At 51.2% G+C, this 57,671-nt stretch carries 47 protein-coding genes (1 of these 47 running past the window's edge); 25 read left to right on the top strand and 22 right to left on the bottom strand.

Translation table 11 applies throughout. The annotated features are described in order from the left end of the window. Together CRP01_RS20700 and CRP01_RS20695 are read right to left on the bottom strand one after the other, a co-directional pair. On the bottom strand, positions 1–723 hold the 5' portion of the coding sequence (locus CRP01_RS20700) for a bifunctional metallophosphatase/5'-nucleotidase (RefSeq protein ID WP_170110471.1). Its footprint begins 837 nt before the window's first position; 723 of the gene's 1,560 nt are visible here — the first part of the coding sequence; its start codon is at positions 721–723; the stop codon falls past the left edge of the window. A gap of 327 nt (positions 724–1,050) precedes the next feature. Continuing rightward, the gene (locus tag CRP01_RS20695; protein WP_099152010.1) at positions 1,051–1,743 is read right to left on the bottom strand and encodes a LolA family protein; all 693 of its coding nucleotides are present in this window, start codon (positions 1,741–1,743) and stop codon (positions 1,051–1,053) included. Between the two features lie 297 nt (positions 1,744–2,040). Between CRP01_RS20695 and CRP01_RS20690 the strand changes: the two genes are divergently transcribed. Next, entirely contained in the window at positions 2,041–3,327 is a 1,287-nt protein-coding gene (locus tag CRP01_RS20690) for an alkaline phosphatase family protein (RefSeq protein ID WP_099152009.1), read from the top strand. An 84-nt stretch (positions 3,328–3,411) separates the two neighbouring features. Then, positions 3,412–5,082, top strand: coding sequence for a peptidoglycan DD-metalloendopeptidase family protein (locus CRP01_RS20685; protein WP_099152008.1), 1,671 nt, complete (start codon positions 3,412–3,414; stop codon positions 5,080–5,082). On the opposite strand, the gene CRP01_RS20680 is transcribed toward CRP01_RS20685, so the two are convergent. After that, positions 5,083–5,775, bottom strand: coding sequence for a copper homeostasis protein CutC (locus CRP01_RS20680; protein WP_099152007.1), 693 nt, complete (start codon positions 5,773–5,775; stop codon positions 5,083–5,085). It lies immediately after the preceding gene. Positions 5,776–6,006: 231 nt separating this feature from the next. Here CRP01_RS20680 and scpA point away from each other — a divergent pair, with 231 nt between their 5' ends. After that, on the top strand, positions 6,007–8,124 hold the full coding sequence (gene scpA / locus CRP01_RS20675; RefSeq protein WP_099152006.1) for a methylmalonyl-CoA mutase: 2,118 nt from the start codon (positions 6,007–6,009) through the stop codon (positions 8,122–8,124). Between the two features lie 150 nt (positions 8,125–8,274). Beyond that, positions 8,275–8,889 (top strand): tetratricopeptide repeat protein, encoded by a 615-nt coding sequence (locus CRP01_RS20670; protein WP_099152005.1) that lies wholly within the window; start codon positions 8,275–8,277, stop codon positions 8,887–8,889. Here CRP01_RS20670 and CRP01_RS20665 read toward each other — a convergent pair. Together CRP01_RS20665 and CRP01_RS20660 are read right to left on the bottom strand one after the other, a co-directional pair. Further along, on the bottom strand, positions 8,876–9,376 hold the full coding sequence (locus CRP01_RS20665) for an NUDIX hydrolase (RefSeq protein ID WP_233752725.1): 501 nt from the start codon (positions 9,374–9,376) through the stop codon (positions 8,876–8,878). The genes CRP01_RS20670 and CRP01_RS20665 overlap by 14 nt on opposite strands. A gap of 170 nt (positions 9,377–9,546) precedes the next feature. Then, positions 9,547–9,738 (bottom strand): hypothetical protein, encoded by a 192-nt coding sequence (locus CRP01_RS20660; protein WP_185154572.1) that lies wholly within the window; start codon positions 9,736–9,738, stop codon positions 9,547–9,549. 317 nt (positions 9,739–10,055) lie between these two features. Here CRP01_RS20660 and CRP01_RS20655 point away from each other — a divergent pair, with 317 nt between their 5' ends. Together CRP01_RS20655 and CRP01_RS20650 are read left to right on the top strand one after the other, a co-directional pair. Continuing rightward, positions 10,056–10,334, top strand: a complete 279-nt coding sequence (locus CRP01_RS20655; protein ID WP_099152004.1) for a type B 50S ribosomal protein L31 — start codon at positions 10,056–10,058, stop codon at positions 10,332–10,334. Positions 10,335–10,550: 216 nt separating this feature from the next. Continuing rightward, positions 10,551–11,756: a GlmU family protein gene (locus CRP01_RS20650; RefSeq protein WP_099152003.1), complete on the top strand. Its 1,206-nt coding sequence runs from the start codon at positions 10,551–10,553 to the stop codon at positions 11,754–11,756. 130 nt (positions 11,757–11,886) lie between these two features. Here the strand turns inward: CRP01_RS20650 and cysN are convergent, their stop codons facing one another. The 4 genes from cysN to CRP01_RS20630 all read right to left on the bottom strand — a co-directional run bounded on the left by cysN (position 11,887) and on the right by CRP01_RS20630 (position 17,627). After that, positions 11,887–13,143: a sulfate adenylyltransferase subunit CysN gene (gene cysN / locus CRP01_RS20645; protein ID WP_185154571.1), complete on the bottom strand. Its 1,257-nt coding sequence runs from the start codon at positions 13,141–13,143 to the stop codon at positions 11,887–11,889. 78 nt (positions 13,144–13,221) lie between these two features. Continuing rightward, positions 13,222–14,124 (bottom strand): sulfate adenylyltransferase subunit CysD, encoded by a 903-nt coding sequence (gene cysD / locus CRP01_RS20640; protein ID WP_222845783.1) that lies wholly within the window; start codon positions 14,122–14,124, stop codon positions 13,222–13,224. A 28-nt stretch (positions 14,125–14,152) separates the two neighbouring features. Then, a complete protein-coding gene (gene cysC / locus CRP01_RS20635; RefSeq protein ID WP_099152001.1) occupies positions 14,153–14,749 on the bottom strand; it encodes an adenylyl-sulfate kinase in 597 nt (198 codons plus the stop codon). Between the two features lie 334 nt (positions 14,750–15,083). Further along, complete coding sequence (locus tag CRP01_RS20630) at positions 15,084–17,627, bottom strand: zinc-dependent metalloprotease (protein ID WP_099152000.1); 2,544 nt, start codon at positions 17,625–17,627, stop codon at positions 15,084–15,086. Positions 17,628–18,224: 597 nt separating this feature from the next. Between CRP01_RS20630 and CRP01_RS20625 the strand changes: the two genes are divergently transcribed. The 3 genes from CRP01_RS20625 (at position 18,225) to CRP01_RS20615 (ending at position 20,228) form a co-directional block, all read left to right on the top strand. Next, entirely contained in the window at positions 18,225–19,094 is an 870-nt protein-coding gene (locus CRP01_RS20625) for a VanZ family protein (RefSeq protein WP_143473471.1), read from the top strand. Positions 19,095–19,201: 107 nt separating this feature from the next. Continuing rightward, positions 19,202–19,789: a hypothetical protein gene (locus CRP01_RS20620; RefSeq protein ID WP_099151998.1), complete on the top strand. Its 588-nt coding sequence runs from the start codon at positions 19,202–19,204 to the stop codon at positions 19,787–19,789. Positions 19,790–19,802: 13 nt separating this feature from the next. Continuing rightward, the gene (locus CRP01_RS20615) at positions 19,803–20,228 is read left to right on the top strand and encodes an OB-fold protein (protein ID WP_099151997.1); all 426 of its coding nucleotides are present in this window, start codon (positions 19,803–19,805) and stop codon (positions 20,226–20,228) included. 59 nt (positions 20,229–20,287) lie between these two features. Here the strand turns inward: CRP01_RS20615 and CRP01_RS20610 are convergent, their stop codons facing one another. From CRP01_RS20610 to CRP01_RS20595, 4 genes are all read right to left on the bottom strand, one after another. Beyond that, positions 20,288–21,313 carry a S1C family serine protease gene (locus CRP01_RS20610; protein ID WP_099151996.1) on the bottom strand — a complete coding sequence of 342 codons (1,026 nt, stop codon included), beginning with the start codon at positions 21,311–21,313 and terminating at the stop codon, positions 20,288–20,290. A gap of 181 nt (positions 21,314–21,494) precedes the next feature. Then, positions 21,495–22,703 carry an exonuclease SbcCD subunit D C-terminal domain-containing protein gene (locus CRP01_RS20605; RefSeq protein WP_099151995.1) on the bottom strand — a complete coding sequence of 403 codons (1,209 nt, stop codon included), beginning with the start codon at positions 22,701–22,703 and terminating at the stop codon, positions 21,495–21,497. Positions 22,704–22,897: 194 nt separating this feature from the next. Beyond that, positions 22,898–23,959 carry a hypothetical protein gene (locus CRP01_RS20600; RefSeq protein ID WP_099151994.1) on the bottom strand — a complete coding sequence of 354 codons (1,062 nt, stop codon included), beginning with the start codon at positions 23,957–23,959 and terminating at the stop codon, positions 22,898–22,900. Positions 23,960–24,458: 499 nt separating this feature from the next. After that, complete coding sequence (locus tag CRP01_RS20595) at positions 24,459–25,397, bottom strand: retropepsin-like aspartic protease (protein ID WP_099151993.1); 939 nt, start codon at positions 25,395–25,397, stop codon at positions 24,459–24,461. A gap of 495 nt (positions 25,398–25,892) precedes the next feature. Here CRP01_RS20595 and CRP01_RS20590 point away from each other — a divergent pair, with 495 nt between their 5' ends. Together CRP01_RS20590 and CRP01_RS20585 are read left to right on the top strand one after the other, a co-directional pair. Beyond that, positions 25,893–26,906 (top strand): DUF3179 domain-containing protein, encoded by a 1,014-nt coding sequence (locus CRP01_RS20590; RefSeq protein ID WP_099151992.1) that lies wholly within the window; start codon positions 25,893–25,895, stop codon positions 26,904–26,906. A gap of 448 nt (positions 26,907–27,354) precedes the next feature. Further along, the gene (locus CRP01_RS20585) at positions 27,355–29,640 is read left to right on the top strand and encodes a T9SS type B sorting domain-containing protein (RefSeq protein ID WP_099151991.1); all 2,286 of its coding nucleotides are present in this window, start codon (positions 27,355–27,357) and stop codon (positions 29,638–29,640) included. Here the strand turns inward: CRP01_RS20585 and CRP01_RS20580 are convergent. Next, positions 29,633–30,118 (bottom strand): SRPBCC family protein, encoded by a 486-nt coding sequence (locus CRP01_RS20580; protein ID WP_099151990.1) that lies wholly within the window; start codon positions 30,116–30,118, stop codon positions 29,633–29,635. The two genes, CRP01_RS20585 and CRP01_RS20580, sit on opposite strands and share 8 nt — an antisense overlap. Before the next feature lie 541 nt (positions 30,119–30,659). Between CRP01_RS20580 and CRP01_RS42380 the strand changes: the two genes are divergently transcribed. Together CRP01_RS42380 and CRP01_RS20570 are read left to right on the top strand one after the other, a co-directional pair. Then, complete coding sequence (locus tag CRP01_RS42380; protein WP_099151989.1) at positions 30,660–30,923, top strand: hypothetical protein; 264 nt, start codon at positions 30,660–30,662, stop codon at positions 30,921–30,923. A gap of 218 nt (positions 30,924–31,141) precedes the next feature. Further along, the gene (locus CRP01_RS20570; protein ID WP_099151988.1) at positions 31,142–32,434 is read left to right on the top strand and encodes a PKD domain-containing protein; all 1,293 of its coding nucleotides are present in this window, start codon (positions 31,142–31,144) and stop codon (positions 32,432–32,434) included. Between the two features lie 58 nt (positions 32,435–32,492). On the opposite strand, the gene CRP01_RS20565 is transcribed toward CRP01_RS20570, so the two are convergent. Further along, positions 32,493–33,824, bottom strand: a complete 1,332-nt coding sequence (locus tag CRP01_RS20565; protein ID WP_099151987.1) for a cytochrome-c peroxidase — start codon at positions 33,822–33,824, stop codon at positions 32,493–32,495. A 687-nt stretch (positions 33,825–34,511) separates the two neighbouring features. On the opposite strand from CRP01_RS20565, the gene CRP01_RS20560 reads away from it, so the two are divergent. Continuing rightward, complete coding sequence (locus tag CRP01_RS20560) at positions 34,512–35,111, top strand: hypothetical protein (RefSeq protein WP_099151986.1); 600 nt, start codon at positions 34,512–34,514, stop codon at positions 35,109–35,111. 105 nt (positions 35,112–35,216) lie between these two features. On the opposite strand, the gene CRP01_RS20555 is transcribed toward CRP01_RS20560, so the two are convergent. Continuing rightward, positions 35,217–35,867: a hypothetical protein gene (locus CRP01_RS20555; protein WP_099151985.1), complete on the bottom strand. Its 651-nt coding sequence runs from the start codon at positions 35,865–35,867 to the stop codon at positions 35,217–35,219. 105 nt (positions 35,868–35,972) lie between these two features. Between CRP01_RS20555 and CRP01_RS20550 the strand changes: the two genes are divergently transcribed. The 3 genes from CRP01_RS20550 to CRP01_RS20540 all read left to right on the top strand — a co-directional run bounded on the left by CRP01_RS20550 (position 35,973) and on the right by CRP01_RS20540 (position 38,896). Then, a complete protein-coding gene (locus CRP01_RS20550) occupies positions 35,973–37,145 on the top strand; it encodes a transglutaminase domain-containing protein (RefSeq protein WP_099151984.1) in 1,173 nt (390 codons plus the stop codon). A 116-nt stretch (positions 37,146–37,261) separates the two neighbouring features. Then, positions 37,262–38,143 (top strand): AraC family transcriptional regulator, encoded by an 882-nt coding sequence (locus tag CRP01_RS20545; protein ID WP_170110470.1) that lies wholly within the window; start codon positions 37,262–37,264, stop codon positions 38,141–38,143. 36 nt (positions 38,144–38,179) lie between these two features. Next, entirely contained in the window at positions 38,180–38,896 is a 717-nt protein-coding gene (locus CRP01_RS20540; RefSeq protein WP_099151982.1) for a LolA-like protein, read from the top strand. A 33-nt stretch (positions 38,897–38,929) separates the two neighbouring features. Here CRP01_RS20540 and CRP01_RS20535 read toward each other — a convergent pair whose 3' ends face one another. Then, positions 38,930–39,484: a DUF2911 domain-containing protein gene (locus tag CRP01_RS20535; RefSeq protein ID WP_099151981.1), complete on the bottom strand. Its 555-nt coding sequence runs from the start codon at positions 39,482–39,484 to the stop codon at positions 38,930–38,932. Positions 39,485–39,603: 119 nt separating this feature from the next. Here CRP01_RS20535 and CRP01_RS20530 point away from each other — a divergent pair, with 119 nt between their 5' ends. Together CRP01_RS20530 and CRP01_RS20525 are read left to right on the top strand one after the other, a co-directional pair. Then, the gene (locus CRP01_RS20530) at positions 39,604–40,629 is read left to right on the top strand and encodes a DUF6268 family outer membrane beta-barrel protein (RefSeq protein ID WP_099151980.1); all 1,026 of its coding nucleotides are present in this window, start codon (positions 39,604–39,606) and stop codon (positions 40,627–40,629) included. A 514-nt stretch (positions 40,630–41,143) separates the two neighbouring features. Continuing rightward, positions 41,144–46,090: a T9SS type B sorting domain-containing protein gene (locus CRP01_RS20525; protein WP_170110469.1), complete on the top strand. Its 4,947-nt coding sequence runs from the start codon at positions 41,144–41,146 to the stop codon at positions 46,088–46,090. 118 nt (positions 46,091–46,208) lie between these two features. On the opposite strand, the gene porD is transcribed toward CRP01_RS20525, so the two are convergent. The 4 genes from porD to CRP01_RS20505 form a co-directional block, all read right to left on the bottom strand. Then, a complete protein-coding gene (gene porD / locus CRP01_RS20520; RefSeq protein ID WP_143473470.1) occupies positions 46,209–47,108 on the bottom strand; it encodes a type IX secretion system protein PorD in 900 nt (299 codons plus the stop codon). Between the two features lie 50 nt (positions 47,109–47,158). Next, positions 47,159–48,355, bottom strand: coding sequence for a bifunctional phosphopantothenoylcysteine decarboxylase/phosphopantothenate--cysteine ligase CoaBC (coaBC, locus tag CRP01_RS20515; protein ID WP_099151977.1), 1,197 nt, complete (start codon positions 48,353–48,355; stop codon positions 47,159–47,161). 125 nt (positions 48,356–48,480) lie between these two features. Then, positions 48,481–48,819, bottom strand: a complete 339-nt coding sequence (locus CRP01_RS20510) for a DNA-directed RNA polymerase subunit omega (protein ID WP_099151976.1) — start codon at positions 48,817–48,819, stop codon at positions 48,481–48,483. Continuing rightward, complete coding sequence (locus CRP01_RS20505) at positions 48,779–49,621, bottom strand: outer membrane protein assembly factor BamD (RefSeq protein ID WP_099152207.1); 843 nt, start codon at positions 49,619–49,621, stop codon at positions 48,779–48,781. The genes CRP01_RS20510 and CRP01_RS20505 overlap by 41 nt, the downstream gene beginning before the upstream one ends. A gap of 227 nt (positions 49,622–49,848) precedes the next feature. On the opposite strand from CRP01_RS20505, the gene CRP01_RS20500 reads away from it, so the two are divergent. Continuing rightward, on the top strand, positions 49,849–50,793 hold the full coding sequence (locus CRP01_RS20500) for a DUF3137 domain-containing protein (RefSeq protein WP_099151975.1): 945 nt from the start codon (positions 49,849–49,851) through the stop codon (positions 50,791–50,793). Between the two features lie 12 nt (positions 50,794–50,805). Here the strand turns inward: CRP01_RS20500 and CRP01_RS20495 are convergent, their stop codons facing one another. Next, positions 50,806–51,735, bottom strand: a complete 930-nt coding sequence (locus tag CRP01_RS20495) for an EamA family transporter (RefSeq protein WP_099151974.1) — start codon at positions 51,733–51,735, stop codon at positions 50,806–50,808. Positions 51,736–52,214: 479 nt separating this feature from the next. Here CRP01_RS20495 and CRP01_RS20485 point away from each other — a divergent pair, with 479 nt between their 5' ends. From CRP01_RS20485 to CRP01_RS20465, 5 genes are all read left to right on the top strand, one after another. Beyond that, positions 52,215–52,781, top strand: coding sequence for a hypothetical protein (locus CRP01_RS20485; protein WP_143473469.1), 567 nt, complete (start codon positions 52,215–52,217; stop codon positions 52,779–52,781). 316 nt (positions 52,782–53,097) lie between these two features. Then, positions 53,098–54,093 carry a porphobilinogen synthase gene (gene hemB, locus CRP01_RS20480; protein WP_099151971.1) on the top strand — a complete coding sequence of 332 codons (996 nt, stop codon included), beginning with the start codon at positions 53,098–53,100 and terminating at the stop codon, positions 54,091–54,093. A 73-nt stretch (positions 54,094–54,166) separates the two neighbouring features. Then, positions 54,167–55,606, top strand: a complete 1,440-nt coding sequence (locus CRP01_RS20475; protein ID WP_099151970.1) for an arylsulfatase — start codon at positions 54,167–54,169, stop codon at positions 55,604–55,606. Between the two features lie 164 nt (positions 55,607–55,770). After that, the gene (locus tag CRP01_RS20470; protein WP_099151969.1) at positions 55,771–56,301 is read left to right on the top strand and encodes an RNA polymerase sigma factor; all 531 of its coding nucleotides are present in this window, start codon (positions 55,771–55,773) and stop codon (positions 56,299–56,301) included. 75 nt (positions 56,302–56,376) lie between these two features. Then, complete coding sequence (locus CRP01_RS20465) at positions 56,377–57,393, top strand: c-type cytochrome (protein WP_099151968.1); 1,017 nt, start codon at positions 56,377–56,379, stop codon at positions 57,391–57,393. Positions 57,394–57,671: the final 278 nt, after the last annotated feature.

Raw genomic sequence — 57,671 nt, 5'->3', positions numbered from 1 at the left:
GGCGATATCATCTCTGGCCGCCAGATGGGTCAGGGCAACGGAAACGTCCGCCACTTCTTCCATTTCTGCGGATACTTTGCGAAAGGTCTCTTCTACGGGCAGGTACTCTACATAATCCTGTTTGGCGAAGGGCAAGACCAGACCGGTAATTGCCAGTTTCATCAGGTCTCCGCCCGCATTCCGGATCTCGTGGATCACGTAGTCCGGCACCGCGGCACCTTTCTGGGAGAAGGATTTGGTCATCCCGTTTTCCACCAGTTTGGCATTGGCACACACGAACCTGAAATCGCTTTGGTCGATGCGTTTTTTGAGCACTTCCACATTACTCAGATCAAATTCGTGGTTTCCGAAAGTAACGTAATCCATGCCCATGGCATTCAGGGTCTCCACCATTTGCAGACCGGCGATCCGGTCGCCGTCGTCCATCCGCAGGGTACCGATAAAGGACGGACTCAAAAAGTCGCCGGATAAAACCGCGATGGTATTGGGATTCTCCCGCAGCAGTTGTTTTTTCAGGGTAGCCACCCGGGCCAATCCACCGAATTTTCCACCTTCCAGCGGTGCGATCTCGTAGACATCGTTCAGTTGCAGGATGATGAACTCGATCGGATCTTCCTTAGCGGCAGTAGTGCTGGTAGCCGGTTGGGGCGTTTGGCAGGCACCCAGGCCCAGCGCCAGTAATACGAACAGCTGCAGGTAGAGTCCTCGAAATCGTTTATACATTTGATCTCCCCGGTTTGGGAACGTTTTTTGGCAGGTCATAATGATAGCATTTTTGGCATTCTTAGTGCTAAATTGTTAAAACTGCAATATAACAAGCCGGATGCTATATCATCCGGAAAACCGGGGTCTTTTTGAAGGTCATTCCCGAGGAGACCGGGCATAAAAAAGCCCCGGAGCTGAACCGCTCCGAGGCTACTATCCCTTTTCGAACTTTCCTGTGGTTTAATACCGGGAAACAGGAAAGCGTTATCTTTTGAATGAAAAATTTGCGATCACCGGGTATCCGTCCGTAAACGGCCGGAACTGTTGTTGTTCATAATGCGGTGATCAGTCTCGCAGATCTTCCACGTAATAATCGGAATATTTCGATTTGTCGAAAGTAAAGAAATTCGACGCGTAGGATTTATTGGGCAGGAAGGTACCGATATTGAATACATAACGGGAACCGTCTTTGGCAAAAGCCGTTACGCTGACGATCTCGTTCTTCCGCTTGTCCACCACCAGCCGCAGTTTGGAATAACCGGAGTACTGATCCAGGGGCTTGAATTCTATATGCTGTACCAGTTTTCCTTTCTCCGTAAATTCGTTAACGAACTGGTAGACGTATTTACCTTTTTCGTAAAAATTAAACAGAGCTTCCGGGGTGAGCAGAGATTCATCCACCTCATCCGGATCGGGTACATTGTTGATCTGTACTTCCTTGTTGTTGTGCAGGATCAACCAGAGCGCTTTACCGTCGGAAACGACCGACTGGCTGGCGAGGTCCAGTTTGTACTTGTCTCCCTGCCGGATCAGCGTTCCTTTCTGTACTTCTTTGGGTTGCTCCGGGAACTGGATCTCCAGGGTGAAGTCTGCTTCCAGAGAGTTGTAGGCGTCGTATTTTTTGCGGAGCTTATCCAGAATGGCTTTTGCCTGCGGATCCGAATGCTCGGCCTTGGTATACTGTTCACTTTCGCGCACCTGAGCCTCTGTGGTCCAGACGGCAGCAAAAACGATTATAATTAGCAGTAAGCTTCTCATCTGTTGGAATAATTTGAATTATTTATGTTTTATCCTTTAATTCGGATTTTTCTAGTTTTCCTAACGCCTTTAAGACGGGAAATATTGATAAAAGAACAGCTTTGGCGGGTTAAAGTTCCGTTAATGACCGAATACTCCGGCGATCCTCTTCCGCAGACCGCTCACTACACTACCCCAAAATTGTAAAAAATGATCACGATAAATTAACCCGGAAGATCCAGTGAAAACGGACTAATTAGCGGTTCTTTACGCATCGTTTTTAAATTAGCATTTGTTCTTAACCGACCAACAGACACCATGAGAAATTTTCTATTTTTTGCACTCCTGATCTTTGTCGCCTGCCAAAATCCGACGGAACCGGCTTCCGAGCCGGACACTCCCAAAGCCGTATTCATTATTCTGGACGGTATACCGGCCGATGTACTGGAGCAGGTGGAGACCCCGGTACTGGATGAAATAGCCGGCGAAAACGGCTACACCCGCGCCTACGTTGGTGGTGAGAAAGGAACCTATAACGAAACCCCCACCATTTCCGCTCCGGGTTATATGAACCTACTGACCGCCACCTGGGCCAACAAGCACAATGTGTGGAACAACTATAAGCAATCGCCGAACTACAGCTACTGGAATATATTCCGGATCGCAGAGCAGCACGATACCAGTCTGCAAACGGCCATCTTTTCGACCTGGCTGGATAACCGTACGGTCCTGGTCGGAGAAGGTGCCGCTCAGGCCGGTGATTTTACCCTCGATTATGCCTACGACGGTTTTGAAACCGATACCGTCCGCTTTCCGCACGATGAAAAAAGACAATACATCCTGGACATTGACGAACTGGTCACCGACGAAGCCGGCCGTTATATCCGGGAAAAAGCGCCCGATCTCTCCTGGGTTTACCTGGAATATACGGACGATATGGGACATGCCTTCGGCGACAGCGAGGAAATGTACCGGGCCGTACGTCTGGCCGACGCGCAGGTCGGTAAAGTCTGGTCGGCTATTAAAGAAAGAGCGACCATGAACGAAGACTGGATGATCTTCATTACCACGGATCACGGTCGCGATAGCATCAGCGGGAAAGGGCACGGCAACCAGTCGCTACGGGAAAGAACCACCTGGATGGTAACCAACGCCGATGACCTGAACGAACGATTTACCGACGGTGAGCCTCCGGTAATCGACATCATGCCGTCAATATTATCCCACCTGGGGATCTCCGCGCCTGAAACGGTACGTCAGGAAATGGACGGCATCTCATTGGTAGGCAAAGTTTCCCTGGATCATTTACAGGCACAACTGAACGACCAAACCTTAGAGCTGAGTTGGCAGCCCATCCAGGCGGACGGGGAAGCGCAGATCCTGCTGGCTTTTGCCAATGATTTTCAAAAGGGCCAAAAGGATACTTTCCGGGAAGTAGGTAAAGCGGCGGTTGCCGATGGAAAATTTGAGTTCCAGCTTTCCCCGGAGCAGATGGAATCGTTCGAGCAATCCGGTTTCCTGAAAGTTCTGGTTAAGGGCCCTCACAATTGGGCCAATTACTGGATAGTCAATCCGCCACAACAGGCCGAAAGTGCCGCCGGCTGATGTCGGTGATAAAGATCATGGCCCGCAGCAAGCTGAATTCGGAAATTGTACCCCATTTTTCTGCTATCTTCCGAATTAAAAATTATGCCCCTATTCTTCGCACTTTTATGGCAGGTGGCGGCTTTGGGCCTGACGCCGTCGACTTCACCGGAATTCCAGCTGACACCTCAGGATGAGACCGCGGTTTGCATCACCCCGGAGCAATATGTCGAGGTAGAACAATTGATGCAGGACCATCGCCGACAGTTGATCCGAACCGGCCGGCTTCCCGAAAATTACAACGGCCGCATGGCCCCGCCGGCTTTTATCTGGCCGGTACGACAGGCAACGGGTTTCAATTATCCGAGCTATTACAGCATCAACAACTTTGTCGACCTCGATCCCAATCCCGGCAGTGTGCTGGATTGGAACTGCGGCGTGCGTACCTACGATGGCCACCGCGGTATCGATATCAACAACTGGCCGTTCTGGTGGAACATGATGGACAACGATCAGGTAGAGGCCATTGCCGCAGCCGACGGCGTGATCATTGCCAAAATTGACGGTAATCCGGACCGGAACTGTTCCTGCATCGAACCGTGGAACGTGATCATGATTGAACACGAAGATGGCTATCAAAGCTGGTACGCTCACCTGAAAAGCGGGAGTCAGACGACCAAAGGGGTCGGCGAAAGTGTAGTGGCGGGAGAATATCTGGGCGTGATCGGCAGCGCCGGTTGTTCCTCCAACCCGCACCTGCATTTTGAAGTGAGAGATCCCGAATCCAACTTCGTGGAACCCTATGTAGGAAGTTGTAATTCCCTGGCCACCGGCTCGCTCTGGGCCGATCAGAAGCCCTACCGGGAAGGTACGCTCAACCAGTTACTGACCCATTCGGCGCCTCCATCCGTTCAATTCTGCCCGGAAGGGGAAGTGACCAATTTTCAAAACCAGTTCACCCCCGGCGACGGGGCCTATTTCGCAGCCTATTATCACGATCAACAGAACGGGGAGCAGACCAGTTTCCAGATCCTGGATCCGAACGGGACTACCATTTACAACTGGAACCATACCTCCCCCAGTTCCTATAACGGATCGTGGTGGTACTGGCGGTGGTTCATTCCTACCGATGGAGCGTTGGGCACCTGGCAATTTATTGCTGATTATAACGGCCAGCAGCATACCCATTATTTCACGGTCGTTTGCAAGCAGGAACTAACGATCCAGCCGGTTACCATCAACGATTCCCGGATCTATTCGGTAGTGAAGTCCATTTCGACCAATGGCGCGGTAGCCATCACCGCTACGGGTGAAGTGAGCATGACTGCCGGCGAAAGCATTTTACTGACGCCCGGTTTTTCGGTTGCACCCGGAGGCCAGCTACTGGCCGTTATTGATGATTGTCCCTTCCCAGCTGCAGCTGCCGAACCTGAATTTTCCCAGCCGAACGAGCTGCCGGCGTCTCCCTTTAACCGAAATCCGCTGACCGATCAGACATTAACGAATCGGGATCATCTCAAATTCGGCATTTATCCCAATCCGGCCGGTGATAACTTCCAGGTGATCTACGAGGGAATTCCCACGGACGAAGCGGTAACTATTGAGATCTACGAACTCAACGGCAGACTATTGCAGCGACACGCGTATACCTCGACCGGTACCGGGCCGCAATCCCTGCCGTTTTCAAGCCGGGATCTTGCTTCGGGTCAGGTCTATCTGATCCGTCTGCAGACCGCAAATGCAACTTCCGTTCGAAGGTTGGTGATCAGTCGGTGATCAGGGTCGCAGGATCTGACGCATGTTTTTCACCATGCCCTCGTCTACGGTCGGGTAAACAGCATCCGATCCGTTGGGGCGCAAAGCCGAGGAGTGAAATTCGGAGATACCTTCCATAGTGCTAAGGTCCGCCAGGTTATGATCGCGAACACCACCGCCGCAGAGGATCATGATCCGGCCGGCTCCGCGGGCCGCCAATTGCTGTAATAGCGGTTTGGCATCCACTGCTTTGGGTACCTGTCCGGAGGTAAGCACGCGGGCAGCGCCGAGTTCGATCAGTGTATCCAGGGCCGCCTGCGGGTCCGGAGTTAGATCGAAGGCTTTATGAAAAGTGAAGGGCAGCGGTGCGGCGGCTGCAATGAGCTTGGCGGTAGCTTCCCGGTCGATCGTTCCGTCCGGCAACAGGGCTCCGGAGACGATCCCAGCGGCACCGATACCTTTGCATTCATGGATATCGAAGAGCATACTTTCCAGTTCCCGCTCGTTGTAGACAAAATTACCGGGACGTGGGCGCACCAGTACAAATACGGGGATCGACAGACGTTTGACAACCGCGGCCAGTAAGCCGGCGCTCGGCGTGATGCCGTCCGTAGCGAGGGCCGCGCAGAGTTCAATACGGTCCGCTCCTCCGGCCTGAGCGGCAAGTGCAGATTCCAGATGATCACAGCAAATTTCGAGCAGGTAATTTTCCATAGGCAGATTTTGATCGAACCGGGGCCGTTTCGCCCCGGTAAAGTCGCAAAAATAGATATATTCGGGAGGTGGGATAAGGCCGGTCGCTAAAATTTAGAGACCTTTTTCTTAGCTTTGTCCATAAGCCAGCTATACTGACGCGAAGCGGTTTGGGAATCCTCACGGTGACTGGCACATCAGGACCAAACCACTACGCGTCCGGTATAATCCTTCTAAAACCAAAAAACACTTATGGGACGTCCGGACTTCAACAACATTCCCTACCGCCGAACTGGTAAACCGCCAATTGATAAAAAAGCATCCTGGACATCCGCCGAGCAGATCGATATTCCCTCCCGCTTTTCCGCCGAAGACCTAAGTCACTGCAGCCATCTGGCTTTTCCGGCCGGGCAGCCGCCCTATCTGCGGGGTCCTTACAGTTCCATGTACGTCGGGCGCCCCTGGACGATCCGCCAGTACGCCGGCTTCAGCACCGCCGAAGAAAGCAATGCCTTCTACCGCCGCAATCTGGAACAGGGACAGAAAGGGCTTTCCGTCGCTTTTGACCTGGCTACCCATCGCGGTTACGATTCGGATCACGAACGCGTGCACGGCGATGTGGGCAAAGCCGGGGTAGCCATCGATACGGTAGAAGATATGAAGATCCTCTTCGATCAGATCCCCCTGGATAAGATGTCCGTTTCCATGACGATGAACGGTGCCGTGATTCCCATCATGGCCTTTTACATTGTAGCGGCAGAGGAGCAGGGAGTCCGGCCGGAACAACTCAGCGGTACCATTCAGAACGATATCCTTAAGGAATTCATGGTGCGCAATACCTTTATCTATCCGCCCGCTCCTTCCATGCGCATCATTGCCGATATTTTCGCCTATACCGCTCAGAAGATGCCACGTTTCAATTCCATCAGCATCAGCGGTTACCATATGCACGAAGCGGGGGCTACGGCCAATATCGAACTGGCCTATACTTTGGCCGACGGACTGGAATACCTGCGCACCGGCCTGGCCGCCGGTCTGGCCATCGACGATTTTGCCCCGCGTATATCCTTTTTCTGGGGCATCGGTATGAACCACTTCATGGAGATCGCCAAACTCCGGGCGGCCCGGATGCTGTGGGCCAAACTGGTCAAACAGTTCGATCCGAAGAATGCCAAATCTATGGCGCTGCGGACACACTGCCAGACCTCCGGATGGAGTCTCACCGAACAGGACCCCTTCAACAATATTGCCCGCACCTGCATCGAAGCTACCGCCGCGGTACTGGGCGGTACGCAGTCCTTGCACACCAATGCCCTGGACGAGGCGATCGCTCTGCCGACCGACTTCTCGGCCAAGATCGCGCGGGATACCCAGATCTATCTGCAGCGAGAGACCGACATTACCCGGGCGGTCGATCCCTGGGCCGGTTCCTATTACGTGGAATACCTAACCGATCAGCTTGCCCGGAGCGCCTGGGACCTGATCCGGGAAGTCGAAGACCTGGGCGGGATGGCCAAAGCGATCGAAGAAGGACTACCCAAGCTGCGCATTGAAGAAGCGGCAGCCCGAAAGCAGGCCCGCATCGACAGCGGACAGGACCGGATCGTCGGCGTCAATATTTTCCAGACTGATGAAAAAAGTACTATTGACATTCTGGAAGTAGATAATTCCGCCGTGCGGGAAGCGCAGATCAAAAGACTGCAACGGGTGAAAGCCGAACGGGATGAAGCTGCCGTACAGCAGGCTCTCGAACAATTGTACCGGGGCAGTCAGGGCGATGAGAATCTCCTGGAACTGGCCGTCAATGCCGCCCGCCACCGCGCTACGCTCGGCGAGATATCGGCGGCCCTGGAAAAAGAATTCGGCCGTTACCAGCCGCAAACCCGTACCCTTAGCGGTGTATACGCTCAATCAATGCAGAATAACAGCGCTTTCACCCGCGCCCGGCAGCTTACCGATACCTTTGCCGAAGCGGAAGGGCGCCGGCCGCGGATCATGGTGGCCAAACTCGGACAGGATGGTCACGACCGCGGCGCCAAGGTGATCGCCAGCAGTTTTGCCGATCTGGGATTCGATGTAGATATCGGCCCGCTCTTCCAGACGCCGGCCGAAGCGGCCCGTCAGGCCGTAGAGAACGACGTCCATATTCTCGGTATATCTTCGCTCGCCGGTGCCCACAAAACGCTCGCTCCCGAAACGGTTGCCGAATTGAAAAAACTGGGTCGGGAAGATATCCTGGTAGTGGTCGGCGGGGTAATCCCGGCGCAGGATTACGACTACCTTTACGAGCAGGGAATTGCGGGTATTTTCGGGCCGGGTACCGTCATTGCGGAAGCGGCAAGCGAGATCCTCAAAGTGCTGATGAATTGATTTCGATCACTGAATTCTTCCCCGAATAAAGGTTTGTTAACGCGATTCTGCTTAACTTTGCGGTTCCAATTAAAATCCCGGTAAACTTTCTCGGGCGGTCATTTGTAGAAGTTATAGTACCGGAAATTTTACCAGAAAAGTATAGACATTATGTTTGTGATCAATCCATATTTACGCATTGCCCTGATGGGCGTCGGCATCGTCGGCGGTATTATTCTGTGGCTGGCCTACGGTTTTTGGTACGGCTTTCCCTTTCTGCTGGCGGGTATCCTCCTTCTGGTCGGATACATCTTCCTGGGTACCGTGGGTAGTGCAGCAAAAGCCATGCAGGCAATGGACTTCAATCGTTCGGAGAAAATGCTGGACCTCACCCTGACGCCAAAATGGCTCTACTCCACCAACCGGGCTTACTACTACATGATCAAAGGGTCTATTGCCCTGGGTCGGAAAGACATGGAAAAAGGTGAGGAATACCTGAAAATGGCCGAAGAGATCGACGTTCCGACGGATAACGAAAAGGCCATGCTGCAACTGCAGCTGGCGAATATCGCCGCCTCCAAAAACAACTGGAAAAAAGCGGATATCCACTACCGTACGCTCAAGAACCTGAAATTGACGGATCCGAACGTAAAAGAACAACTCAAGCAGTTTGAAAAAGTACTGGCCAACCGCGGACAGCAAAAAGCCGCACAGCGCATGGGTGGCGGCCGTTCCCGGAACGTCATGCAACCGGGTGGTAAACGCCGCCGGCCTAAGATGAGATAGGCCAGACCCGCTCGCCCCGGATCTCATCGTCCATACTCAACAGATTCAGCTGTTCGTCCAGAATGGCGTTGAAGGCAAATACCTGACCTCGCATTAGATACTGATAGATGATCCAGTCTGTCGGTGGAGTCGGAAGGTCAGGTATTTGTTCGTATGGGATCCAGCTCAATTCTCCTTCATCGCAATAAGGCACTTCCTGGTAGGGAATATCCGCTACGTAGATATTGCACTGCCAGTTGTAGGCCGTGGGTGAACTCTCGATCAGCACGCCCGCGTACTGCAGATGCTCCACATCAATGCCCGTTTCCTCCCTGGTCTCCCGGACGGCGGCGCTGTACGGATCCTCGAAGGGGTCCAGCTTGCCGCCGACGGGCACATACTTTCCTTTATTGGGTTCCTTTCCCCTTTTCAATAAGAGGAATTGTTTTTCGTGGCGCAGCACGATCATGGCCGCGCTTCTTTTCAGGCCTAACGGAAATTTGGACATGGATTCTCAGGTATTGAATGGTCAGTAGAAAACACCGTTCGTAAGTAGGAAATTTCGGCCGGAAAATAAAAAAACTCCGAACTTTTCCAGCGGGAAAAATTCGGAGTCCGTTTGATATGTTGGTCCCCGTAAGTATCCGGGCACCTTTTTGACATGTTCGCGGGATGGGACTATCGTCTGATGCGCAGCAGACCGCGGCTGACGCGATAAGTCACCTTACCCGCCCAAAAGCTGAGTGCCATACCCATGGGCAGGCCGATCGCCAAATTTCCTAATGCGTATGAAAAACTAATGCCTAAAGCGATGCCTAAGGCCAACCATACACCGGTCATTGATTTGGGATTTGCAAAACGGTTTAGCATTTCTTTCCTCCTTTTTGGGTGAATTAAATATTTTATTGGCCATTCGGCCGGTAATTACACAATTTCGTTTGCGAAATATTTAGAATTTTTTTAAGATCAATTCCAAATTATATTGCAAATGTATAGCTACTAAAACCTGTATTCAAAATTTTAGTTCAAAAAAGCGTGTTTTTTGTTCAAAATTATCCCAATCTTCTGCTCTATTACCCCCCAATGGGTTAAAACTGCATCATTTTCAAAATTTTAGGGGGTGTATTTTCTTTTAAAAGAAAAAATTGTACCTTTGCGGTCTTGATTTAACAGGAAAATGTAGCGTAATGAAAAAAGATACCCATCCGGACAATTATAGGCTAGTTGTGTTTAAGGATTTCTCTGCCGACGAAGCCTTTTTGACCCGTTCTTGCGCTCCCACCAGAGACACTATCGTCTGGGAGGATGGTAAAGAATATCCTTTAGTGAAATTGGAGATTTCCAGTTTCTCTCATCCTTTCTTTACCGGTAAGATGAAATTTGTGGATACAGCAGGTCGTATTGACAAGTTCAATAAGAAATTTGCTAAATCTCGCTTTGCAAAGAGTGAAAAGGGTGAGAACTAATTCACTCCTTTAGCTAATAGAGTAATCCCAAATTTTGGAGATAACGTATATTCAGCTGTTTATTATCGTAATCAGTTGAATTTTGTTGCGGGGTGCGGGTTGCGGGTTACGAACTCGCCAACCCGCACCCCGCAACCCGTTTACGGTAAACAGATCTACCAAATCGTTTCCCATTGTTACCAGAATTCCGGGATGATCACTGTTATTTACTAAGGTATGCCTCAGATCATTCTTTTCGACAACGAAGTCCGCAACCGCCTGTTGCCCTTCACCTATATCCGTCCTGTTTGTGAACTGCGAATAGGGATCCTTACCATTCGGGAAAAATGGCAGCGTTGGTCCAACATGCCGGTTTCCTACATTACTCAGGATTATCTCGCCGAACGATTCCCGCTGGAATACGACACGGAGAATTATTTCATCAACGGTTCGGTCATGCCGTCTGTGCAGTTGATGAAGCTGCTCCAGCAGATGGAAACCGGGGAAGCCTTCCTGCAGGGAGAAGAACTGATCGCCGCCAAAATGACCGGCGAGCAATTCGATCAACTGGTCAACGACGATGAAGTGGAAGAACTGAAAGGGATCGACCTGGAGGACACGGAATACCTGAAGATCAATCACCTGTGGGATCTGCCGGCGCTCAACGAAACCGCGATCCGCGAAGATTTTGAGTTGCTTACCAAAGGACGTACTTCCCAACCCATCAGCGGTTCCAACCGGGTACTCGGTGCCGAAAACATCTTCCTGGAAGAAGGGGTGAATATGGAACTGGCGACCCTCAACGGTCTGAGCGGTCCCATCTACATCGGAAAGAATGCCACCATCATGGAAGGCGCCATTATTCGCGGACCGGTAGCACTCGGGGAGAACAGCGTGGTAAAGATGGGCGCCAAGCTGTACGGCGGAACCTCACTCGGCCCCATGGCCAAAGCGGGCGGAGAGGTCAAGAACACCATTATGATGGGTTATTGCAACAAGAGCCACGACGGTTATCTGGGTGATTCCGTAATCGGTGAATGGTGCAACCTTGGAGCCGGCACCAGCGCTTCCAACCTTAAGAACAACTACTCCGACGTACGGATCTGGAATTACGAAAAGGAAGTGTTCGAATCTACTGGACGGCAGTTCTGCGGCCTGTTTATGGGCGACTACTCCAGGTGCGGGATCAATACGATGTTCAATACCGGTACCATCGTCGGAATCTGTACCAACGTTTTCGGCAGCGATTTCCCCCGGATCTTCATTCCATCGTTCTCCTGGGGAGGCCATCACGGTTTTCAGACCTATCGCACCGACCGGGCCATCGAGGCCATTGACCTCGCTATGGAACGCAAAGATATGAACCTAAGCGTACCGGAAAGATTGACCATTCTGCGGGTATTTGAGGAGACTTCCAAATACCGGCGCTGGGAGAAGAACTAATCAGTTCTCCATTCTACGACAAACCATACCTATTATAAATAAAAAAGGATGTTAAACTGCCGATCGAAAAAACGATCAAGCTGTCTAACATCCTTATGCTTCGAATATAGATAAATGGCGGATACGAGGATCAGATGATCATCCCCGCTCCTACCGTTTCGTTCGTTCCTTCGTCCACAAACAGCAGACTACCGGTAATACGATTGCGGCGATAAGAGTCCGTGAACAACGGCTTGGTCGTACGGATCACAACCCGGGCGATATCGTTCATACCGATCTTTTTGTCTTCCTCATCGCGGTGCAGCGTATTGATATTCAGCTTGTAGCGGATCTCCTTGATCACACATCTGGCTTCCTGCGTGGTGTGCATCAGCGCGTATTTGCCGCGAAGCTGCAGCGGGCGATCGTTGAACCAGCATACCATGACTTCCAGGTCCTGGGTGATGGTCGGATGGTTATTTTCCCGTACGATCATGTCTCCCCGGCTGAGATCCAGATCATCTTCGAGGAGCAGGGTAACGGACATCGGCGGATACGCCTCTTCCAGTTCTCCGTCGTAAGTGACGATCTTATCAATCTTGGAGGTGAAACCGGAAGGCAGCAACATCACCTTATCGCCTTTTTTGAATACGCCACCGGCGATCCGGCCCGCGTAGCCCCGGTAATCGTGGTATTCGTCGCTGTAAGGACGGACCACATACTGCACCGGAAACCGGCAATCGATCAGGTTGTGGTCACTACCGATATGGACGTTTTCCAGGAAATAAAGCAGAGAGCCTCCCCCGTACCATTCCATATTTTTGGACTTGTCCACTACATTGTCCCCGTTGAGGGCAGACATTGGAATGAAGTGCACGTCGCGAACGTCGAGTTTGTAGGAAAACTCGGAAAATTCGTCCTTGATCCGATTGTATACTTCCTCGCTGTAATCGACCAGGTCCATTTTGTTGATACACACTACCAGATGCGGGATCTGTAGCAGGGAAGCGATGAAGGCGTGGCGGCGGGTCTGCTCGACAATGCCGTTCCGCGCGTCGATCAGGATCAGCGCCACGTTGGCGGTCGATGCCCCCGTTACCATATTCCGGGTATACTGGATGTGACCCGGGGTGTCGGCAATGATGAATTTGCGTTTAGGCGTGGAGAAGTAGCGATACGCCACATCAATGGTGATCCCCTGCTCCCGTTCGGCTTTCAGGCCGTCCGTCAGCAAAGCCAGGTTCACGTTTTCTTCTCCCCGGCGTTCACTGGTGGTTTTGATGGCATCGTACTGGTCCTCGAAGATAGATTTGCTATCGTACAACAAACGACCGATCAGGGTACTTTTGCCGTCATCTACACTCCCGGCCGTGGAGAAGCGCAGGAGTTCGTTATTTTGAAAATCCATTTTTTTATATTGAGTGCATAGCACAGACGGCAGGAAGCGGAAAATATCGCGCCCCTGCACCTGGTACCGTGCCGTATTTTAGAAATATCCTTGCTTCTTCCGGTCTTCCATAGCCGTTTCCGTACGTTTGTCATCCGCGCGGCCACCCCGCTCGGTCTGGCGGGCGGTGGAAACCTCCTTGATAATGTCTTCGATGGACTGCGCTTCCGAAGGCCAGACGCCCGTACAGGTCACATCACCGATCGTACGGCAACGCACCATTCTTTCTTCTACTTCCTCTTCCGGACGTTTTGGGATAAATTCCGAATCGGCCAGATAGATACCATCGCGCATGAATACCTTTCTGCGGTGGGCGAAGTACAGGCTGGGCAGTTCCACCTCTTCGATGGCCAGGTACTGCCAAACGTCCAGTTCCGTCCAGTTACTGATGGGGAAAACCCGGAAATGCTCTCCGTAGTGTTTCTTTCCGTTGAAGAGATTCCAGAGCTCGGGGCGCTGGTTTTTGGGATCCCACTGTCCGAATTCGTCCCGGTGGCTGAAGAAGCGCTCTTTTGCCCGCGCTTTCTCTTCGTCCCGCCGGGCACCGCCCATGGCGGCGTCAAACTTGCCGTTCTCCAGAGATTCCAGCAGCACGGCGGTCTGCAGGAAGTTCCGGCTGGCATTGTAGCCCTTTTCTTCCACTACCATACCTTTATCAATGGCTTCCTGTACGGAACCCACGATCAGTTTAGCACCCAGTTTCTCAACCAGGGAATCGCGGTAAGCGATGGTTTCGGGGAAGTTGTGCCCGGTATCGATATGCAGTAATGGAAATGGTATTTTCGCCGGATGGAATGCTTTCATGGCCAGATGGGTAACCAAAATGGAATCTTTCCCGCCGGAGAATAATAGTACCGGACGCTCAAACTGGGCCGCTACTTCTCGCAGTACAAAGATGGATTCTGCTTCCAACTCACGTAAATGATTCAAGTGATAGTTCATCAGAATGGTGAATTTATAAGCCGCAAAACTACAAACTTATCTGTGTTTTTAAATAATCGTAAATACTTCGGGTAGAGTCTTCCAGGCTCATTTCGGCCGTACGGATCTCCAGCGCCGGATTTTCGGGCGCTTCGTAGGGCGAATCGATACCGGTAAATCCTTTGATCTCTCCCCGCCGGGCCTTGGCGTAAAGCCCTTTTACATCACGCTGTTCGCAAACTTCGAGCGGAGCGTTAATGTAGATCTCCACAAAATCCTCGGGGCCGATGATGTTTTTCGCCATTTCGCGAATAGCGCGGGTGGGACTGATAAAAGAGGCCAGCGTAATGACGCCGGAATGGACGTAAAGTTTGGCTACTTCGGCGATCCGGCGAATATTTTCTTCCCGGTCTTCTACCGAAAACCCCAGATTATTGCTGATGCCCATACGAATATTGTCCCCGTCCAGCACCTGGGCGAAATACCCCTCGCTGAACAGCAATTGCTCCAACTGCTGGGCAATGGTACTTTTACCGGAACCGGAAAGTCCCGTTAGCCAAATTACTTTGCTGTTTTGGCCAAGTCGTTGCTCCCGCTCGGCCCGGGTAAGTAAACGATCGAATATAGGATGGATATTTTCCGCCACTTCGGGTGTTTTTTCAATTGGTCTTCAAAATGTTATTTCAGAGATTGGTTCCTATTCAGGTTTGGGCAGGAGTATCAGGGCATTTTTACAAAAGTGATGCAAAGAAAAGGAATATTTATCAAATAGCCGGAAAGCCATGCTATATAATACAACTTATCCGTCCGATAAGTTGAATAAAAAAGGGCCCCGCAAAAATGCGAAGCCCCTGCAAATGAAACCCCAGTTAAATAGCTGAACAAAGTCCGAGTGCAACCTTCGCCGCACTCAGTCTTACTCGTTGGGTACGGGGTGAACCCGGCGAGTAAGTATCGTGTACGGAGTGACCGCTAGCGGTCTACTCCCGTAGGATCGTAAACCTTTCCGTAGTCGCATCTGTGCCGTTGTCGTAGCGGATCAGATAAGTGCCCTGCGCCAGGGCCTCTACGTTAATACTCATTTCCGTGCTGCTCTCGATCAGGTCCTGCTCGATCAGCAGCTGTCCGGTCGTATTGTAGATCTGGACCAGTCCGGCATTGCCTCCACTGAGCGGCGGCAGTCGCAATTTCAACTGCTCGCTCGTCGGGTTCGGATAAACGCTGAAGCGGGAAGCTTCGGCCTGTCCCAGATCCTGGCCGGGTAAAGTACCGGCCTCACCATCGGGCAACTGGCTACCGCAACCGGCGCCTTCGTGGATCCGTACGTTCCGATAGTAAGCGTTGCCGCCGTAGGGATAGCGATCGTTATCGCAGGCAAAGAACAGGCGATCGGCCTGACCGGTGTAGAATTTACCGACCGGGATGGAGTATTTCTTCCAGATGCCACCGCCGGGATAGGTGTCGTAATCGAGGCGTCCCCAGGATTGAATACCGAAGACTTTAAAGGTCAGCGAGTAAGAGATACTGTTGTCATCATCAAAACCGATACCGTGGATCTCCCCTTCGGCGGTAGAGAAAAACTCAAATTCCAGGACCGTATTCGGTGTGATGTCATAATCCATCATGATCGCTTTCCAGGCGTTGTTCTCGAGTTTCAAAACGGTGCCGTTATTGACAATACTCGAAGTACCCTGGTCCTGGCTGTCGCCGTAGGACTGTATTTTGGCACTGGCCAGATCGATGGTCAGGCAGGAACCGCTGTCACCGCCGCCGTCGCTGGTGCCGTCGGGCAGGCAGAAATCGGTACCGGATTCGTATTCAAAATCTCCGCCGGATGCCAGCGTCTGATTGCTGGCGTTTTTCAGGATAAAGGATCCCTGGCCGTATTCGCAGCAGATACCGTCCCCGTCTTCATCCAACATCATAAAGTTGTAGCATCCGTCCGGCAGGCAGAAGGTGTCCCGCATAATGGCACCTGATTTCTTTTTATCGTAAGGACCCCCACTGTATAATAAGGTGTTGCGATCGTCGGTGATCTCCCAGCTTGTTTCCGGACCGAAGTTATCGAGCGTCAGGGTGAGGATCACTTCATTGTCGGAGCAACGGGCGTTACCGCTGCCGCTGGAATCAGAACCTCCGCTTCCGGAATCCGATCCGCCGCTACCCGTATCGCCGCCCGAACTACCACCGCCCGGAGCGCTGCAGGTTTGCATACAGGTGCCCTGGCTTACCCGGCTGCGGATCACACTACCCGGCTGCGGACCAAAACCTTTACTGAAATTGATGCCGCTGCTGGTTATGTGACAGTAGGACATGATCGTACCGCCATCCGATGGCTTACCGGGATTCGGACAGCTTCCTTCCGTAAAGCCGGCACATCCGTCGATGGCCGTGTTATTGCCGTTCCAGACACAGGCGTGGGTGTGTTGGGAGCCCAGGAGGTGTCCCAATTCGTGTGTAACCACCATCACCGAGAAAGAGTAAGAAGGCACATTGTTATAGGTACGGTTGACGCTGGCAAAACTCAGGCGGGCCCAACTGTAGGGATGACATAGTCCAGACAATACGGCAATCCCCCCGCTGGCCTGATACGACAATAACTGACCGATCTCGCCATCAAATGATTTGCGGTAATTCTGGAACTGGCTGAGGAGGGCGCCGCTACTGCTACCGCTGTACGGACTGGCCGAATCCCAGATAAATATTTCCGAAATGATGACATTAATGTTTTCGTTGGCGTAGAGCACTGCCACTTCGTTGAACAGCCCCGTCACGTAGTCCGTGGCCTTGGCCACACTTCCTTTATCCCGGAAGATATCGTTGTCTACCTCAAAATAGACCCGTACACAATCGTTTGCATCCCGGCCTCTGGAAGTGTAAGACAATTCATCAACCGTATAGTCCGGCCCGTCGTCGGGCGTTCCGCACTCAAATTCCTGCCGGGCGGCAACCGGCCGATCGTCGTACAAAATGTAATTTTCGGCTTTCGGGCTACGTCCCTGCTCGGGCAAACGGCCGAGGGTAAGATTGCCTAAACGACTGGAACTGAACAAGCCACGTACTTCATTTTCAAAAATACTCACCGCGGCTACCGATTCTGTCTCTCCTTTAATAATACCGCGGTAATGCAGGCCCGTTTCCACTTCTACCGGCGTTGGAGAAGAGCTGGTACGTACCTTAAAGTTTTCGCTAAAAATGTTAACTCTTACCAGTTCTACTTCCAAGGGTGCCCGGCCGGCGCTGGGCAGATTCAGGGTAAACGTCTCGGGGGAATTGTGGATGAGTTCCTGTAGATTCTCTTCTTCTAGTTGCAATAATTCGTATTCACGTACTTCAGCGGGCAAGTTCACCGGCACTTCACTGCGGCCGTTAGCAGGTAGTAAGTCAAATAGTTTTGGTGTTTTGAAGGTCTTTCCTTCAGCATGCTTAGCGTTGATAGTTTGTGCTAAGGGTGTTTGGGATGATTGGCTGGTCACTAGCGGGATGAAGGCTAGAAACGCCAGCACGATACACATGATTTTCATAATCAACTAATCGGTTTTCGGAATGAGTGAATAGAGTGTTTTAAACAATACAATTCCAGCTTTCGGCAGGACACGAAGTCCGCACCAAAGCGCAAAACACACACAGCAACAGGAATACTAGCACACAGAATAATAGTCCTGAGATTGCGCTGGATAATGAACTACACAGACAGATGGTAACGCACCACCTGAGACAAATGGTTTTACTGGAAATTGTAACTATTCAACGTAGGGTATCAACAAAAAACGTGAAGCGGTTCTTCAGGAAAACCGACTGCCAGGGACAGTCAGATCAAACCTGATTGAGGGGTTAAAAATAGCTTCTAAAGGATTCTAGGTATACTATAATCTAATGTTATTCAGTAAATCTGTTTGTGTGTTATTTGTCAGTGTTAGAATCCGTTTCTTGACATTTTAAACGCCCCTACTTTTGAGAAATTACCCGAGTTGAAAAAAAAGTGGATTAATTTAGGGAACGTACCCAATATGGCAGGGAGTGGTGATCATATGGCAGCTAAACTTCATAATTAATGCCGCAAAAGTTTCTCTTGTCTGATACTAAACCTAATTTCCCGGTCCCTTAAACAATAAATTTTTATGCCCTCAATGTTACTTTGGCTGGCGAGACACCGAATGGTTCATCTGACCATCGGACTGAGCTATTATCTGCTGGCTGTGCTCCCGCACGAATGGATGGGCAAATGGATCTACGCCACCTTTTTTCCCGGTGACATCGATACCTATAATCTGCGTTTTCTGAGTATGGCCGTTCTGGCGGCCTTTTTTTGCCTTATTCCGCTACTTTTCAATCTTTTGCGGTACAAAGAGGGACGCAATATCACGATCGGCTATCTTTTGCTGACACTCACCCTTATGATGCTTGCCTATTTCAGCATTTTCGTCCTGGCCACCGAGTTGGTCCATTTCCCACAGTATGCGATCCTGGCTATATTATTATTCCCGCTGAGCTGGCGATACGGGGATACGCTGTTCTGGGCGACCTTACTGGGAGCGCTGGATGAAGCCTACCAGTATTTTTATCTGGCTCCGGACCGGACCGATTATTACGATTTTAATGATGTGGTCATCAATTTTCTGGGCGCGGCCCTGGGCCTGGTCTTCCTGCGCTCCTTTGCCGGGTGCTGGCCTTCCCCATCACGGAGGTCGTGGCAACAGTCTCCCGTTCTCTGGACCGGTGCGGCGCTGATCCTGCTTATTGTCACGGCCATTGGTTCCGGCTGGCTGAGCGTCTATCCCGGCGAGTCGTCTACGGAAACGGGTTTCTTACTGGTCCGGAAAATGCCGGAAGCTTTCTGGTCCCAGTTCCATCATATTCGCTACCACGTTGTTTTACCGGAGGAAGGTCTCTTGTTGCTGGGTATATTATTCTTAGGTTACAGCGGACTGGGAGGAATAAGGAGACCAAAATACTTCACCCCCAAAGAGAATAAAAGCGGATCTTTGTAGGGGAGTATATACTCAGAAATATTTCAGACCACCGTTTTGACCATTCACATAGAGCAGGGCCGACACACTAACAATTAATCATTTCATATTCTTAAACCCTTTTTATTATGCGCTTCCACTTCGCTTTTCTCCTCGCATTACTGGGTGTAACAACTTCGGCCCAGGATACCTATTTCACCCGAACGGCCCACGTTCATCTGAAGACCTCTAACCGGCTGATGGATGTGGAAGCTGATAATTATCAGGTATTCGCTCAATTGAATATCAACACCGGTGAGATTGCCTTCACGGCACTCATCAAGTCCTTTGAATTCCAGCTCGGTGCCGCCAACCGCATCATCGATAGTAAGGCGCTGAACGTCAGCCAGCATCCCAAAGCCAAATTTGAAGGAAAGATCGCCAACCTCAGTCAGATCGATCTCAAAAAACCCGGCAACTACCGGGCTAAGGTAGAGGGTACGCTCTACGTATGGGATGAAAAGAGAAATACCGCCGCCGATGCGCTGATCACCGTAAAACCGGACGGTTCCGTTTACGCGCGTTCCAATTTCATTATGATCATAGAAGAAAAGAATGTCGACAAGGTCAATAAGCTGATGCGGGAAAAACTCCCCGCTATCCTCTCCATCGACACCGAATCGCTGGGCATCTCCCGCAATATCTACGTCGATCTCGACATGGTCCTTAAACCCTAAATGTCATCCCATTATGAATAAAGCCATAAAAATAATTTTTGGATTGATCTTCGCCGCCGTGCTGCTCGTACTGGGAGCCTGGCTCTACCTGAATTATGTCCCTCAGAAAACTACCGATAAAAAAGAGGCGGATATGAGCCTGCAGGCTACCGAACTCTACGCCGCTTTCGAAAGTGACGAAGCCGCCAGCAACCAGCAATACATCGGCCAGATCCTGCAGGTGGAAGGCCAGGTGGGCGAAAAACTGATCGATGAAAATATGGCTCCCGTTATCGTTTTGCGCGCACCGAACGCCATGGCCGGGGTCATGTGTACCCTGCTGAAGAGTCAGCAGGCGGCCTACGACGGTATCGAAGTCGGAAAGACCATTATCCTGAAGGGAAAATGTAACGGTATGTTGATGGATGTGGTATTGGATGAAGGGGTGATCGTGCAATAGGAAAATTGGGAAGAGCAATATGACTTCTTTCCGGTCACATTGCCCTTCCCTACTGTCACTCAATCCCGCATCTCGGCGGGAATTACCCGGATCTTCATTACCTGCCGCTGCCGCAGCAGCGTGAGTTCCGCGGCATTGCCGATCGTTTTTTCGTCCAACAGGCGATGGAGATCGTCAATCCCGTTCACCAGTTGCCCGTTGAAGGCGAGGATGAGGTCTTCTTTCCGCAATTCACCGTTATAGGCGGGAGCGTCGGCCTCTACACTTTGCACCAATACCCCGGCAGTATTCCGGATCCCCAGGCGTTTGGCCTGGCGGGGATCGATGCGCACCATCTGGCCCGCAATCCCGATGTAACCTCTCCGGACCTTACCGCGCATGATCAACTGCGCCACTACGAACTGAACCAGATTGGAGGCCACGGCAAAACACAAACCCTGGGCCGGCAGGATCACGGCCGTATTCACCCCAATGACTTCTCCCTGCGAATTTACCAACGGGCCTCCCGAATTCCCCGGATTCAGGGCCGCATCCGTCTGGATGACATCATCGATCAAACGCCCGCTCTGAGAACGCAGGGTACGTCCCAGGGCACTAACCACGCCCGCCGTGAGCGAATACTGGAATCCGTAGGGATTACCCAGCGCAATGGCCATCTGGCCGACCTGCAGGCGATCCGAATCGGCAAAATCCAGCGTAGATAAGCATTCTCCGTCGATCTGGATCACGGCAATATCCGTAGCCGGATCATCCCCGACCAGTTTGGCGGCGAACTGGCGACCGTCCTGCAGATTCACCCGGACGCTCGTCGCTCCGCTCACTACGTGACTGTTGGTGACGATAAAGCCATCCGTTGAAATGATAAAGCCCGAGCCGGAACCGTAGTCACCCCGGGAGCGGCGATTGTCCCGGCGTTTTTCCCGGGGTTTCTTGACCTCTATATGCACAACCGCTTCGCTAACCCGCCGGGCAACCTGCACGACCGTACGGCTGTACGCATCCAGGAGTTCCGTATCGGGATGCACCGGCGGCAGGCCGGGACGCAAAGCGTCATTTTCCTGATCAAAACCAATATTGATGGTCATAGTCATGGTGTTTTGTGGTTAATAATCGAACCGATAAACGCTGAGGACGGGCGTTATACCCGGACATACGTCTCACCCGGTTACCGGCTACCGGTATACCAATTTATTTACCTGCTAACTTAATCGGTGGGAATAAGTAAGAATAATAACCACCTGAAGGACCATTTGGTTGAATGGCTCCCTAATCCATGGATTCGCGGAGTTCTTTAAAACTTTTGAGGAGTTCCTCCATCTGCTCGGGCGGGCTGCCGAACCGCATACATTTTTTCCGGAATACGGATTCAACATCTTCCAGATCGTTGAGATTGACGGCTTCTGCGCTGCTTTTCCGCAACAATTCTCCCCGGCGTTCGATCCGGATCTTGAGCAACTGTAAGTTCATATCCCGGGTAAAATCGCGCAATTGCAGATCCAGTCGGGGAATAAGGCGGTCCGTTTCCACCACTACCTCTACCCAGGGCGTAAGATCGCGACCACCTTTCTGGTCAAAACGGCGCAGACTTTCTTTCACTGCCTGCAGATCTCCGGTAATACTTTTTAACCGCCGGAATACCGGCACCGCCAGGGTTTCGATCTGCAGCAGCTGGTCCCGCTGGAAATGCAGCAGGTAGACCGACTTATCATCCTTGGTCTCACTGAAACTCAACGGCAGCAGAGAACCCGAGTACCGGATATGTTCCTGGCCGCCTACCGTCTGCGGGCGGTGGATGTGCCCCAGCGCGATGTAATGGAAAATTGCGGGGAATTGCTCCGCATCGATATTCTCTACATCGCCGGCGTAGATATTATCCTGTTTATCGGAAGCCTTGGCTCCGTTGGCGTAGAGATGTCCGGTAGCGATCAGCGGGATCTTCGCTTCGCGGTAAGGCTCCATCAGTTCCCCGATCTGCCGGTAATGCTCCGCCATTCCTTGGCGGACTTTTTGCAGTCTTTCGTAACTGCCCTCACCGGCCTGACTAAATCGGAGGTCCCGATCCCGGAGAAAGGGAACCGCGGCCACCACCAGTTCCGGATTACCCTCTGCATCCTTCAGTTCGATGATCTCGTCGGCGATGGCTTCCGAAGCGGCACCTACGACGTAGATATTCAGCAAACGGAGCAGTTCGCGGGGCGCATTGAGCATAGAGGGAGAATCGTGATTCCCTCCCGTAATGACGATGTGCCGGCAATTCGTTCCCAGCAGACTGGTGAGGAAACGATAATACATGGTCCGCGCGTAATTCGGCGGATTGTTGATATCAAAAATATCTCCGGCTACGATCAGCGCATCCACTTCCTCACTGCGAATGGTTTCGGCCAGCCAGTCGAGTGCACGCTGGTGTTCCTGTTCGCGCTCGTTGAACAGTAGACGTTGGCCGAGGTGCCAGTCAGAAGTGTGGAGTATTTTCATGCTTGAATATTCGATACCTATGGGCGCAATGCCCGTAAAGCCTACAAATATAGCAGGTGTCGGGCAGACCCCAAATAAAAAGCCCCCGCCGTAGCGGGGGCTCACCTACATTTCACCGAAAATTGGTCTCTAACTAAACTTAATTATCTGAAACTTGCAATGTTCGTTTTGGGGTTTAGAACCTGATCTGGTTTTTAGTTGCCGTTGAGCGCCAGGTAATTTTGGGGGATGAAACCCTGGTCCAATTCTGAGTAGAAGCTTTCCAGGTATTTTTTCATGTCTTTTTTGGCTTTGTTGTTCAGCATATCGAATTGATCAATGGTCATCATCAGTTCCATTTTTTTATCCTGGAACAATTTGATGGTCGTAGTCCACTCGTCAGCGGTCCAGTCGGCACCGATGTAGTAGCGGTCTCTGACGTCTTTTTGCTGCAGGTCGGCATTAGGCTTCGCGTAGTCGGCATTAACCAGTCCGGAGAAATCGAAATCATAAGGAGCAACCAGTCTTTCTCCACCATCCGTTCTGGGGTTCAATACTTTCATGTTGCGGGCCATCTTCAGCGACCAGTCGGTGTTACCGATCATATACTGGTACAGATCGTGGATCTGCAGATTACTCTGGTTATACGCGCTGGCGGTCAATCCGAAGCAATTTTCGCATTCTTCCTTGTTCATACGTTCGGCCAGTTCGTCGGCATCTTCGATCAGGATACCATAAGTAGAAGTTTCCGCACCGGTTTTAGAATCGCGGTAAGTGATGCTGATCAGTTGCGTACGGAAGCTGGCGTCCGTCAGTTTAGCGTACAGCTGATAAGTCAGGTATTCGCGGAATAAAGTTTCTACAGCTTTTTTGTCGTCCATGCAGTGCGTTACCAGTTTCACGTCATTGTGTTTGCCAAAACCCTCCGCTTTCATTTCCTTTTTCGGGAACTTCAGTTTTAAAGGAGGGAATTCGCAGGTCATTCTGCGGAACCGGCCCCGGGATCTTACTTCGATGTCCCAGTCGGTCATCATTCCCTGGCTGTTTTTGAAAGAAAACTTAGCCGGGAAGAATTCATTGGTTTTCTTATTATCGATCAGGGTTTCAATATCCATCTCCATCGTCACCTGCAGCAACTGGGTAGTCTGCATGTGTTCGAATAAGGTAGATGGGGCATCATCTCCACTGTTATTATAATAAGGGGTAGCAAAGGCATTGCCGAAGGTAACTACGGTCAGGGTCAAGGTGAAAATTAAGGAGTTGATGAAGGTTTTCATGATTTCGGTAACTTTAATGTTCTGTGGTCTTTATTTACCAACTGTTCTAATTGTTACCTCAAATATGGGCTCATTTGCCCCTCAAAGTCACATTTTTTCGGGCTATCCTAGGAATTATTCGATAAAACCTAGGAGCGCCTCTTTTTGGCAGTATAAAAGTCGACGAAAATCCGACGAACGAAAAGACGGAAAAATTGAATAGAAAGGAGACCGGACCGAAAAAATGGGCGCGGAGTAACCATTTCTCACTACCGGGAACCTCCGGATGAAAGGATAAATTTTCATCCCGAAGCCCGATCCGCAGGTTCCGGTGCTTCCGCCTGGTCCATTTTTCAGTAATTAATCTAAATTGTGATGCAACTTGGGTAGAGGGTATAGAGTAGAGCGTAAAGGGATTGCCTATCGTTAAAATGAAGCAAAATCGACCATTTTAACGGTTGCAGTCTCTCTACGCTCTACCATCTTCTCTCTACCATTCAAATATCGCATCTTGAATTAATCAATGATTGAGACAGATATAGCGGCGATTGATGCGCGCCGGCTCGTCCCAGATCTTGATCGTTTGCATTTGATAATTGATGGAAATGAGGCCCAGTTGAAAAAAATTGGCCCCGAGTATACCTTGTATATATATATCGTTGCTCCGAAAATGGGAAAAATCGCCGATCGAAGTGCGCCAGAACTGCACCTGGTAAGCATTTTCCACTTCGAGCTGCGGCATCACAAAGAAAGGAGCCGCTTCCACTTTAGAATTTATGCACTGAAAATCGATCTCCCGTTCTTTCAGGCAATGCTTACGCAAATACCCCCGGTAGGACTGGTCCATCAGATTGACCGATGCGCCGGAATCCAGCCCCAGCATCAGGTTGCTTTTACCCAGCAGCTGCCCCTCGATGGTCGGCAGATGGCCCTCCATAATGAATTCCAGCTGGTGATCGGGCGATCTTTTCTGCCATTGATGCACCGGCCGGCCGGCCTCATCCAGGTTGCAGAAAGTGATGAAACCGCCGTAATAATCGATACGGACCTCAAAATGGCGCAGCACATCGTACCCCAGTAATCCGAGTATGGGTCGGCCCAGCGCTTTTTCCGTAGTGTGCAGGTCGGTAATGATGGCTTCGAAATTATCCCGGTACACATTGCCCATGATAAAATGTTCCACACGGATCTGCGCACAACTCATCTTTTTTCCCACATCCTGCAGTACCTTTTTCCGGCCCACTTTTCGTTCGGGAAAGTAACGCTCGTTCAGGATCAGCTCCGGAGCGCCGGTGTCCAACATAAAATAGCCCTCTACCCCATCGACTATTCCGGGGATCAGGATCATTTTTCCTTCGGTCTGAATGGATAATTCTGCGACGGGACCGTCGATCAGATAATTGGCATTAAGGCCGGCCAGAAAGGCCAGGCAAAAGAATAAGGTAATGGGTGTCTTCATCTCCAACAGTTTCGGGTGATCAATTGAACGGAGATGAGAGTTTTTTCCGATTTGAGATTCCGGGGTCGGTTCCAGGAGATCACTTGGTATAAAAAGTGATCGACGTTACCGGTAGGGCGTAATACCGGTACACGCTACAAAAAATGGTATAGGAATTTGGCACTTAATGCTTACAAGGGGGCGAAATACGCACAGTTCGCGGGAACTGCCGTCCGGCGCTACTTTTATAGAGGCTATCCGGCACTATTAATAAAGATGCAGCGGAGAATGGAAAGTTGCAGAGAAGATCAAAAACTACCCCTTTCCTACCCGGCGAGGGCAATCGTTCTTTTCTAAGAAAAGCCACATAAAATAAATCGCAAAAAATATACCGCTGAATAACAGTTAGTTATATATTATTTTTCAAAGATCTGATTTTTTTGGCATGCTTTTGGCTTAGGAGTAAGTATCAGTCACAAAATAAATTAACTACACCAAAACAAAATTTTTACTCCTATGATCACTGTATTTAAAAATGTAAAAACTACCCTCCTACTGTTAGCATTCTTCGCAGTGAACGGTTTGTTTGCTCAATCCGGAGACGAAGTATTTTGCGCCTATAACGGCTTTGAAATGACCAATGTGGATATTCCGATGACGGAAATTTTCCAGGCCGGTCCGGGCAAAGATGGTATCCCTTCCCTGGAGATCCCGCGTTTCACCAGTGCGGAAAAATCGGATTTCCTGCGCGACGACGATCTCGTGATCGGGGTCATGCACAACGGGATTGCCAAAGCCTACCCGGTGCGCATCATGAACTACCACGAGGTGATCAACGATCAGTACGGCGATGAGCAGCTGGTGGTCACTTACAGCCCGCTGACGGCGAGTGCGGCGGCCTTCTCCGCCAACATCGACGGGAAAGTCCACACCTTCGGCGTATCCGGTCTGCTGTATAACAACAACCTGCTGCTGTACGATTGGGAAACCGAATCCCTGTGGAGCCAGATGAAGGCACAGGCCGTCACCGGTGATGATTCCGGTAAACCTCTGGAAAGCGTAGTAGCCAATACCTCTACCTGGGCGGCCTGGAAGGCAAAGCATCCCGAGACCAAGGTACTGTCTCCCCGCACCGGTTACAAGCGCAATTACGATATCGATCCATACGGCATATTTGGCCCCGAAAGCCGTCGCCTGATGTTCCCGGTAGCACGTCGCGACAAAAAACTGCCCCTGAAAGAGCAGGTACTGGGTCTGAATTTCCAGGGAGTATCCCGCGCTTATCCGCTGGCCCTGCTGCGCAACACCGCCCAGAAGCCACTGCAGGATAACCTGAACGGCCGCAAAGTAACGATCAGCTACGATGTAGCCGGTAAAACCGCCAAGGTAACGGATGAAGCCGGACGCGAGATCCCGAGTACGACCTGCTACTGGTACGCCTGGTCCAGCATCTACCCGGAAACCGACATCCACGGATTCCTGCCGGAGCAACAAAATCTGGCCATGCAATTCCTGACCGGAGGAAAATAAACTAAAACGATCTTTCTCATAACACTTTAAATCCATCAGAAGGCTTTACAGTTACCGCTGTAAAGCCTTCTTCATTTAAAACCCCGCCTACTGTTGTCAAAAGAGACAATAATATGTACCTTTAGACCTCCTATAAAGTAATTAATCTAAGTTGCGATGTAACTTGGGTAGAGGGTATAGAGTAGCGGGTAGAGGGATTACCTATCGTTAAAATGGAGCAAAATCGCTCATTTTAACGGTTGCAGTCTCTTTACGCTTTACCATCTACTCTCTACAATTCAAGTATCGCAACTTGAATTAATTAACAGCAACGGCGATTTCCTGAGTTCTGCCATTCAAACTACTCTTCAGCAGACCAGACCTACTACTTATTTTCCATCCCACAGTTAGATTGTTGTCTACCGGATATTTAATTGACTTGAATTCTTTAATTGAAGGATCTGAACCTATGATTACTGATTTTACCCGATCTATTGTACTCTTTCTGTTATGTTGGAGCCTGACTCCCCTTGCTCACGCCCAACAACCCACCATACAGGACTGCCTCGGAGCGATCCCGGTCTGTCAAACGGTTTACAAAGAAGATAAATCTCCCAGCGGCGATGGGAACTACCGAAATGAGATCAATACGAATATCAGTTGTACGGCCGGCGAGCTGAACTCTATTTGGTACGTATTTACGGTGCAGGAAGACGGAGAGCTGGGCTTTCTGATCACCCCGAACGATATCAACGATGATTACGACTGGGCGCTATTCAATATCACCAATGCCAACTGTGCGGATATCCGCAACAATCAAAGCCTGATGGTGAGCTGTAACGCAGCCGGAGGCGGCTCCTGTAACGGTCTGACCGGCGCCACGGGAGACACTAATTTCGACATTCAGGGTGCCGGCTGTAACGCCAATTCTCCAAATCTGGCCCAGGGCCGGACGGCTTTCAACGACCGGATTCCGATGCGGGCGCGAAATACCTACGTGCTGATGGTCTCCAACTGGAGTGGATCGACCAATGGCTATACCATCGACTTTAGTGAATCTACCGGACTCGGTATCCTCGATGAATCCCGGCCCGAAGTAGCCGACGTAAGTGTTCCGGATGATTGCGGTGAAACCCATATCGAAATGGCTTTTACGGAAAATATCGACTGTAGTACGATCAACAATGCCAATTTTAGTCTGACTGGTCCGGGAGGTCCCTACAACCTGATCATAGAAGGGGGCATTTGCCAGAGCGGAGGGGACTACGACAAAAATTACCGCCTGCTGATCGACCCGCCGATCAACGAACTGGGTGACTTTACCTTCTCCCTAGTGACCAACGAAACCGACCAGGTGCTCGACGTTTGCGGCAACCCCTCCCGGGCGTTCAGCATGGATTTTACCATTGATTACGCTTTTACCCTGGAACTGGAACTCGGAGCGGATACCTCCCTGCTCTGTGCCGGAGACAACCTGACCCTGGATGCTACCAATATGCTGGCTACTTATCAGTGGCAGGACGGTTCGACGGGCCCAACCTATTCGGTTACCCAAAATGGGCTGTACGCCGTGACGGTGGAAAACGACTGTGGGATCGTCGAGGATGCGATAGAGGTCATCTATCTGATGGACGTACCCGAGGTAGAACTCGGAGCGGATCAGCAGTTGTGTCCGGATGAAGTCACCGTGCTGGACGCCGAAAGTCCGTATGCCGAATACGTCTGGCAGGACGGCAGCACCACCACCGCCTATACCGTAAACAGCGAAGGAACCTACACCGTAGCCGTTACCAATGCCTGCGGCACCACCAGTGATGAAGTGACTATCGATTACGTGCAGGCTGTGCAACTGGAACTGGGTGCCGACCAGGTCCTCTGCGAAGGCGAAGTGCTGACTCTGGACGTCACTAATGAGGATGTTGAAAGCTACCAGTGGCAGGACGGCAGCAATCAGCCGACCTATCAGATCACCGAAGATGGAACCTATTCCGTTACCATCACGACGCCCTGTGAGGTGGTCAGCGACGAGATCAATGTTTCCTTCATCGAAACCCCTACCCTGGAGTTAGGGGCAGATACCAGTATTTGTGTGATCGATCCACTGACCCTCAGTGTAAATATTCCCGGAGCCACCTACCAGTGGCAGGACGGCTCCACTCAGCCGAATATACCGGTAACAACTACCGGCCTTTACGCCGTGACGGTCAATACAGCCTGCAATGTGCTGACCGATGCGGTTTTCATCACGGTGATCGACTCCATTCAGACGGAGTTGGGGCAGGATACCTTTTACTGCCCGGGCAGCAGGCTCCGGCTGGATGCTTCGGCCGGCACCCCCGCCGAATACGTCTGGTCAAACGGGATCACTACCCCCACTTTGGACGTAGACGCCCCCGGGCTCTACAGTGTCACGGTTTCAACCCAGTGCCAGCTTTTCGAGGACGAAGTGGAGATCCAGGAGTGTGAGATGTGTACGTTTTATTTTCCGAATGCCTTTTCCCCGGACGGGGACGGCATCAACGATACTTTCCGCTCGTTCCCCAATTGCGAAGTACTCAGCTATAACCTCAAGGTATTTAACCGCTGGGGGACCCAGCTATTCGAAAGCAGTGATTACAATACGGGCTGGGACGGCCGGTACGGCAGTCAGGAAATGGAAATGGGGATCTACATCTGGGTACTGGATTATACCGTATCCGAAAATGGTGCATCCAGGTCCGCTACCCTCACGGGCGATGTGGCCATTGTCAGGTAGTGGCGGCCGCCAGATCGTATTTACCGAAACGGCGTTCGATCTCTTCGTAACGGAATTGAAAGATCCCCTCGATCTTTTTATCCACGATCAGTGCATCGGCGATATTGCCGATGATGCCGTAGGGGATCTTGTAATGCAGGATATCCACCATGCGCGTCCCGCCTTCCACCGTCTGGAAGTGGTGCTGATGGTGCCATAGCGCATAGGGGCCGAACCGCTGTTCGTCAATGAAGTATTCCCCGTCGCGTACATGGGTGATCTCCGTTACCCAGTTCATCGGGATGTTGAGCAGCGGCCGTACATTGTAGCGAATGATCATTCCTTCGTACATCGGGGTATCGGCGACATCGGAAAGGATCTCAAAGGACATGTCTTCCGGCGTGATGTCATTCAGGTTTTCGGGTCTGGAAAAGAAATGCCAGACCTCCTCCAGGTCCCGGGGAATAAATTGCTCCCAGCGTTTTTCTTTTACTTGCATATTGCTCGCGTTAAATTTGAACAAGCAACTAACAATAATCGATAGATTATGTTCTTCGCGAACGGCTATAATCTGTTGTTTGCAAGTGGGCGGATCGGAGTGGATTCGCCTTGCTGGCAAGATATATAAGTTAAATTAAAATTTAAAAATACCTGGACGGAGGCATGTTTCTCTAGAATTAAAACCCTATATTTGTGGCAATAAGACTATTAAGTCTTTGTTTTGTGTTTTAGAAATTATAATTCCCAAATCCCTCAAACCGTGATCCCATGACTAATTCAAACACACCCTCAATCCGTGTACCTATAGGTCACGCCTCGTACCTTCCTTTTCTCTATTACCATAGATATCATTCATTTTCCATTTAACGATTCTTGTAATCTATTCCATTCTTCCGTTAGCCTGAGATAGGTCAAATCTGAATTTTTTCGGTTTGCCGGGCTCATTGGAACGATCGTTGAATGCAATGAGATCTACCCTCACATATCAGCCTGTTACCAGGGCCGAACCGACCAGCAAGCATGCTTGCAATGGACACCTTATGCCCGGAATTGTAGCAACTTTTTCGTTTAGTAAAGCAGCTCATAAACTAACTCCAGAAAAGAAAAATCCGCCCGTTTTACGGGCGGATAATGCACAAGGTGACGGTGGGGTAGATGTCACCGGAGCTCCCAAATCAGGATCGGTTGAAGGGGCCGATTTTGGCCAGTTATTTTGCCTTTCAGATTGGAAAAAGTCCCTCGGGACCGGCTCCTGCCTGAAGTTCGGGCTGATAACTGTAACTCTTGGGGGCTCCAATTTTTGAGCCGGTAAGTATTTGCTCAAGTAAATGCCCGGCTACTTTGATTAATCGCGGGAATTGCTTCCCGATAAAATATAGGTTTGTAAAGGGTTTCTCATTTAAATGGCAGGCACCAAACGGTGTCTGTCTTTTTTTGTGCCTGCCCGTGAGCTTGCAATAGTTTGGAATTGTCGCCTTTTTATCTGAATTTGAGCATCATTCAAAAGTCAACAATCCAGCCTATGAAGTACTTTCCTCTACTTTTATTTCTTTTACCGCTGGGCTTAGGTGCTCAGATCACCCTGACGCAGGAAAACGTGCCCGCGCCGGGCGATACGCTTTTTTACGCCAGGGATACCACCGCTACGAATTTGAATATCGGAATGGCCGGCCCCGATCAGACCTGGGATTTCAGTCAGCTCCAGGCCGACGAGTATTTCCAGCTGATCGCTTCGGATACCGTCATGGATCCCGACGTTGAGAATTATCCGGGCGCCAACCTCATCATTACTTCCGAGCAAGTTAAAACTTTTATCCAAAGCAATGATACCGCCGTTTATATTCTGGGGGGTGGAGTGCCCGAAGCGGCGGCTTTTGGTTTGGAAGTGGTACAATTCCAACCTCCGCAAAAGCTATATGACTTCCCGACTACCTACGGTACGGCCTTCACGAATTTCTATTCCGTAGATGCCACCGTGGATGGATCGCTCGTCCTGCCCGGGGTGGATTCCATCCGGCTGATCCGCCGCGCTACGGCTACCGTGGAAGTTGATGGTTACGGAACGGTCAAAACTCCCTACAATAATTACGAAGCGCTTCGTCAGCGTATAGAGACCATTAATGCGGACTCGATCTACGCGCAGGTTTTCGGCAGCTGGATCCCATTTCTAGCCGATACCAGCGTAACGGTCCAGTACCAGTGGATCTCCGCGGAAAGTAAAGGAAGTACGGTCAGCATCAATCTGGATGTCGTAACCGGTGAAATCGAAAATGTAGAGTTCTTTCTGGATGTAGATAATGCCAGCGCCCCGGCAGCTGCTTTCACTTACGAAGATCAGGGCGAAGGCGTTTTTGTTTTCACGGATCAGTCGGCCAACGCACCCGCCGGCTGGGAATGGACTTTTGGCGACGGGGGGACTTCCGATGCCCAAAATCCGGAATATACCTTCACGGCCGACGGCGAATACCAGGTCTGTCTGACGGTTTCCAATATTATCGGTTCCGATCAGATCTGCCAGACCATCACCGTAGACCTGCTGGATGCCGTACCCGATCCCCGGCATGAGATCCGCTTATCGGTACAGCCCAATCCCGCCCGGCAAAACGTCCGGATCATTCCGGAAGGTTTCGAACTGGCAGATTTTTCCTTTCAGCTCTTTAACAGCCAGGGGCAACAGATCCTGCAACGCCGCTTCAACGGTCAATTGCAGCTTGACGTTAGTGATCTGCCCGCAGGCCTTTATGCTTATTTCTTAAAAACGGTAGAGGGAAAAGTAGAAAAATGGAGTTCCGGGAAAATCCAGGTTGCCCGGTAATAGATTTGCCGTTTTCCGCCGGCGTATTATATGCCGGCGGAAAACGGTAAGCTATCTTTTATTCACATCCCAGATCGCGCCGGGAAAGATCGTCATTGTTCGGGAAGCAGTTCCCGGAGAGAATAAAGTCCGGTACGTAGCGGTTGAGGTTCGGATCGCGCAAGCCACCGCCCAGGAAAGAGATTAGATCTTCGATCTCCCCTTCCGTCAGGTTAAGCGGGTGGAACAGCGGCGAAATCTGCTCATCGGGAATTCTTGGATTCTCGGGAATACCGCGGTTGAAATAATCCACTACGGAACGTAGCGAGTGCCGGCTACTACCGTGGAAATAGAAGGGTGAATCCGCCATATTATAGATACCCGGTACCTTGAATTTGAAATTATCTTCCGGATTCAGGGTAAAACCGCCGCGTCCGAAGTTACGAATGTCCTCGGGGCCGGTATTGAAACCGCCGCTTTCGTAGAGGTCAAAAACTCCCAGGGCGTGGAATTCCATGGAATTCAGTCCAGGGCCTTTGTGGCAACGGTAGCATCCTGCCTTACCGAAAAATACCAGTGCTCCCCGCTTTTCCTCATCCGACATAGCGTCTTCATCGCCCTTGATCCATTCCTGAAAAGGAGCTTCGTTAGCCAGGAGAGTTCGCAGGTAAGCAGAGATCGCAAAGCTGGTCGGTGTTTTACCGTATCGTTCGTCGTGGGGTAGATCACCGAATGCCTCATCGTACATTTCGCGATACCCCAGCGTATCCAGTACGTATTCATCAATCACCATCCGGTGGAGATCAAGGCCTTCCAGGTTCTGGCTTTCCAGCCCGTCCAGTCCTTCGAAGTTCGCTTCGGTGGTAGGATCTTTGTGCCACAATTCTTCGGTACCGGCATTGACAAAATGGGCGCCGAACTTACCACTCCAGGTGGTATTGGTCACGTAGGCCACGTTCAGCAGGCTCAGTGCTCTGGCTCCCTGAACGTCCAGTTCCGTTTCATCGTAATTGTCCATCATGATCCGGGCTTCACCTTTGGCCCCGAACCCGATACCGCCGTCGGCGATACCCTGGGCCCTTCCGGGCATAAAGCCGGCCGATGGCACGTGGCAGGTAGCACAGGAATAGGTGCCTCCTCCATTGTTATGCACGGAGTTGCGGGCTATTCCCGTTTCATAAAAAAGCATTTTACCCAATTCTACCTTAGCTTCGGTTAGTGGGTTGCCTTTTCCGGCTGGGATAAGTGCATAGTTATCACTGGCCGGGAGTTCCCAGCCGCTCAGGTCTTTGTTAGGGGAGAGCCTTTCCAAGGTTCTCTGGAGCTCTAAATCAATAGGGTTCACCAAACGGTCGCCGGTACAAGAATAAACCAGGATGGCTAACCCAAAGAAAAGTAAACCTTTCTTCATAGCGTCAATAAACTTAGCAATGTTATGGGATTACGATACCTGTTTGCATCAAACAAACAGGCCGTGTATTTTCAAATCTAGTATTGGACCTCTGTGGAAGCTCTTTTGGAATAGATAAAATAGTCCGTGTTGGGTAGATAGCGATACTAATGGTATCCGATAAACTAAATATACCGCTTAGTAACGACAGCCTAAAAAGGGAGGGGAGATGGTTTGTAGATAGGGCAAAATAACGAAATCAAAAAGAAATAACAAAATTTTTATTATATAAAACAGTCCGTTATCTGCACTGATCTTTATCATCTCACTATCGAAAATGCAGTTATCATTCAGTTTTTTGGCTTTACCACTATTTTAACTCGATTTTTTGCCTTCAGGTTTCATTTTAGAGTATCAAATTTCAGAAAAGAATAAACATAGTCTCTCAGTTCAAATTTCCCGTTTTGGATTTCCCCAAAACCAGTCCAACAGAATTAAATTTGGAAGCAAGTAATACTATTTTAACTGTTAAGCGCCTATAAACGCACCTATATGGTAATTTAGCACAAGTATTGATCAAAACGCTGGTAGACCGGTTGGTATATTTTGGTGCATCTTTGCACTGTCACTTGAAGGAAATGATCATTACCCGTTAAAAAAAGGATTAAAAACAAAAACCCTACACTAGTAGGACCAAACTGTGTTATTATGAAGGATTTACTGAAAAAAATGACCCTTGTTGTTGCTCTTTTAGGATTGAACGTAATGACTTTCGCCAATGAGGTGGAACCCGATGTACGGATCGCCACCATTGCGGACGCCAAAAAATTCAGCCTGGAACTGGCTAACATCGAGCCGGGCGCAACAACTGTTACTTTATACGATGCATTCGGGGTAGCCCTGATCAACGAGAAAGCCGGAAAGAATACTTACGGAAAAGTGTTCAACCTGGCCAATCTGCCTACCGGTTCTTACGAACTGGTGATCACTACCACCAACCGCGATATCGTTCAGCCGATCGACCTGACTTTCGACGGTGTTGAAATGGACGCCAACCAACGTAAAGTGTATTTTGCTCCGGCCATACTGACAAACAAAACCAATCTCGACATTTCATTCTTCCGGGGAAAGATCACTGACGTTGCAGTATCCATCTTCCAGAACAACGAACTGGTATTCGAGGAAAACTTTGATAACGTCATTAAAGTAGAACGTCGCTACGATCTCACCACTATGCCTAAAGGCAAATACAACGTAATGGTGACCACCGACTACAAAACCTACTATAAAGAACTGGTTATCAAATAATTGATTTGACTTAAGATTTCCCATTAAGGGGTTCCATAATTTTGTTGAAGGATTTTGAAGCCGCGTATCGCTTACGCGGCTTTTTTTATTTCCCTCCTCCCGGGATCAGATCCCGCCCACCTTATCCGGACTCGATATCGATACGTGCAGATGATCGGCCGTGCCTACGTGCCGCAAGGTATTGAATCCCATCAGATTGAAATAAACTTTAACCAGCGTATTCCGCAGTTCGGAATGCCCGCGGGTGCGAATGTCCACCGCATGGGCGTAGCCGCTGCTCTGAGTGTAGTGCAGCGACCGGTGATTCGTACGCAGGCCCATCTTCTGGTAATCTTCCGGCCGGCGGGAAGCATCCGTCAGAATGAGCCCCTTATCCAGAAAGACCAGGGTACTGATGCTGAGCCGCAGGATCGGATGCAGACTGGTAAATTCCTCCGCTACCTCCGTATGTTTGGTATTGGCCGTCGATACATAGAATAAGGCCGGCAGACAGTACACGCTGACCAGCGCAATGGCCAGCCAATAGGTTCGTCGCATCGAGCGTCCGCTCCCCAGCGCGCCCCGCAACCAGGCCTGTATGTACACCAGATAGATAAAAAGCAGGAAAGCGCTGGTCAGCACGCCGCCCAACAGGGCCGCCCAGGGCAACCAGCCGTAGTTTTCGTAAAGGAAACCGGCGGTGCGGATCAGCGCCAGAAACGGCAGCACCAGTAAAAAGGAGATCTTGATCAGTTGAAAAAGTAGTCTTCTCATCATATTTCGGGGATTTACAGTAATTTAGATGGCGTGGAGACAGAATCGCGATTGATTTCGGCAAATGAGAGACTTTTTTCGATCAGAGTTTGGCAAAACTCCAGCAGCATGCATTTCACTTCCAGGAAATTATTACTGTGTATTGGCCTCGCTTTTACGGTGCTGATCCCGCTGGGGGCTCAGGACTGGGCCAGTGACTTTTCGGCCATCGACCAACGGGCGCGAAAGAGTCCGCGTCAGCTGGAAAGTAATCTGCCCGAGCTCACCGCCTACCTGTGTGAAGGCACTACCGGAGAACTGGAAAAGATCCGGGCGATCTACGTATGGATCACCACCCATATCGGTTACGATTGGAAAGCTATCGAGCAGGATAAGCGGATCAACCATTTTATCCGGGATATTCTGGAACGGAAAGTAGCCCTCTGTTTCGGTTACGCGCAACTTTTCAAAAAAATGTGCGACGAGGCCGGCATTACCGGTGAGATCGTCAACGGATACGCTAAAGGGACAACGATCACCGAGCTTCCGATCGAAGAACCCAATCACAGCTGGAATGCAGTGCGGATCAAGGACGAATGGTACCTGCTGGATGCCACCTGGGGAAGTAGCACGCTGAGTAAGCAAAACGATTTTGTGCAGATCACTAATGATGACTATTTTCTGATCCGGCCGGATCAATTCGTCCGCACGCACCTACCCGGCAATCCCATGTGGCAGTTGCTTTCCAGGCCTGTTTCTGCCCGGGAATTTATGGGATCCGACGCCCTGCCCGATCCGGCGATCGATACTTCCTTCATGTTCCGGGACACCATAGAGCGCTACTTTTCCCTGTCACTTCCCCGCCGGAAACTATATAACCAGGAAATGACCTACCACTTCTACCCTACCCGGGAAAACAGTGAACAGCTCGGACACGCGCTGATCGACTACGCGGGTACGCTTTCCGATACGCTGGAAGGTGTAGATCCCGATTCCGGCTGGCAAACCATGGCAGTTCTGCAGGAGGAAATTATCCGGCACTGCCACCGGGCCCGGTCACTGGTGAGCCTCTATCCCTGGCAACAGGAGCTTTTCGTGGGGGCGCTCATCAATCAGGCGGTGCTGCTGTACAACCACCAGGAAGAAGAGGATACCGATATCATCACTACCGATGACCTGATCGTTGGCTTACTGGAAGAAGCGCAGGATATCCTGGCCAATGGCCCGGACTCCTATTTCAACCGGATGGCCCGACAGCAGTGTACCAGTTATCTGGCAGTGATCAAAGAAAACGCCCGCTAAAAGCGAGGGCCGACCTTCCAGAAAAGCGATACAATTTCCGAGTTCATCCATTCCTTTTCCGCAATCCGGCAGATTTGGGGATATTCAAGGTCATTCCTAAGCTAAAAATGGCCGTTATGCAATATCGCACTTATCCGCCCGATCCACGCCTGAGTCCGTATATCGAAAATTACTGGTCTCTGGGGCTGCACGAGGAGCAGCCAGGTGACCTGGAATCCTGCATCGTTCCCGACGGCAATACCAGTTTGATGTTCATCCGGCATCCGCTCCGGAGAAGAAGTGTAGCCCGGGATAGTACGGACCGGTATTCCGACCGCTGTCTGCTGGTTGGCCAGAAGACCCAACCGGTCTTTTATTCCTTCCCGGCCGGGCAGTGGGTACAAACCTACGGTGTACGCTTCCGGCCTCTGGGGCTGGCGGCTTTTCTGGGCATAGCCCAAAGTGAGCTCCGGGATCAGATCGTGGACGCAATCGATTTGTTTGGGAATACCATCTGTCACCTTTCGAATCAACTGCAGAGCGCCCGTACTCCGGACGGAAAAGTCGGCTATCTCAATCGCTTCTTTCTAAAACAACTGCGCATAATTACCCCACAATTTCGTTTGGTCGACCAACTCACCGGGCAGATATTTAAACAGAAGGGACAATTAAAAATGGCCGATCTCCAGGAGATTAGCCGGGTTTCCTACCGTCAGATGGACCGGCTGTTCCGGTCCTACCTCGGGCTTTCCCCCAAAGCATACGCCCGCATCGTGCGTTTCAATCACTGTGTTTTCCTGTATCGCCGGCACCACTTTACCCGACTTACGGATCTCGCGTACGAGGGCGGCTATTTTGATCAGATGCACTTTATTAAAGAAGTAAAATACTTCACCCACGAGACTCCCGGGCAATATCTTGCTCACGCCGGCCGGATGGCACCGGCTTTTGACGAATTGCTCACCCGCCGCTTTGAGGTAAAAAAATCACAGACGTCCGATTTTTACTATTTTTCCTGAGCGCAAAGTCTGATCATTGAAGCAAAACTCCACAATATGTCGTTTTTCTACCTTTTGCTGGTGACCAGCCTTTTCCTGTACCGCGCGGATGCCGGTACCCTTTCCGATCCCGAACCACTTACCGTCGACAGTCTGATGGAACGTCACGCCCGCGCCATGGGCGGGACCAAAGCCTGGCTGCGTCTGAAAAGCTGGGTTATTACGCAGCAACGTACGAACGGTACGGTGATCGCCTACGCCAAAAAGCCCGATAAATTTCGCCTGGATTTTCAGCTATCCGGCCGAACCGTAACCAAATCCTACGACGGGAAAACCGGTTGGCTGGTCGTCAACGGCACCTACGAAGCCATGCGTCCGGGCGAAGCGATCGAAATGGCGGAAGAACCGGATTTCTACGGGGAATTGATCTACGCTTACCAGCGGCGGGATGCCATGCAGGTGTTACCCTCCGAACAACTGAACGGGCACTGGTGCTACCGTCTCGAATTGACAAAATCACCAACGGATAAACAATGGTACTGGCTAAATGCCGAAACCTATCTCATTGAGCAGACGGCCGAATATTCTGAAGATCCGGCTCACGACGGGATCCTCTACAAAACTATATTTGAAGATTATCGTGCAGTAGACGGGTTGATGTTTCCCCGGCGGGAAGGCCTGATAGCCAATGATCAGGCACCCCGGATGTGGACGCTGGATGACATTCAGCTTCACCGGCGCATCCCGAATAAATTCTTCCGCTACCGGCCCTGAGCCATCCTTTAATTACGAACACCTGTTCGTATGTCACCAATTGATCGGAATACTGATCTGGGTCTCATCCCAACTGAGGACCAGATCGGGTTTCCGGCCACTGCCGACAAAATTGATGGTAAATTGCTCCACCTCTCTTTTCGTTTTTTCCACCGGTACATCCACTTCCAGAACATCGGCTGCCGGATCGCGGCTGGCAATCCCATCCGTGGTAACGCCCCACGTATACTGCCGATCATTGATAATGACTTTCCAGGAATCCGGTCCGGGAACGGTCCAGAGGGTATAAGTTCCCGCCCGCAGCTTCTTTCCACCAAAAGTGATGCGATCTTCCGTAGAAAAAGTCGTAGCTTCGTTTGCCCCCGTACGCCATACCTCTCCGAATGGTACGAGACTACCGAAGATCGCTCTTTCTTTTTTGTACGGTCGGTTGTAGTACACCATCAATTCGTTCCCCGCAGCTTTATAAGTAACGGTATCTTCCGGACTGTACCGCTTGGTCTGTAATTGCAATACTTTAAACCCAACGAACAGCAGCAATGCGAATCCGGCGACAATATAAAAGGTCCATTTCAGAAACTTGAACATAGTAAGACTTCAAAATTGAGTGATGAGGATAGAACAGTTTTTATTCTCTATAGTTGAAGCATCCAACTTTTGTTCGACTTTGCAGGTTCAAAAGACACAAACGGCCAAAATAATTTTTTATGATACGATACGCCTTTGTCCTATGCCTACTTCTCGCGCTGGTACCTCTCTCCGGTCAAAACCGACCGGGGTTTCTCGGAGAAGATAACGATGAAGATAGTGGATTTAATATTCGTTGTCTCTGCCGACCGGGCGTACAGAATAAATCCCGCAGCCGTGGATTGGAAATTTCCTACCAGTGGAATCGCGGAGGGGCCATCAATCCCGAAAATCAGGTATTCCAGGGAGCGCCCAGTATTGTTGATAATCTGGAGAATCTGATCTTTAAACTGAAAGTACCGATCGTCAATACCGAAGGTCTGAAAGTACTCGCGGGATTCAATTACCGGCCGGAGCAGTACTATTTCGACCGGATCGGTCCGGATTACGAGCCGGTATTCCAGTACATTAATGAACGCATCCTGAAAAACACGGGCTTTGAACTGTTTGGCAGCCAGTCTTTTAACGAAAAAAATTATTTCGTACTTCGGCTGAAGGCCTCTTATAACGGTGACTACAACGGACTGGTCAATTTTGATGGCCGCTACGCCATTTACAATGCGACCGGGGTATTCGGGATTAAAAAAAGCGAAAACCTGGAGTATGGTTTTGGTCTGAACTTTACCAGCAGTTTCCGCAATACCACTATTCTGCCGTTCTTCATATACAACCGTAATTTTAACGATCGCTGGGGATTTGAGTCCGTACTTCCCGCGCTGGCGGTGCTGCGCTACAACGCCTCTCCCAAAACCATTTTCCTGGGAGGGTTCCGTTACAACAGCCGCAGTTACTCGATCTCTGTGCCCCAAATGGAGGAAAATCTGGACTATTCCATGAATCACTCGGAGATCCGGGCCTTTATATCGGCCGAGCAAAATCTGGTGCCCTGGATATGGCTGGATATGGAGGTCGGCTATCAGGTAAATTTCAGTACCGATTTTGAAGCGAAATCCGATCTGGCTACCGACTTTATGGTGGAGCTGTCCAATGCGCCTTATCTGAAGCTGGGAATTTTCATTTCACCACCGGATTCTTACTTAAAATGACCATTCCCATCTGTTAACAGACCAAAAAATAAATAGTGTTTTTAGCATAAAATAAGGTAAAAAACATATTTTCGCATTGTTTAATTTGTTTTGTGCTACTTTACGTTGATGGGACTTCAATTGATGAAACAGGATAAGTTATTGATTTCCACGTGATAAGATGGGAACTATCGGTATGCCTTAAATTCTTTATGAATAATAATTTTTTCACTTGCGGAAACCTCAGTAAATTAGCACGATAAATATACCTGATACCCTTAAAGAGTGAAAAATTATAATAAATAGTAGTTCATAAACCATTAGGCAATCCCTTCGCTACTGACGTTTTCCCGGTAGAAACATCGTATAAACAAATCCCGTGACATACTATTAGATACACCGAGGTCAATGCTCATCCGGTAATTAAGGCTATGGCTATGATCATTTAAAATAGCTGTGGAAACTAATTTTTTGAATCCCAAAACTCCGTATGTATTTCCGGAAGCACCTATCGTATTTAAGCTTTTTGAAGCTCATGGGGTTCGTCCTTTGGACGGGAGGGCAGACTTACGCCCAGTGCCCAAGCCTGAAAGCGATAATGGTGGACCCCTGCGGAGATGAAGTGCGCAATGAATTCATCATCCTGGATTCGGGGACCGGCTTCAACACCGGTGACCTCCAGATCAGTTTTGATATCAGCGGCAACGGCTCCGGTGAGCACAACAACGATATCAATATCAATGTAGGTAATGTCCCCGGCACCCGTCCCTGCCGTTTTCAGCCCGGAAACGCCGCCCTGGTCACCGGCTGTCCGAACGTTCAGGTTGTCAGCCAGGACGAAGAGATCCCACCCAATGCCGTAGTAATTATCCAAACCAGCGGAAATGCCAACGAACCGATCGATTTCAGTTATCTCTGCGGTAACGGGGAGTGCGTCTATGTGCTCCAGAATGATTGTGTTCGGTCTATAGAAGCCTTCAGTAACCGGGGAACGGGCACCCGGACCAGCCTGATCGCGCTGGCCAATACCCTTTGCAACGAAACCGTCGTCTACGATCGTAACCAGCTGGTGGGCGGCGATGGAGCTTTCTACGCTCCGGACGCTCCGACCACTTATGAGAACCGGGGCTGTGGGATCACCCCTCCCGTGACCGGCGGAACCATTCCTCCCGAATTTGTCAACCCCGGCAACCTATTCGGTTGCGGAAGCCTGGTACTACCTTCCGTGACCGGTATGCACCTTACCAACGGAGAACGCTATTATACCGGGCCCTACGGCACGGGCGTCTCCTACGCCTCGGGATCGGTGATCACCCGCAGTACCACCCTCTTTATTTTCGATGAGACCGCGCCCTGTAGCCCGCTGGAAATGTTCCGGGTTAACATCGCCGATCCCGTCACGCCCAACCTAACGGTACCCAATCCGCTCTGTGCCCAGGATACGCCCTACACCCTGGAAACTACCCAGGATGGCATCGAAGGGACCTGGACTGGAGACGGAGTGAGCAATAACCTCTTTGACCCCGACCAGATCAACGGAGCGACCTACGATCTTACCTTCGTCCCAAATGTCGACGAATGTGCCGAACCCAATAGCATTGAAGTGGTTGTACTCGATACGCCCGTGGCCGGCGATAACCTGCGGGCAACGGCCTGCAACGCCAACGGCGCCGGTATCGGCATCTTCGACCTGACCGCTTACGCCTCCGAAATAAACGGAGGCACTAATGATCAGGTGCTTTGGTACGAGGACGTGAATTTGACCAACATAATTGCGGACAGTACCTTGTATTCTTCCGGGGCCGGACAGATCTATGCGGTCATCGACAATGGCGCCTGCCTCAGCGATCCGGTTCCCGTGGAACTCGTTGTCGGCAGAGCACCGACTATTCGCTTTGTAACGATCGGCACCCTCAGTTGCTTTGGCGATACGGACGGCAGTATCGAGATCGAGATCACCGGCGGCACGCCACCTTATAATATCAGCTGGTCGAATCCGGCTTACGATAACCAGACGAGCCTGACCGATCTGCCGGCCGGTAGTTACGGGGTCACGGTTACCGATGCCATCGGCTGTTCCAGTAATCAGATGCTGTCCATTATCGAACCGAATGAACTGATCCTGGACTGCAATAAATTGCAGGATGTCGGTACCGTGATCGGCGATGATGGAGTTGCCAGTTTTACTGCTTCCGGTGGCATTGCGCCCTATTGGGTAGTCTGGGAAGGGCCGGAAACCGATTCCGCTCAGATCTTTTCGGCGAATGATACGCTCACGGTAAGCACCCTCCGCGCCGGCACCTACCAGGTACGGGTACGCGATGCGCTCGGCTGTGTGGCTTTCTGCCAGGTAGATATCGATGCGCCCAATTGTGACCTGGAAGTAAGCGGGACCTTTACCGAGCCCCAGTGCTTCGGAGAAGCGGACGGTAGTATCACGCTTACCCCTACCGGCGCCCAGGGCAACCTGACTTATAGCTGGAATGTAAGCAGTCTCAACGGCCAGAATGCGCCCCAAAACCTGGCGGCGGGCCAGTACGAAGTGACCGTAACCGATGAAACGGGCTGCTCGGAGATCCTGTCCTTCCTGCTTGAATCACCACCGATGATCGACCTGAACTGCTCGGTGCAAAACCCGGTATCCGTACTCGGGGGTAGTGACGGCCGCGCGCGCATCCAGGTGAGCGGTGGTAGCCGTCCCTACCGGGCCAGTTGGACCGGCCCAAAAACCGGAGATATTTCCATCGGTATGGCTACCGAATTCGTTATTGACAGCCTGCCGGCGGGTACTTATGATCTGGTGGTGGTGGACGCCAATAATTGTGAACAGACCTGCTCGTTCACCGTGGCGGACGGCAATTGTTCCAATGGACTAGATGTCGATATAAGCGATGAAAGCTGTCCGGGAAGTGCCGACGGTTCGATCCGGGTAATCCTGACCGGCAACTGGATCTCACCGGTCACCTACGATTGGGATAATGATGCCTTTGACGGCCAGTCTCAACTCAGCGGACTGGCGGCCGGCAATTACACCGTAACCGTTACGGGAGCCAACAACTGCCAGAGCAGTATAAGCGCCACCGTAGAGACGGACTTCAGCCCGCCTGCCGTCAGTTTTACGGAAAACGGGACCGTCTGCAGTGACGAATGTTACGACCTGGAACTCAATTTTACCGGTACCGCTCCCTTTTTTGCGGAGTTCATACTACGGAGCGGCAATCAGAGCAACCCGTTGAATGTAAACACCGATCAGATGACCGATATCCTGACCATCTGTCCGGCCGATTACGGTGTAACCAGCGGCAGCCTGCGTCTGCAACTCCTGCGGGTATCGGACGCCAACTGTATCAATGAAGAGACACGGGAGAGCGTTATCGATATCGCCCAACCTACCGAAGCGAACTATACGGCAACCTTATGCCCTAATGAAAGTGTAGTGATCAACGGGCAGACCTACGATATCAACCGGCCGACGGGCACCGAAGTCCTGATCGGAGCCAATGAGTTCGGCTGTGACAGCACAGTAAATATTACGCTCAATTTCGCCAGTGAATCCGTCAACGAAATAACCGACACGCTCTGCCCGGACGGCAGCATTACCATCAATGGGCAGACCTATGACATCAACCGGCCCTCCGGCATGGAGATCATTCCCAACGGTACCGGCTGCGATAGTCTGATCAATATCAACCTTTCCTTTTATCCTCCGGCAACCGGGCGTCTGGAAGAAGTTCTTTGTCCGGGAGAAGTACTTATCATCAACGGTGTCACCTACAACGAACAGCGACTGAGTGGTATCGAAATGTTTCCGGGAGGCAGCAGCAACGGTTGCGACAGCACGCTGGAAATTTCCATCAGTTATTATCCGGAAGCCGTAGGGTTTGTCAGTGATACGATCTGTCCCGGCGAAACCATCACCGTCAATGGCACAGATTACAATCGCGAAAACCCTTTCGGCCAGGAGCGCCTGCTCGGGGAAGCCCGCAACGGTTGTGACAGTCTGGTGGAGATCAATCTGAGCTTTTTCGACGCTCCGATGTCCGTGCTGCGGGATACCCTCTGCCGGGACGCCAGCCTGACCGTAAACGGTACGGTCTATGACATCAACCGGCCGAGCGGGATGGAGGTGTTTTCGGGTTCCGGAGAAAATGGCTGTGACAGCCTCGTACAGGTCGATCTTATCTTCCAGGAAGACGTAACCGTCGCTCTGGTAGGTGATCAGGATATTTGCATGGGCGAAGAGGCCGTCCTGGAGTTCAGGGTACTCAATGCGCTGACCCCCATCGATGTCCAATATGCCGTCAACGGTGGCAATCCCACCTGGATCTACGGTGTAGAGGACGGAGATGTGATCACCGTAAAACCCAATGACAATACGACCTATTCCGTAGTGCAGGCTTTGGTGCCGCCGGAATTCTGTACAGTGACTATCGGTGGGGATGCGACCGTTCGCGTAAGCATGCTGATGGTAGACGTGGTGACCGATACGGATTACCTGGGCTACGGAGTTAGCTGTGCCGATCAGCAGGACGGTGCGATCCGGGCCATGGTCATGTCCGGCACCGGTCCCTTTGAGTTTGTCTGGCAGGATGGTGTCCGGATGCCCGAACGCACTAATCTCGGCCCTGGCGTTTACAGTGTAGTGGTAACCGACGCACTCGGCTGTACGGCCGAAGCATTTGTGCAACTGGAAGCGCCCCCGCCCATTCAAATGCGTCTTTCCACCCTGCCTCTGGATTGTGACGGCGGATCCAGCGGAGCCGTTATTCTGGATACGGTTTTCGGTGGAATACCGGCGTATTTTTACAGCATTGACGGCGGTACCGCCCGGGAAGTCGTTCAGACGCCCCTGCTCATCACCGATATTGCGGCGGGTCGGCATACCATCGAGATTTCCGATGAATTTGGCTGCAGTACGCGTCAGGATGTGGTTATTGCGGAATTTACCCCATTGGAGCTGATCCTCGGTCCGGATCAGAAAATTCGCTACGGAGAATCGGTCCGTCTGGACGGAGTGGCCAATTTTCAGATCGACTCCCTCTACTGGGTACCCAGTGATTCGCTCCAGCCGACGAATACGCTGCCGACCCGGGCCCGGCCCAGTGAAACGACTACCTATACCTTGAGGGCGTTTGACAGTCGGGGATGCTGGGTTGAGGACGAAATCAAGATCACGGTGATCCGGGAAGACGATATCTACGTACCCAATGCCTTTTCGCCCAATAGCGACGGGATCAACGATCGGGTTTACCCGTTCACCAATCCCAATATCAAGATCATCAATGAATTCCGGATATTTGACCGCTGGGGCAATCAGATGCACTACCAGCAGGAATTCCACGGCAATCAGGAAAAGTTCGGCTGGGACGGCATCTTCAATAACCAACCGATGGATCCGGCCGTTTTTATCTTCGTTCTGCACTTTACCTACCTCGACGGTCAGCCCGGTATGCTGAAAGGGGATATCACCCTGGTACGCTAAACAGCGGTACCGCTAAGTTTGGCGATGGGCCTCCATTTAACGGATAAAAAAATGGCAGGTATACCGGCCCAATGAGGTTACCGATATACCTGCCATAATAGAGATTCAAAGATAAGAATTACTTGATCTCCCGGTATTTTGAGGCATTGGCCGGATCGAGCCGGCTCATCAGACGGATCACTTCATTCTGCTGATCCATACTGCCCATTTTAAAGATCTCCACCAGTTCGGATGATTTCTCATTGTTGAAAAGCTGAACGATCATAGAGTTCGGGTAAGATTGATTCACCCGACCCACTTCTTCCAATGCCTGAGCGATCACTGCCCGGCCGGTTTCTATATCCTGAGACATCAGGTCCAGTCCCTGGCGGTGGTAATTGTACATGGCCTGGCGCAGCGGGCGTACCCGGGGGGACATGATATTTTCGATCAGCCAGTAACGGTTTCGGTTACTTTCCACGGAGCGCCAGCCCGGGTTGGCCGAAGCGGCACTCTGGGGTACGCTGTTCAGTATATCCTGGGCCAGTTGAAAATAAGGCTCCCCACCCATGGGTGAAAAAGAATCGTAGTCCTTACCGAGAATGATAAAGGCATAGTAGGCCAGTACGGCGGAAAGGTTGTCGTTGTACTGGTTCCGGCTGTACTGTACCGGTTGGTATTGCTCGTAGAAGAAGGTTACTTCCTTATCGATATAGTTGAACAGCGGGGTATCGTATTCCGAATCGTAGACCGGCCGGGAGGACTGTACCGCCAGATCCGCTTTGAAGCTGGTGGGAGAAAGTTCTTCCTGGATAGTCAGGATGAAGTTGCAATTGATCCGTTCCTGGGTCTCAAAAACGTCGGTGGTCCATTTCTGGCTGTTCAAAAATTCCGTGATGGTCTGTTCCAGGGTCTCAAATACCTTGGGATCGACCGTCTGCAATTTTTGTGTATTCACCTTCACGTTTACGTTCAGTTCCTGGGCCTGCAGGCCGATAACTCCGAGAACGAATGCACCGATTAAAAGTAGTCTGCTCATGGTATACTTATGGATCCGGCTTCCGGCCGGATTATCAAACAATTTACAATTTACAATATCGGAAGCAGGGTATTGATGATATCCTTTGCTACTTCCGCCTTTGTTTTTAACTCAAAATGGCGCGTCTTATTGTCCTGACTGAGGATAGAAATCTTATTGGTGTCGTGCTGGAAACCCGCACCGGCATCCCGTAGCGAATTGAGCACGATGAGATCGAAGTTTTTCTTTTCCAGCTTTTTGCGGGCATTGGCGGTCTCATTGTTGGTCTCCAGAGCAAAACCGATGATCCGCTGGCCGGCCTGCTTCATCTCCCCCAGAGCAGCGGCAATATCGGGCGTCCGCTCCAGCTCGAGTTTCGGCGTACCATCTTCTTTCTTGAGCTTTTGATCAGCGACCTTCACCGGCCGGTAATCCGCGACTGCCGCCGAAAGCACGGCGATATCGCATTCCGGGAACTGTGCGGTGGCCCGTACGTACATTTCCCGGGCCGATTCCACGTGAATGGTGTCAATCCCGGGATGCTTTGCCCGCAGGGCTGAGGGCCCGAGTACCAGGGTAACCCGGGCGCCCCGGGACGCAGCTTCCTCCGCAATGGCGATCCCCATTTTTCCGGAGGATCGGTTCCCAATGAATCGTACCGGATCGATCGCTTCGTAGGTGGGCCCGGCGGTGATCAGCACTTTTTTGCCGGCCAGATCCTGCCTTCGTAGGAACTGCTCCGTCAGGAACGCGACGATGGTTTCCGGTTCGGCCATCCGCCCCTCCCCTACCAGTCCGCTGGCCAGTTCACCGTGCTCAACGGGGATGATCTCGTTGCCGTAAGTACGCAGTTTCCGGAGATTCTCCTGGGTTGCCGGATGGTGCCACATGTCCACATCCATGGCCGGTGCAAAAAATACCGGGCAGCGAGCGGACAAATAGACCGCAGACAGCATATTATCACAGATCCCGCCGGCCAGCCGGGCCAGCGTATTGGCGGTCGCCGGAGCGATGATCATCGCATCTGCCCACAGGCCGAGTTCAACGTGGTTGTTCCAGCCCGCTTCGGACTGCACGTCCGAATAAACGGGATTTTTGGAAAGCGTGGAAAGGGTAAGCGGGCTGATAAACTGAGCGGCGGCCGGCGTCATCAATACCCGAACGGAAGCTCCGGCCTTCACCAGCAGGCGGGTCAGAAAGGCCGACTTGTAAGCTGCAATACTGCCGCTTATCCCCAGAATGATCTTTTTACCGTGCAGATCTGCCATAGTGATATAAACACAATTGCCGGATGACTGGCACTAGGCAATCATCCGGCAGTTATTTTTCCAGTTGGAAAATTTGGAAGAAAGAATATTGCTACCCCCGGTTGCCCGACAGCAGCCCGATCCGATTATCGTCTTTTCTTGCGCTCGTTGTAGCGATAGTACAACTCATCGTTCAGGTATTCTTCCGTAGCGATGATCACCGGATTCGGCAGGCGCTCGTAAAACTTGGAGATCTCAATCTGCTCTTTGTTCTCGCTCACCTCCTCGATGGTATCGGATGATACGGCAAATTCCTCCAGTTTGTTGTGCAGTTCGTATTTCAGATCCACGGCCAGTTGACGGGCACGCTTGGTGATAACATTCAGCGCTTCGTAAACATTGGCGGTAGAACCGACCAGTTGTTTAATGTCCCGGGCACGAACGTTAGGATCCAGCCCCTGCACTTTGTTCTTGATATCCGACATTATCCAGTTGTTTTAATTTTTTCTGAGAATTATTGAGAATGGAGGACACTTCTTTCACGTGTTCACTCTCACCGTAGCGTCCCAGGAATTCCAACGACAAGTTGGCCGTTTCCCGGTAGCGTTCCTCCTGCTTATCGACAAAACTGTTTTCCGCCATCAGAAAAGATGACTTAATGATCATGTAGCGCACCTCGTCCGCGCGATCGGTTTCCGGAAAATCCTTGAGCAGGTTCTCGAAGGACTGCATAGCCGACTGGTACTGGCGAATATCAAAATACAATACGCCTTCCTCAAAGGCCTTGCGCTCCAGTTTGGCCCGCATCTCATCGATCAGGTTATTACATTCCGTTACCCGTGGGTTATTGGGATAAGCGTTAATGAACGCCTGGAACTCCTCAATGGCCTTTAGGGTATAGGTCTGATCCAATCGGAAAGTGGGCGACATCTGATAGTTGCTGTACGCCGCCATGAATTCCGCATCCTGCCGCTTGGAACTACCGCCGTAAGTCTGGGCGAAATTCTTGAAATAGTAAGCCGCCAGCACATACTGCCGCAGATAGTAATAGGTATAAGCGTACTTGAAATAAATATCTTCCGCTTCGGCCTTTCCCCGGTAGGAACCGATCACCAATTCATAAAGCGTCTGTGCTTTCTGGTACTCTTCTTCCTCGTAGTAGGCATTGGCTTTCTGCAATACTAATGCCGGATCACCGCTGGTGCGAATTTTTTCGAATTCGCTCTTACAAGCGGAGAAAACCACTATGGCTAAAAGCCCTACAAAAACTGTATAAATTGGTTTCATTTTCATAGACCCGCAAAGGTACACTTTTTTGATTTACAAAACAAAGGATAAATTTGTGCCGAATGTAACGATCCAAACCGGTATCCGGTAAATTTATGCCCCGGATGAGGGAATAACGGCCATGTTTAATTTTATTTGTTATTAAATTGCCGTTTGGCCCCTATATCTTACACTTACATAGAGTCCATTGTGTCCTTAGAGGTTGGTTAAAGCCTGAGATTTAAAACATGGAAGAAGATCCTTTTGTAAAAAGGCTGGAAGAATTTCGATTGTACTACAACCATACCATCCATCCGGAACTGGTACGGCAGGAACGTGCACGGGCGCGCCTTTTGCGACTGATCGGGTTTTCCATTTTCCTGCTCCTGGCCCTGTTCGTTCTCGAACTCATCATCGGGATCTGGGTAGTGGCCATGTTCCTCAGTATTCCGATCGTTATCTACATCGGCTTTCTCGTGGTGCAGGTCCGGGAGTTTATTCAGGGATTTAAACCGAACGTCATGCGGCTGATCCTGGATTTTATGGGGCAGATGCCCAACTATTCCGAACTGCACTACGAGCCGGACAAAAGCATTACCAAAACGCAATTTCTCAGTAGCGGTCTTTTTGCGACCAAGGCAGAATTCTTTCTGGGAGAAGATTATATCAAAGGCCAGGTCAGCCTGATGCCTTTTGAAATGAGTGAGTTACTCGTCCGGCAGGTCTCCCAGGTAGGCAATCAGCTGGATACCGTGTTCGAAGGAGTTTTCCTGACCTCCACCTTCAGTGAAGAAACGCAAGGCTCCATCCGCATCTGGCCGCGCCACCGGCGGCAGTACCACACCCGGGCCATCAAGGAATTTACCTGGACCGGAGCCATCAACGTGGAGGACGAGATCCTGAACGAAGCCTTTCGCAATCAATTCGTAGTCTACGCCACGGAGGATACCCATGTAGTCGGCATCCTTTCCGAACCCATGCAGGCCGCCATCCTCGATTATGTCGAAAAAACCGGTAAGGACATCTACATCGCCTTTGACGACCGGAAAGTATTTGCCGGCATCACCGAACCCCGGGACCTCCTGGAGCCTTCCATTTTCTTCACCAATCTCCGCTTCGATCTGATCCGGGAATTCTACGAAGATGTTTTCCTCATCCTGCGGGTGGTCATGTACTTCGACCAGACGCGATAATTTTCGTATTGCTTAGGCCGGTTTCCGGCTGGTGGAATTGATAAAATACACGCCCGCCAGCATCAATCCGCCGGCAACCAGCGCACCCGGATTGATCACTTCGTTATTAAAAGACCAGCCCAGCAACAGTGCCACCAAAGGATTCACATAGGTAGAAGTAGCAACCTTCTCCGGGGAAACTTTAGATAGTAGATAATTGAAGCAGGAAAACGCCAGAATAGAGCCGAAAGCGACCAGATACAACCAGGACAAGCCCGCTTTCCAACTCAGTCCGGACAGCTCAAAGGTAGCCGCTTCGCCGGTTACCCAGCTAAAAAGCATCAGCACCGCGCCGCCACTCAGCATCTGCATAGACGAACGCTGGAAGCGGTTTTCCGGCAGATCCAACCGGCTGACATAGATAGAAGCAAACGCCCAGGCCACCAGACTGATCCCGATCGCCAGCAGGCCCATCCAGGCCTTGGGGTGTGCATCCAGTTGGGGCTGCCCCAACAACAGATACATGCCCATCATACCCAGTAAGGCTCCGATCAGCGCCCGTCCACCGGGGCGCACCCCCTGAATAGCCCAGAGCAGGAACATAATGACCAATGGGTCAATTGCTACCAGTAAAGCCGCAAATCCGGTATCGATAAACTGGATAGCCCAAATGAGCCCTCCCGAGCCCAGGGCGAGAAAAAGAATGCCCAGAATAAAGGACCAAAACCACTGCCGGGCCGAAGGCAGGGGCGTTTTGCGAAAATGCAGGAAGCCGAATAACAACAGCCCCGCCGTGAAAAAACGGGTACCCCCCATCAAAAAGGGCGGGATTGCCTCGATCGCAAAATAATTGAAAAGATAGGTGGCTCCCCAAACGACGTAAACGGCCGCAAAGGCGCCAATGATCAGCCAGAATTCTTTTTGCCGGTTCCCAAACGGATTGGACAGAGTGAAGTTTTTCATCGCTAATTAAGTTGGAAGCTTATTCCGGTTTTAGCCCAAAGGCAAAAGGTAAAAAAAACGACAACAACAGGCCTCACATTCGGACCTATTTTGCAATGACCAGTTTCTTTTTCAGCCAGGTTTCGCCGGTCGAAACCAGAATAACAAATAGGCCCGGGGGATAGTTTCCCAAACTAAAAATAAAGCTCGACGGATCTCCGGCAGCAGTATGGCACCCATTCGCCCTGCAAAATAATGCATAGGTGATCTTTCTCCTTGCTGAGACTGAGCCGGCATCGGGGTCCTCCCCTATATTCATTTCTGTTAAAAAGTTTTAAAAAAAGCCCCCGGTGCTTAAACAACGTTAAATCCTGTCGATACAGGGGGGGGACCCGCCGAAAAATTGCATCCTTTTCACAACGAATGCGTCATTTTTGAAAAACGATTTCAGCGGACCGGGATCGCATTACCGGCCGACAATCCATCAAAATAACTACAATATGAAAACCTACAAACTGCTCCTAGTCGCTACCTTTTGCCTTTTTTCCATTGCCATGTTCGGACAGCGGGAAGAAACCCTGTTCGGCCGCGCCGGCGGTCTGACCGGCGCCTGGGGCGCTCCGGTATATAACTACTCCCAATTCGGTGAAGACTGGGTCTACGTACGCGGTGGTTACGGCGGACTGGAATTTGGTCGCTCCCTCTTCCTCGGCTGGGGAGGATTCCGTACCCGCGAGAATGTCAATATCGAAGGGGTAGATCCCTTCCGCTTTCGCTACGGTGGTTTTATTCTCGGAGTAGCGCCTAACGCGTACCGTTCCGTGCACGCCCGCTTTAACGTACTCACCGGTGGTGGTCGCCTGGATCTGGCCGATGGAGAACGCGACCGGGTATTTGTGATGCAGCCCTCCGCCGGGATCGAGGTCAACGTCTTCCAGTGGATGCGTTTGGGGCTGGATGGCGGTTACCGCTTTGTCATGGATTCCGATGTGGCCAATCTGGAAAGCGGCGACCTATCGGCTCCCTTCTTTCAGATCGACCTGAAATTCGGCTTCTCCTGGGATTAACAGTCCATCCGACCTGGAACCGGCATTTGGGATCTTAACTCCACTGGAGTTAAGATCCCAAATTGCACCCTCCCCGCACGCTATGGCTCCCATTCTGTCAAAATCCGGCAATAATTCCTCCCCTGCGTCGCGACCGCTCCTTTTCCCTTCCGGCTTTTCCTATCTTCGCATTCTGTAAAAGCTTATACGTTTTCTAAAAAATGCACGCCGGATCGAGATCCGGGAATAAGATCCCATTACAACGAGATATGCCGCCGTATCAGTAGTGGCTAATCCGACAAACCCGGTCCGGCATTTGCCAACAAAATATGAAGTAATGCTCCGAAGACCACGTCGCAACCGCCGGTCGGCCGCCATCCGCGGACTAGTGACCGAAACCCATCTCACCCCCCACCACCTTGTACAACCGATCTTTTTGCTGGACGGAAAGAAAATCCGGGAAGAAGTAAGCTCGCTGCCCGGCACCTACCGGCTTTCCATTGACCAGGTACTGCCGGAAGTGGAAGCCTGCCTGAACCTGGGCATCACGAGTTTCATCATGTTCCCGGCCGTACCCGATGACCGGAAGAACAAGACCGGCACCTACGGCTACCACGCGGATAACTTTTACCTGAAAGCCGCCACGGAGATAAAAAAACGTTTCCCGGAATGTTGTCTGATCAGTGATGTCGCTATGGATCCCTACAGCTCCGATGGGCACGATGGCCTCGTCAGCGGTGGCCGCATCCTCAACGACGAAACGCTGCCGATACTCGGCAAAATGTCCATTGCCCAGGCCGAAGCCGGATTCGATATTCTCGGCCCCAGCGATATGATGGATGGCCGCATCGGCTACATGCGGGAAACCCTGGATGAAAAAGGTTTCACGGAGACCGGCATTATGGCCTACACTGCCAAATACGCCAGCGCTTTCTACGGCCCGTTCCGCGATGCTCTGGACAGCGCGCCCCGGGAGGATGAAGATATTCCCAAAGACAAAAAGACCTACCAGATGAACCCCGCCAACCAGCGGGAAGCGCTCATCGAAGCCGAGCTGGATACCGCCGAAGGAGCAGATTTCCTCATGGTAAAACCGGCTCTGAACTATCTGGATGTTATCGCTCTGTTGAAACAAAATTCCGAACTGCCGATCGCAGCCTACCACGTTAGCGGAGAATGCGCCATGTTACTGGCTGCAAGCCGGAACGGCTGGCTGGATTACGAAAAAGCCATGCCGGAAACGCTGCTGAGCATCCACCGGGCCGGAGCGGATGTGATCATTACTTATTTCGCCCGGGATTACGCCGAAATGTACCGGAAGGGCAGAATCTAAGCGCGGGCCGTCGGACGCTAAAAGTAATGGTTGGCCGTTGCTTTTAGCGTTTATTAAATAAATACCCAACGCTATGCGCCAGATCTTTTGGTCCACCCTGTTGCTCAGTCTTTTATTCTCCGCCTGTCAGTCCGCTTCTTCCGAAAACGAAACGGTGGAAAGCGAAGAACGCTTACCCAATATTGTCTATATCCTGGCCGATGATCTCGGCTATGGCGATCTAAGTACGTACGGGCAAAAACGGTTCAGCACCCCCAATATTGATCAACTGGCCGCTGATGGTCTCAAATTCATCCAGCACTACGCCGGTACGACCGTTTGCGCGCCCTCGCGCTCGGCCCTGATGAGCGGCCAACACACCGGCCATACCTTCATCCGCGGCAACCGGCGCGTCGAGCCCGAAGGACAATATCCCATTCCCGATAGTCTGTACACCCTGGCGGAAATGTTGAAGCAGAAAGGTTACGCCACCGGTGCTTTTGGCAAATGGGGGCTGGGACCGGTTGGCTCTACCGGCGATCCGAACCAACAGGGATTCGATACTTTTTACGGCTATAACAGTCAGACCCTGGCGCATAATTATTATCCTTATTTTCTGTGGGATAATGAGGAAAAGGTCATGCTGGAAGCCAACGAAGGAACCAATACGGGCGCCTACGCACCGGCCCTGATACAGGAGGCCACGCTCGAATTCATCGAAACCCACCGGGACGAGCCCTTCTTTTTGTACGTGCCGAGCGTAATTCCCCACGCCGAACTCGTCGCGCCGGAAGAGTATATGGCCGAATTTCGCGGCAAGTTCCTACCGGAAAAAAACTACGAAGGTACCGATGATGGAGATCGCTACCGCAAAGGTCCCTACGGCTCCCAGGCCGAGTCCCACGCCGCTTTTGCGGCCATGGTGAAGATCCTCGACGATCAGGTGGGTGAGATCCGTAAGAAGATCCAGGATCTGGGGCTGGCGGAAAATACGCTCATCATTTTCACCAGTGACAATGGTCCGCACCTGGAAGGTGGAGCAGATCCGGATTTCTTTGACAGCAACGGGCCGCTGCAGGGTTACAAGCGCGATCTGTACGAAGGAGGCATCCGGGTACCGATGATCGCAACCTGGCCGGGCCGGATCGCTGCCGGGTCCGAAACGGATCATATTTCGGCATTCTGGGATGTCTGGCCAACCCTGGCCGAACTGACCGGCAGCCCGACGCCGGATGATCTGGACGGCATTTCGTTCCTACCTACTCTGCTGGGACAGGAAGGCCAGCAGGAACACGAATACCTCTACTGGGAATTTCACGAAAGAAAAGGCCGGCAGGCCGTGCGGCAAGGCGACTGGAAAGCAGTGCGCTATAATGTTTTTGCGTCCGAAGATGCGCCCATCGAACTGTATAATCTGAAAGAAGACATCGGAGAGACCAATAACCTGGCGGACGAACATCCGGAACTGGTGGCGAGCATGAAGGCCATTATGGAAGCTGCGCATCGGCCATCGGAGGTTTTCCCGTTTGAATAGGGGGTGTGTTTAGTAAAATTAGACTTTCTAAGTTTTCGAAACTTAGAAAGTCTTGAAAACCAATAAATTCTGGAAAAACCTAAAAGTCTTTCACCCTCCCGTGCAGCGTTTCCCTCCCCTACCGCGCCATATCAATAAAAGCTCCCGATAAACGACTTTGCTGCATGGAAGAACACCTATTGATCCGGCGCTGCATAAAAGGCCACCCCGATGCTCAGAAGCAATTGTACGTGCGCTACCAAAGTCGTTTATTCGGGCTGTGTCTCCGCTACGCCCGCTCGGAAGCGGAAGCATTGGATTTTCTGCAGGAAGGTTTCATCAAGATCTTTCGGGACCTGAACCGTTTCCGCGGCGATGGTCCGCTGGAAGCCTGGATGTGCCGGGTGGTAGTCAATACCGCCATTTCCAAACTGCGCCGGAAGAGCTGGATCAAAGAGGAGAATTACGACTGGGAGGCCATCCCTTCCGAGGAACCCGAAGCGGATCCCGAAGGCCTGAATGCCGAACAGCTGATCGAACTGATCCGGCAATTACCGGACGGTTTTCGGACCGTTTTCAACCTTTATGCCGTCGAGGGATATTCCCACAAAGAGATCGCCCGGATACTGGATATTGCGGAAAGTACTTCGCGTTCCCAGTATTTACGGGCCCGGAGACTCCTGCAGGAGCGGATCCGGGCATTGCAGCAATACTGACCGTCAACTTTACAGGGCTTTTAATTTTTCAATTTCTTTTGGCTAATCCTCCACCACGTAAAACCGCAAAAGATCATGCAAACGGAAAATTTTGAATCCAAAATAAGACGGATCGCCGGAACATTTGACCGGCGCCCTCCGCAAACGACCTGGGAGCAGATCCAACGGGAATTGCCACAAAAACCAGATTCAGGTACTGGTCCGGGTCTGCTTCGCTGGGGGCTTCCATTAGCACTGGTCGCCGCCGTCGCGATCGGACTGATCATCTGGCCGCAATTCGAAACACCGCAGGTCTGGATGGATGACTATATATTGGCACTCCGGCAGGCCAAAGCTGAAAACAAGCCACTACTACTCCTATTCACCCGTACCTGTCCCGATTGCGAAAAGTTGGACGACATCCTCGAAAGATCAAATATCGACGAGCTCGCCGAAAGCTATATCCCGGTGCGTTTGCTGCTGGATGATCAGACGCCGATGGACGGAGCTCCGGCCGTGCCCCAGTTGTTCCCGAAAGGCACCCTTGAACTGGTTCACCTCCCCGATACACACGGGCAATCCGCCTGGCGGGTAAAGGGGCAGGAACGCACGCTGCTCACCTGGGGGCAGGTATGGGAATTCTGGATGGAAGCCGTCTTTTTCACCCAAAGGCCGCCTTTACTGGTCCTGCTGACACCCCAGGAAGAACCGATCGCCCAGTACAATTACATCGAACATACCGAATTGTCCGCCAGAGAGATCGGCAAAGAAATTGATCGCTGGCTCGCCTTGCAACTCGACCTGAAGGGGGAACATCTGGAGGGCAAAATGCTTTTTACCAGCCTTTGTGCCAGTTGCCATAATCGTAACATGAAAGATCCGCTGACGGGTCCCGCGCTGGGCGGTATCCGGGAAAAGTGGTCCGATTATCCGGAGAGTGATCTGTACGATTTTATTCGCGATCCCCAACAATCTATCTACGACGGACATCCACTGGCCCTTGCCACCTGGAATGAATGGAAACCCACAGTAATGACCAGTTTTTCAGATATTTCCGACGGTAGCCTGAAGAAGTTATTAGATTACATCGATTGGCAATACGAACAGAACTAATTGACCATACAGAAGCGATCTAAAAGGAAATGGGTGTAGCAGTTTTGAAGATCAAACCGCTACACCCATTCTTTTCACTGCCTGCTATCCAAAAGAAAAGAGCCGACAGGATCACTAAAATCCGCTAAGGCCGAAGTCGCACTATTTCCCTAGCAGCTCCGCGCCTCGTATGTTTGTAACGAGTCAAAAAGTTCATTGAAAATAATGTTAGTTTGCTACCGCACTGGGACACGAGTTATTTGCGCCTAAACACCAATTCAATAATTGGATGTTGCCGC

This window comes from Flavilitoribacter nigricans DSM 23189 = NBRC 102662 (genome assembly GCF_002646595.1).
Lineage (GTDB): Bacteria > Bacteroidota > Bacteroidia > Chitinophagales > Saprospiraceae > Flavilitoribacter > Flavilitoribacter nigricans.
This window is presented reverse-complemented; position numbering and strand designations above follow the sequence as displayed.

What these genes read in the sequence shown, in the direction of transcription:
- CRP01_RS20510 (WP_099151976.1), bottom strand. Translation starts at nt 48,819, where the DNA reads ATGTCGGATATCAAGAACAAAGTGCAGGGGCTGGATCCTAACGTTCGT.
- CRP01_RS20615 (WP_099151997.1), top strand. Translation starts at nt 19,803, where the DNA reads ATGAATAAAGCCATAAAAATAATTTTTGGATTGATCTTCGCCGCCGTG.
- CRP01_RS20655 (WP_099152004.1), top strand. Translation starts at nt 10,056, where the DNA reads ATGAAAAAAGATACCCATCCGGACAATTATAGGCTAGTTGTGTTTAAG.
- CRP01_RS20570 (WP_099151988.1), top strand. Translation starts at nt 31,142, where the DNA reads ATGAAGTACTTTCCTCTACTTTTATTTCTTTTACCGCTGGGCTTAGGT.
- CRP01_RS20525 (WP_170110469.1), top strand. Translation starts at nt 41,144, where the DNA reads ATGGGGTTCGTCCTTTGGACGGGAGGGCAGACTTACGCCCAGTGCCCA.
- CRP01_RS20660 (WP_185154572.1), bottom strand. Translation starts at nt 9,738, where the DNA reads ATGCTAAACCGTTTTGCAAATCCCAAATCAATGACCGGTGTATGGTTG.
- CRP01_RS20650 (WP_099152003.1), top strand. Translation starts at nt 10,551, where the DNA reads ATGCCTCAGATCATTCTTTTCGACAACGAAGTCCGCAACCGCCTGTTG.
- CRP01_RS20620 (WP_099151998.1), top strand. Translation starts at nt 19,202, where the DNA reads ATGCGCTTCCACTTCGCTTTTCTCCTCGCATTACTGGGTGTAACAACT.
- scpA (WP_099152006.1), top strand. Translation starts at nt 6,007, where the DNA reads ATGGGACGTCCGGACTTCAACAACATTCCCTACCGCCGAACTGGTAAA.
- CRP01_RS20595 (WP_099151993.1), bottom strand. Translation starts at nt 25,397, where the DNA reads ATGAAGACACCCATTACCTTATTCTTTTGCCTGGCCTTTCTGGCCGGC.
- CRP01_RS20630 (WP_099152000.1), bottom strand. Translation starts at nt 17,627, where the DNA reads ATGAAAATCATGTGTATCGTGCTGGCGTTTCTAGCCTTCATCCCGCTA.
- CRP01_RS20485 (WP_143473469.1), top strand. Translation starts at nt 52,215, where the DNA reads ATGAAAACCTACAAACTGCTCCTAGTCGCTACCTTTTGCCTTTTTTCC.
- CRP01_RS20560 (WP_099151986.1), top strand. Translation starts at nt 34,512, where the DNA reads ATGAAGGATTTACTGAAAAAAATGACCCTTGTTGTTGCTCTTTTAGGA.
- CRP01_RS20500 (WP_099151975.1), top strand. Translation starts at nt 49,849, where the DNA reads ATGGAAGAAGATCCTTTTGTAAAAAGGCTGGAAGAATTTCGATTGTAC.
- CRP01_RS20535 (WP_099151981.1), bottom strand. Translation starts at nt 39,484, where the DNA reads ATGTTCAAGTTTCTGAAATGGACCTTTTATATTGTCGCCGGATTCGCA.
- coaBC (WP_099151977.1), bottom strand. Translation starts at nt 48,355, where the DNA reads ATGGCAGATCTGCACGGTAAAAAGATCATTCTGGGGATAAGCGGCAGT.
- hemB (WP_099151971.1), top strand. Translation starts at nt 53,098, where the DNA reads ATGCTCCGAAGACCACGTCGCAACCGCCGGTCGGCCGCCATCCGCGGA.
- CRP01_RS20690 (WP_099152009.1), top strand. Translation starts at nt 2,041, where the DNA reads ATGAGAAATTTTCTATTTTTTGCACTCCTGATCTTTGTCGCCTGCCAA.
- CRP01_RS20465 (WP_099151968.1), top strand. Translation starts at nt 56,377, where the DNA reads ATGCAAACGGAAAATTTTGAATCCAAAATAAGACGGATCGCCGGAACA.
- cysD (WP_222845783.1), bottom strand. Translation starts at nt 14,124, where the DNA reads ATGAACTATCACTTGAATCATTTACGTGAGTTGGAAGCAGAATCCATC.
- CRP01_RS20605 (WP_099151995.1), bottom strand. Translation starts at nt 22,703, where the DNA reads ATGAAAATACTCCACACTTCTGACTGGCACCTCGGCCAACGTCTACTG.
- cysN (WP_185154571.1), bottom strand. Translation starts at nt 13,143, where the DNA reads ATGGATTTTCAAAATAACGAACTCCTGCGCTTCTCCACGGCCGGGAGT.
- CRP01_RS20685 (WP_099152008.1), top strand. Translation starts at nt 3,412, where the DNA reads ATGCCCCTATTCTTCGCACTTTTATGGCAGGTGGCGGCTTTGGGCCTG.
- porD (WP_143473470.1), bottom strand. Translation starts at nt 47,108, where the DNA reads ATGAGCAGACTACTTTTAATCGGTGCATTCGTTCTCGGAGTTATCGGC.
- CRP01_RS20580 (WP_099151990.1), bottom strand. Translation starts at nt 30,118, where the DNA reads ATGCAAGTAAAAGAAAAACGCTGGGAGCAATTTATTCCCCGGGACCTG.
- CRP01_RS20590 (WP_099151992.1), top strand. Translation starts at nt 25,893, where the DNA reads ATGATCACTGTATTTAAAAATGTAAAAACTACCCTCCTACTGTTAGCA.
- CRP01_RS20530 (WP_099151980.1), top strand. Translation starts at nt 39,604, where the DNA reads ATGATACGATACGCCTTTGTCCTATGCCTACTTCTCGCGCTGGTACCT.
- CRP01_RS20550 (WP_099151984.1), top strand. Translation starts at nt 35,973, where the DNA reads ATGCATTTCACTTCCAGGAAATTATTACTGTGTATTGGCCTCGCTTTT.
- CRP01_RS20495 (WP_099151974.1), bottom strand. Translation starts at nt 51,735, where the DNA reads ATGAAAAACTTCACTCTGTCCAATCCGTTTGGGAACCGGCAAAAAGAA.
- CRP01_RS20565 (WP_099151987.1), bottom strand. Translation starts at nt 33,824, where the DNA reads ATGAAGAAAGGTTTACTTTTCTTTGGGTTAGCCATCCTGGTTTATTCT.
- CRP01_RS20670 (WP_099152005.1), top strand. Translation starts at nt 8,275, where the DNA reads ATGTTTGTGATCAATCCATATTTACGCATTGCCCTGATGGGCGTCGGC.
- CRP01_RS20505 (WP_099152207.1), bottom strand. Translation starts at nt 49,621, where the DNA reads ATGAAACCAATTTATACAGTTTTTGTAGGGCTTTTAGCCATAGTGGTT.
- CRP01_RS20585 (WP_099151991.1), top strand. Translation starts at nt 27,355, where the DNA reads ATGATTACTGATTTTACCCGATCTATTGTACTCTTTCTGTTATGTTGG.
- CRP01_RS20470 (WP_099151969.1), top strand. Translation starts at nt 55,771, where the DNA reads ATGGAAGAACACCTATTGATCCGGCGCTGCATAAAAGGCCACCCCGAT.
- CRP01_RS20610 (WP_099151996.1), bottom strand. Translation starts at nt 21,313, where the DNA reads ATGACCATCAATATTGGTTTTGATCAGGAAAATGACGCTTTGCGTCCC.
- CRP01_RS20625 (WP_143473471.1), top strand. Translation starts at nt 18,225, where the DNA reads ATGCCCTCAATGTTACTTTGGCTGGCGAGACACCGAATGGTTCATCTG.
- CRP01_RS20475 (WP_099151970.1), top strand. Translation starts at nt 54,167, where the DNA reads ATGCGCCAGATCTTTTGGTCCACCCTGTTGCTCAGTCTTTTATTCTCC.
- CRP01_RS42380 (WP_099151989.1), top strand. Translation starts at nt 30,660, where the DNA reads ATGCCCGGAATTGTAGCAACTTTTTCGTTTAGTAAAGCAGCTCATAAA.
- CRP01_RS20555 (WP_099151985.1), bottom strand. Translation starts at nt 35,867, where the DNA reads ATGATGAGAAGACTACTTTTTCAACTGATCAAGATCTCCTTTTTACTG.
- CRP01_RS20545 (WP_170110470.1), top strand. Translation starts at nt 37,262, where the DNA reads ATGCAATATCGCACTTATCCGCCCGATCCACGCCTGAGTCCGTATATC.
- CRP01_RS20695 (WP_099152010.1), bottom strand. Translation starts at nt 1,743, where the DNA reads ATGAGAAGCTTACTGCTAATTATAATCGTTTTTGCTGCCGTCTGGACC.
- CRP01_RS20665 (WP_233752725.1), bottom strand. Translation starts at nt 9,376, where the DNA reads ATGTCCAAATTTCCGTTAGGCCTGAAAAGAAGCGCGGCCATGATCGTG.
- CRP01_RS20680 (WP_099152007.1), bottom strand. Translation starts at nt 5,775, where the DNA reads ATGGAAAATTACCTGCTCGAAATTTGCTGTGATCATCTGGAATCTGCA.
- CRP01_RS20540 (WP_099151982.1), top strand. Translation starts at nt 38,180, where the DNA reads ATGTCGTTTTTCTACCTTTTGCTGGTGACCAGCCTTTTCCTGTACCGC.
- CRP01_RS20600 (WP_099151994.1), bottom strand. Translation starts at nt 23,959, where the DNA reads ATGAAAACCTTCATCAACTCCTTAATTTTCACCTTGACCCTGACCGTA.